Here is a 56,763-nt window from a genome sequence, read left to right as displayed (position 1 = left end):
GGACGTTCCGCAGGATGACGAACAACGGGATGATGATGAGGATCACCGGGAAGACCTGGCTGACCAGGATCCACCCGACGCCGACGGCACGCAGCCTGCCCCTGAAGCGGGCCAGGGCGTAGGACGCCGGCAGCGACAGCACGACGACGAGCACCATCGACAGCAGGGCCACGACGAGGCTGTTGAGCGCCGAGCGCAGGATCCCCTGCTTCTGCAGGGCCACCGCGAAGTTGTCCCAGTGGAACTGCTTCGGGATCAGGCTCATGTCGAGCGCGGCCAGCTCCTGGGACGACTTGACCGAGGCCGACACGAGCCAGAGCAGCGGGAAGCCGAGGAACAGGATGAAGCAGGCGAGGCCCGCGTACTGGAGCGCGCGGACGGTCCTGGACGTGCGGTTCATGACCGCTCCTTCCTGAACTGCGACCGCAGGAGCCCGGCGAGGATCAGGATCACGACGATGACGAGGACGACGCCCATCGCCGCGGCGTACCCGAGGTTGCGGTTCTTGAAGGCCTCGAGATACGTGAAGAGCATCGGCAGCATCGTCTGGCCACCCGGACCGCCCTCGGTCATGACGTACACGAGGCCGAACGAGTTGAAGTTCCAGATGAAGTTGAGGCAGGTGATGGACAGGATGATCGGGCGCAGGCTCGGCAGCACGACGTTGCGGAAGCGCTGCCACGCCGATGCCCCGTCGACGGCAGCGGCCTCGACCAGCTCGGTGGGGATCTGCTGCAGGCCGGCGAGCAGCGTCACCGTGGTCTGGGGCATCCCGACCCACACGCCGACGACGATGACGGCCGGAAGGGCGGTGTCGAAGTTGCCCAGCCAGTTCGTGTCGTCGGGGAGGCCGAACGCGCCCAGGACCGAGTTGATCGGGCCGTTCGGCGCGTAGAGCATCGTCCACATGATGGCCACGACCACCGGTGGCATGGCCCATGGGATGAGGGCCAACAGCCTTGTCAGAGAACGGAACCGCAGGTTCGAGTTGAGGAGCAGCGCGAGGCCGAGCGAGGCCACGAGCTGGATCACGGTCACCGAGACCGCCCAGATCATGCCGATGCGGAACGAGGACCAGAAGAACGAGTCCCCTGCCAGGCGGCCGAAGTTCTCCAACCCGACGAAGTCGGCGGTGTCGTTGCGGCGCAGGGTCGCGTCGGTGAAGGCGTACCAGACTCCCTGCAACAGGGGCAGGACGCTGAAGATGACGATCGGGATGAGCGAGGGAACGACGAGTGCGATCGCCTCTCGTCGCTGCTGGCTCGAGCGGTCCTGCCGCCGCCGGGGCGGCGCGCCCAACGGGTTCGCGGGCGTCGTGCCCACGGTTGAGGTGATGGTCATGCGCGACCTTTCGTGGCGTGTGGCAGCGTCGACTGGCGAACCACCAGCTGGGGGGCGACGGACCGCGTCTCGGCCGGGGCGTTGGGAGACTCGAGACGGCGCATCAGCAGCTCGGCGGCGAGCCGGCCACGCTGGTGCGCGCCGAGCGAGACGCTCGTGAGGGCCGGCCGGAAGATCGACGCCATCCCGATGTCGTCGACACCGACGATGCCGAGCGACTCGGGGATGCTCCGACCGTCGTCGAGCGCAGCGCGTGCGACACCGAGGGCGATGAGGTCGTTGGCCGCGATGATCGCGTCCACCGTGCGGAGCCGGGGGTCGGAGGCGATCGCCCTCCAGGCGCTCTCGCCCGCCTCGACGGTGAAGTCGTCGGCTTCGGCGAGCAGTGTGTCCCGGGCGTGAGCGGTCGCGGCGGCTTCGAAGCCGGACAGACGCGAGCGACCGGGCGTCGTGTCACGAGGGCCGTTGACGAAGAGGATCTGCCGGCGGCCGCTCGCCACCAGGTGGTCGAACGCCAGGGTGACACCGAGGGCCGAGTCGGTGCGCACGCGGTCCAGCCGGACGTCGTCGCCGACGTCACCGATGACGACGACCGGGACCGGGGCCGAGGCGAGGGCCTCGGTGAGCTCCGGAGTCGAACGCAGGGGGCTGATGATCAGTCCGTCGGCGATGCCTCGCGACAGGCCCTGGACGAGCTCCACGAGGTCCTCGGGGTGGCGACCGGTCGACGAGACGAGCAGCCGGGAGCCGGAGCCGACGAGTCCCGACTCGACGCCGTGCATCATCAGCGCGTACACGGGGTTGGCGATGTCGTCGACGGCGAACGCGATCTGGAGCGACCGCCCGAGCTTGAGCGCCTTGGCGGCTGCGTCGGGGATGTAGCCGAGCTCTTCGGCGGCGCGGCGAACGCGCTCCTCCGTCTCGGGGCGGGCCGGGATGCCGTTGAGCACTCGCGACACGGACGCGACCGAGACGCCTGCCCGCTGAGCGACCTCGGTCACGGTGGCCCGTCGAAGCATCATCGCCTCCAGATCTCAGACTGTAATCGTTTACAGCACCGCTACTGTAAACGTCTTCAGTGCACACCTGTCAAGCCCCGGGGTGACAGGGAGACGGAAGTTCACCGTCACGATCCGCGGCGCCGGCCGGGCACGACGCAGCAAGCGCCAGTCCTGCGGCTGGAGGAGCGGTGGTCCGGATGGGCTACCGGACCCGGTGCTCGACGAGGTCGTCGAGGACCTCGTCCAGACGGGCCACCAGCGACACGTGGCCCACCCCGGCGAGCAGGTGCGGCCGGGCCCCGGGCACGTGGTCGGCCAGCCACTCGCCGTGGCTCGCGGGCACCATGAGGTCCTCACCGCCCTGCCACACCGCCACCGGCACCGTGATGGGGTCGAGGTCGAATCCCCACGGCGCGCAGAAGGCGAGGTCATCCTCCACCCAGCCGTCGACGCCGAGCCTGACCGCCTCCCGGGCCATCCCCGCGACGTAGTCGGCGAGGGGTCCCTCGAGGGCCGTGACGTCGGGCTCGCTGAGCAGGCCGCCCATCTCCTCGACGATCTGCTCGCCGGTCACGCTCCGGAGGGGCTGCGCCATCTCCTCGATCGCCGGGACAAGCACCTCGCGCCCCCGGGACGCCAGGGTGAACTCCTCGACGTTGTCCGCACCCATCCCGGCGACGAAGTCGAGGTCCGGCTCGGTCGACGGGGCGGCGCCGGCGATGGTCGCCGCCCCGAGGCACCGTTCGGGGAGCAGCGCGGCGCAGGCGAGCGCGTGGGGTCCGCCACCGGACCAGCCGATCGTCACGAACTCGTCGATCCCGAGCGCGTCGAGGACCGTTGCGCTGTCCGCTGCCGCGTCGGCGACGGTTCGTCCGGGGTGCGGGGTGCTCGAGCCGTAGCCCGGTCGGCCGTAGGTCACCCAGCGCAGCCCGGACCGCCGCGCCGCCTCGATTCCGACGGGCCAGGGCACGGCGCCCCCGGGGGTGCCGGAGTGGTAGAGGAGCGCCAGCCCGTCGCCGCCCGAGTCGAGCACGTCGAGGGACCGCCCGTCGGGCGTGGTGACCGTGCGCGCCGTGGCGCCGTCAGGGGTGTGGACCATCCACCCACGCTAGAGCGTGATGCCCCGCGCCCACGGACTTCAGGGACGACGGCCGAGGCCGAGCGGTCGGGTGAAGACCTGCTCGCGTTCGGTCGCCTCCGTCAGGTCGTGCGGCCGCGCCACGAGCAGGGCCTTCACGTCGATCATTCCGAGACCTCACGGCCGTCACCCACCACGGCCGCACCGGCAGCCGTCCCAGGCCAAGTGCCGCAACTGGACGCGAGACACGAGCCGCGGGGGTGCGACAGCTGCTCACCGTCGACGAGCACCAGGAGATGGCGCAGGTACGCTCGACGATGATGCGCCGTCCGTATGGCGTGCTGCGCGAGCGGGACGACAAGGTCAACCACTGGATGACGTCGACGTCCGACGCCGGGGACGTCGTGTACGACCCGACCCTGAGTGGCCTCGACGAGGCGACCTACCAGGAGCAGGAGGCCACCTCGTGACATCCCCCGGCCGGGCGGCACAGCGGCCGAACATCGTCTTCGTCCTCACCGACGACCACGCCGCGCACGCCATCGGCGCCTACGGCTCGGTCGTCAACCAGACCCCGCGCATCGACGAGATCGGTGCGCGGGGTGCGCGTTTCGACAGCTGCTTCGTCACGAACTCGCTGTGCGCGCCCAGTCGGGCCTCGATCCTCACCGGCACCTACAGCCACGTCAACGGCGTCCGGACGCTCCTCACCCCGATCGACGCGTCGCAGCCGACGTTCGTCAGCCAGCTGCGCGGTGCCGGGTACCGCACGGCCATCGTCGGCAAGTGGCACATGGGCGACGGTGACGGGCACGATCCCCAAGGGTTCGACCACTGGGAGGTGCTCATCGACCAGGGCGAGTACTTCGACCCGCGGCTGCTGTCGGCGGACGGGCTGCGCACCGAGCAGGGCTACGCCACCGACCGGATCACCGACCTCGCCCTCGAGTGGCTCGAGTCACTCGAGGGCGACGACCCGTGGTGCGTCCTCATCTGGCACAAGGCTCCCCATCGGTCGTGGGAGCCCGACGAGCGGCACCGCGGCATGTACAGCGACCCGATCCCGGTGCCGGCGACGTTCACGGACGACCTGTCGACGCGTTCCGACTCGGCGCGCCGAGCGGCCATGCGCGTGGCCGAGCACCTCACCGCCGAGGACCTCAAGCAGCCGGTCCCCGAGGGCCTCAACCCGGAGGCGGAGGCACTGTGGAAGTACCAGCGCTACATGGAGGACTACCTCGCCTGCGTGGCATCGGTGGACGACAACGTGGGACGCGTCGTCGACTGGCTGGACGAGCGGGGCGAGTTCGAGCACACCCTGTTCGTCTACAGCTCGGACCAGGGATTCTTCCTCGGCGACCACGGCTGGTTCGACAAGCGGTTCATGTACGAGGAGTCCCTCCGGATGCCGCTGCTCGTCAGCTACCCCCGGCTGGTCCCACCCGGGCAGGTGCTCGAGGGCCTCGTGACCAACGTCGACTTCGCCCGGACGCTCCTCGACGCGGCGGGCGTGCCGGCGCACGAGCGGATGCAGGGGCGCAGCTTCTGGGGTGACCTCACCGGGAACGAGCCCAGTCCCCCTGCCGACGGCCTGTACTACCGGTACTGGGAGCACGACGACGTGAGCCACCACGCGCCGGCGCACTACGGCTTCCGCACGGACCACCACAAGCTCATCTACTTCTACAACGACGGTCTCGGCATCCCCGGCAGCTCGGACCGGACCTACCCTCCGGAGTGGGAGCTCTACGACCTGTCGGCCGACCCCGAGGAGCTGAACAACGTCGCGGACGACCCCATCTACCGCGACGTCCGTCGCGACCTAGAGGCGCGGATGTGGCTGGCGCAGAAGGCCGTCGGCGATGAGCCGCACCCGAGCCAGCCGGTCCCTGTTCTCGTCGCCGAGGTTGCGACGGAGCGGACTTGAGTGAAGGGCGCGCGTCCTGTGCGCCCTCTGGAGCCCCCGGTGGGGCCGCTGCCACAACCACGTTGTTTTCCGACAGTGAACAGGCGACAGATATGCAAGTCGACGGTGGGCGACGCCCGACTCAGGGGCCGGGGTCCACCGTCCCCGAATCGAGGTGGGTTTCGAGCACGCGCCGCAGCTGCCCCGGCACGGGCGTGGGCCGTCCGGCCGGGTCGACGTGCACGACGCTGTGTGCTCCGGTCACGGCCACCGACCCGTCGTGCAGCACGCGCCAGGTCCACGTGATCGACGACGTGCCCACCTTCGCCACCGCGAGCTCGACGACGTACGCGTCACCGTGCTCGAGCGGCCGCTCGAAGGTCGCACTGACGGCCCGCCTGGGGAACGCCTCGACGGCGAGGCCCGCGGCCCGGTAGAGCTCGTGCTCGGCGTTCTCGGCCCACGTCAGGGCGGCGGTGTGGTGGAACCGGCCCGACGCGTCGGTCTCGGAGAAGCGGACGACGCCACCGGCCCGGTGCGCGCTCACGCCGTCACCGACTCGAGCGGCCTCAGCCCCAGCATGTCGCGGGCCTCGCTCGGCGTCGCCAGCTCGTACCCGAGCTCTGTGATGATCCGGACCGCCCGCTCGACCAGCTGGAGGTTCGTCGCCAGACGACCCTTGGAGTAGTAGAGGTTGTCCTCGAGCCCCACTCGCATGTGTCCGCCGAGCAGCAGTCCGTGGGTGGTCGCCGGCAGCTGGGTGGGCCCGATGCCGGAGACGCCCCACACCGTCCCCGGGGGAAGGTGCTCGACGAGCAGCTGGAGGATCCTCGGGGTGTAGGGCAGCCCGCCCTGGAACGCCCGCTGCCCGCCGAGCACGATGTTGCAGTAGTACGGAGCGGTGTCGAGCCCCTCGGCCGTCAGGGTCGTGAAATCGGACAGGATGTGCCCGAGGTCGAAGACCTCCCACTCGGGCTTGATGCCGCGCTGCGCCATCTGTTCGGCCAGCCACCGCGACCGTGCAGGCGTCGTGGTCACGAGGTGCTCGCGCCCCTCGAAGGTGGCGGTGATGGTGTGCGAGTCGAGGGTGGCCATCTCGCAGCCGACGCCCTCGATGCCCTTGATCCGCTCGGCCCAGTCGAGCTCCCACAGGTCGTCGTTCAGCCGGATCGGCAGGTCGCCGTGGATGCCACCGCCCGTCGAGTTGTTGATGACGATGTCGGTGCGCTCGCGGATGAGCACGTTGATCTCCGAGTAGACGTCGGGGTCGCACGTCGCGAGCCCGTCGGCCCGACGCGCGTGCACCGCGACGACGCTGGCGCCGGCCTCCCAGCACCGGGCGACGTCGTCCGCGATCTCCTGCGGGGTGACCGGCAGGTGCGGCGACTGCGCCTTCGTCGCCATGCCGCCCGTGGGGGCGACGGTGAGGATCACCTTGCGGGTCATCGGGTGCTTTCCTTCCGTGTCTCGTGGTCGTCGATCGGCTCGAGGTCGAGGTCGTGGAACGGCTCCTCGTCACGTCGGTGGACGTCGACGCCGAGCAGTGCGCCCGTCCGGGGGCAGGCCCACCCGGTGACCGTGAGGTCGGCGTGCAACGAGCGGCCCGACGCCGCGGGGAGCGTCAGTTCGAAGCGGTGGGCTCCTTCGCGCCAGCGGGTGGACCCGGTGGACAGGACGACGCCGTCGAGGGTGCGCGCCTCCCAACCGCCTGCCGCGTCGTGCGTCGCGACGACGCGGTCCGCGAGGCGGATCGCTCCGGCCGCCAGGTCATCTCGTACCGGCGTGGGGTCATCCACCGCGTCGACGGCGACCCCGATCCGGGCAGCGCGGATGGCGCGTTGCGCCCGGGTCGTCGCCTCGGTGTCGACGGCCTCCCCCGACGTCTCGAGCACGACGCCGTACGTCTCGCGAGCGGTCCCGTCCGAGACGACGCCGTAGCGGACGTCGGCGAGCACGTCCGCGGGGTCGCGGTCGAGGGGGTCGCCGAGTCCGCCGCCGCCCTGCCACGTGACCTCGAAGAGGTCGTCCGGGCTGATCGGGAACGAGCCGGGCTTCGGCCCGAGCTCGGCGACCGGTTCGCCCGCCGCCGTGAAGCGCTGGTGGATGAGCCCACCGGGCAGGCCCCCACCGAGGCCGGCCGAGTTCGGTACCTCCGCGCCGTGCGTCATGACGAGTGCCTCGGCCTGGGGCACGGAGACTGTGAGCCCGACCTCGGCGCCGAGCCCGCCGCGGCGTCGGCCGGCGCCGCCGGTGTCGGGCGCGAGCCTCCGGTAGGAGTAGAAGAGCGGGTTCTTCTGCTCGTTGACCTCGACGTCGGCGATGGACGGGCAAGGGGCGTTGATCGGCCCGGCCGCGTTCTGGCCGTCGTGGTCGGCGAAGGCCCCGAAACCGCCCGCGAGCGGGTCCATGAGGTGCAGGCCGAAGACCTGACCGTGCCGGTCGCGCCCCGAGAGGTTGAAGGTGGCCATGGTGCCGCTGCTGACCGCCTGGGCCCGGTGGGCGTACGCCGGCGATGCGAGCAGGAGCCGGTTGAGGGCGGCAGAGACGACGTTGCTGACGGTCCACACGGCCTCGACGGTGGCGGAGCCGACCGGCGCGGGCGGCACTGCGGTGCAGACCAACCCGTCGGGTGCCGTGATCGACACCGGCCTCAGCATCCCCTCGTTCCAGGGGATCCCGAAGCCGAGCGTCGGGATGACGGCGCCCGCCACGCCGCCGACGAGCCCGGCGCGGGAGCAGTTGACGAAGCCGTGCGCCTGCGGCGACGAGCCGGAGAAGTCGAACGACAGCGAGTCTCCGCGCTTGGTGAGCACGCAGTCGACGACGTGGAGCACGTTCTCGTGACCATCGTGCTCGAGGAAGTCGCGCGTGTGCACGACGCCGTCCGGCAGCTCGCGCAGCCGCGCGCGGACGAGCTCCTCCGCGTCGTCGACCATGGCGTGCATGACCGACAGGACGGTCGCCCTGCCATGGCGGTGCGAAAGCTCGGTGAGGCGTTCGGCCGCGACGTTGAGGGTCGCGATGAAGGCTCGGATGTCGAGCCCCACCTGGGCGGGCAGCCTGGAGGCGGTGAGGATCATCTCGAGCACGTCCTCGCGCAGCTCGCCCGCGTCGACGAGCTTGACCGCGGGGATGCGCAGCCCCTCCTGCCACACCTCGGTGGCCTTGGGCGACCAGGAGGCGAAGTCCATGCCGCCGACGTCGGTCTCGTGGGCCATGACGCCGGCCCAGCCCAGCAGCTCGCCGTCGACGACGATAGGTGCGCACATCTGCACGTCGTTCTGGTGCAGGGCACCGACGAAGGGGTCGTTGCCGATGATCCGGTCGCCCGCGCGCAGCGCCGTGCCCTTGGCGAGCAGGTGCCGGATGAGAGCACCGACCGGAGGCGCCTCGAAGGTCACCTGGTGGCCCATCGTGACGAACGCACCGTCAGGCAGGTAGATGCCGGTGAAGAAGTCGCTCGCGTCGGTCACGGTGGGGCTGCCGCTCACCGACTGCAGGGCGAGGCGCATCTGGTCGGTGATCGCGACGAGGCGCGAGCGCACCACCTGCCGGACGACGGGGTCGGTGCTGGCTCCCTCGGTGGACACGCGGGAGACGTCGGTGGTCGTGGTCATCAGCTCACCTTCACGTGGATCAGGCCGAGGGCGTCGGTGCTCGCGGTGGCGTCGGGCGGCACGACGACGACGCACCCGGGGAGGCAGATGAGCGCGGGCCCGGTGACCTGCTGGCCGCCTGCGGGCCGGCGCGCCTCGAGCACGGGCGTCTGCGCCGGCTGGTCCGGGTCGTCGAAGACGACGGGACGCGTGTCGACCTCGCGGAAGAGATCGCCGGACGCGTGGGCGGTGACGGGCGTCGCCGCCAGCGCTGCCACGGAGCGCACGGAGAGGATCTCGAAGCCGGCCTCCTTGAAGCCGGAGCCTTGCCCCCACAGCTGCTCGTAGTACTTCTCGAAGGTGCGCAGCAGGTCGACGACCGTGTCGCGGTCGACCCCGCCGGCAAGGTCGACGTCGAGGTGGTGCGCCTGCCCGAAGTACCGGATCGACGCCGTGTGGGTGACGACGTGGACGCCTCCACCGGCCGCGTCGGTCAGGGTGTCGAGCGCCCGCTCGCTCGTCTCGGCGACCGCTGCCCCGACGACGCGGGCGTCGTCGTCCGTGACGCCCACCTGCGGCAGGATCCGGCGGTACGCCGTGCGCGACGCCGTGGTCTGCAGGTCGGACGTGCCGGCGCCGAAGGCCGAGGCGGCCGTCGCCGTGGGCGGCACGACAAACCCGGCCAGGCCCGTCTCGCGGCACAGCGCCCACGCGTGCGACGGTCCGCTGCCGCCGCCCGCGACGAGCGTGAACTCCCTCGGGTCGTGGCCGCGTTCGATGGTGACGGCGCGCAGCAGGTCGGCCATGGCGTTGTCGAAGACGACGCGGATCGCCCGCGCCGCCTCCACGGCACTGAGCCCGAGCGGGCGGCCGACCTTCTCCTCGATCGCCGCCGCCGCGGCGTCGCGGTCGAGCACGATGCCGCCGCTGCCGAACTGCTCGGGGTCGAGCACACCGAGCACGAGGTCGGCGTCGGTGGTCGTGGGCTCGGTGCCGCCTTTGCCGTAGCAGACGGGCCCCGGCTCGGCACCGGCGCTGCGCGGCCCGACCGACAGGACACCACCCGCGACCGAGGCGATCGAGCCGCCCCCGGCACCGATCGAGGCGATGTCGATGCTCGGCACCCGCATGTCGGCGCCGCCGAAGGTGATCTGGTCGGTCATGAGGGGGACGCCGTCGACGACCACGCCGACGTCGAAGCTCGTGCCACCGACGTCGGTGGTGAGCACGTGCGTCGCCCCGAGCGCGGCTCCGAGCTTCTGCCCGGCGACGACGCATGAGGCAGGGCCGGAGAGCAGGTTCGACACGGGCCGCTCGGTGACGGTGCGAGCGGGGACGACGCCACCGGCACTGGTCGTCATCATGATCGGCGCCGTCATGCCGAGCGCGGCGAGCTCGTCCTCGAGCCGGGTCAGGTAGTGCCCGGCGGTGCTGCCCAGGGCGGCGTTGGCGACGGTGGTCGAGGCCCGCGCGTACTCCCCGACCGACGGGGCGATCTCGTGCGACAGGGAGACGAACGCGCCTGGCAGCTCCTCCGCGAGCCGTGCGCCGACGGCGAGCTCGTGCGAGGGGTTCTCGGTCGACCACAGCAGGCAGACGGCGACGGCCTCGACGCCGAGGTCGCGCAGGCGCGCCGCCGCCGCCCGCACGGACGCCTCGTCGAGCGGCGTCCGCACGACGCCGTCGGCGTCGATACGCTCGTCCACCTCGACGACGTGCGTGCGGGGCACGAGCGGCGGCACCTGGCCGCGCAGGTGGTAGTCACCGAGGTCGAGGCCCGTGAGCCCGGCGGTCCCCCGGCGCAGGCGCCCGATCTCGAGGACGTCACCGAAGCCGGAGGTCGTGACGAGGCCGGTCCGCGCGGTGCGGCCGGTCAACAGGGCGTTGAGGCCGACGGTCGTGCCGTGGCCGAATCGCGTGACGCGCGAGCACAGCTCGCGCACGTCGGCGCCCACGGTGTCGGCGGCGAGGTGGACGGCCCGGACGACGCCGGTGACGACGTCGGAGGTCGTGGGCGACTTGCACACCCAGGACTCCCCGTCGGGCGAGCGCAGCCACAGGTCGGTGAAGGTGCCGCCGACGTCGGTGCCGATCGTCCAGCCCCGGTCGGGCGGTGCGGTGGTGGTCATGTCGTGTCTTTCGGTCGCATGGCGGGGCCGACCCTGCGGCACGGGACCTCAGGGCTGGAAGGTGGTGTGGGCGAACGGTGGCGGCTAGAGCCGGTCAGCCACCCAGTCGGCGATGAAGTTGGCCGGCACGGACTCGTTGTCGGCGCCGGCGTGCGAGGAGCCGCCCTCGGCGAGGGTGAAGACCTTGAGCTGGCGGTCGGGACTGTTGACCGCGTTCTCGTACTCCGGCAGCGCGAGCTCCATGGGGATCTGCCGGTCGTCCTCGCCGTGGGTCACGAGGAACGGCACGATGATCCGCTCGACGACCCCCTCGAGGCTCATCTGCGGCGCGAACGCCATGAACTCCTCGAGGCTGTCCTTGCCGAAGACCCACTGGACGTGGTCCCAGTAGTGCGGCACGGGGTTCTCCCCCTCGCGCTGGAGCCGCCGCTGCTGCAGCTGCCCCCAGTCATAGTTCGCCCCCCAGGTCGCGCAGAGCTTGAACCGCTTCTCGTATGCCGCAGCCCGCGGCGCGTAGTAGCCGCCGAGCGAGACGCCGCTCATGCCGATGCGGGCCGGGTCGACGTCCGGGCGCGACTCGAGGTGGTCGACCGCCGCAGCGGCCCAGCGCTCGCTGTCGTGGATCGCGGGCAGCCCGCGTTCGCGCAGGGAGGCGCCCGTGCCCGGCTGGTCGACGCAGAGGGTGGCGATGCCGCGTCGGGCGAGCTCGGCCGGCAGGCCGAGGCGGTAGAGCATCTCCTTCATCGAGTCGAGCCCGTTGCAGAAGACCATGACCGGCCAGCCGCCCTCGGGGCGCTCCCCCTCCGGCAGCCGGAGGACCGCCGGGTAGGACGTCCCCTCGTAAGGGATCTCGACGAGCTCGGCGTGCTCGCGGTTGTGCTCGATCGCGAGGGCGAAGGTCTCGACCGACTTGCGGTACGCCTCCTTCCGCGGCGCGTAGTGGCGGCTCTGCATCCGCTCGGCGACGAGGAAGTACACCGAGGCCCGCGCGTAGCGCGCACCCGCGGACAGCGGGTGGCCGTCGGCGAGGTCCTGCTCGGCCTGCGCGACGAGACCGTCGGCGAAGTCGCACCAGGATTCGAAGAACTTCTCCGTGCCGGCGTCGCCCTCGTCGGCGAGGTCGCGCAGTGGGGCGCAGATCTGCTCGATCTCGCCGATGAGGCCGCCGCAGTTCATCGCGATGCTGACCGACAGGCTCCACACGTAGTTCGTCGGGAAGTAGCGGAACATCGTCACTGCCCCAGCCGGTCGGCCTGGCCGTTGCTGATCACGGCCCGGTTGAAGAGGCCCTGGTCGGCGACGATCGTCTGCCCGGTCATCGTCGTGTTGTGGCGCGACGCGAGGTAGGCGTAGAGCGGCGCGTACTCCTCCGGCGTCGGCAGGGTGGGCATGAGAGTCAGCGACAGGAACTGGCGCGTGAAGTCCTCGACGGGGATGTCGGACTGCTTGTGGTCCTCGAGCCCGAGCGCGCGCGGACCCTGGAGCTGGCTGTTCGCGATCCCGGACGGGGCGACGCCGTTGACCCGGACCTTGGGGGCGAACTCGAAGGCGAGCTGGTTGATCACCGACCTGACGGCACCCTTCGCAGCGGTGTAGAACAGCCCTCCCCCGTCGGCGGCGTACGCGGCGGTCGAGGACGTGAACACCATTGCGCCGTTGGTCTTCTCGAGGTCTTCGAGGAAGACGCGGGCCGAGTAGATGTAGCCGAGCACGTCGACGTGCATCACCTCGTCGAAGGTGCCCTTCACCTTCTCGAGCGGGATGTCGCGCAGCGGGATGTTTCCGTCGAAGATGCCTTGGGCTCCGACGAGCGCGTCGACGCGGCCGTAGCGGTCGAGCACGGCGGCGCGAGCCGCTCGCAGATCCTCGACCCGCGTCACGTCGCCCTGCAGCAGGAGGACGTCGTCACCGAACTCGGCCTTGAGGTCGACGAGCTTGGCCTCGGAGATCTCGAGGATCGCGAGCCGGGCGCCCTGCTCGCGGAAGTGGCGGGCGATGCCGAGGCCGAGGCCGGAGCCGCCGCCGGTGATGAGTACGACGTGGTCGTCGAGGAGCGTCATGGGAGAGAGGCTTTCCGTGGGTCGGGGTGGGTCACCGGGGCGCGTCGGACGCGTCGGGACGGTCAGGTGCGGGCGACGTCGAGGGCGTCGGCGAGCGTGGCGCGGGAGCGGAGCAGCCGCTTGTAGGTGCGGGCCTCGGCCGGGAAGCCGCTGAGCGTCACCGCGTGCAGCTCGCCATCGCGTCCGTGCAGGACGACGAACTCGCCGGAGGCGAGGCTGCCGCGGACGAGGAGGTCCTCGTCGTCCGCGTGACGCTCGCCGAAGAGGTGCAGCGTCGTGCCGGGCTGCTCGGTCCAGACGTACGGCACGGCGTCCGGCGCGACGGCCTCCCCCCGGGCGATGTTGAGCCCGACGCGGCGTCCGTGCTCGATGGCCCGCGTCCAGTGCTCGACGCGTCGGTGCTCCGAGGTGTCGGGCCGGAGGCTTGCGGCGACGTCGCCGGCGGCCCAGACCCCGGGGACGTTGGTGCGCCCGGCCGCGTCCGTCAGGATGCCGTCGTCGAGGGCGACGCCGGAGCCGATCAGCCACTCGGTGTTCGGCTCCGTGCCGACGCCCGCGAGCACGTGGTGCGCCGTCGTGACGCGTCCGTCGGCGAGTGTCAACCGGTACCCGCCGGGCGTGTCCTCCACCGTCCGGACGCGTGCACCGAGCTCGAGCCGGACGCCGGCCTCGAGGTGGCGGTCCCGCAGCCAGCCGGCGACCAGCGGACCGAGGACGCCCACGAGCGGGAGGTCGCTGGGGCACAGCACCGTGACCTCGCTGCCGCAGGGCCGCAGCGCGGCCGCGGCCTCGAGGCCGATGTACCCGCCGCCGACGATCGTGAGCGGACCGCCGTCCGCGACCATCGCCCGGACGGTCTCGAGGTCGGCGAGGGTGCGCAGTGCCGGGAGCGCGTCGCCCGACGTCGTGACCATCCGACGCGCGTCGACTCCGCTGGCGATGACGACCTGCTCGTAGGGGATGGCCTCTCCATAGCTCGTCACGACGAGCCGCCGGTCGATGTCGAGGCCCATGGCCCGGTGGCCGGGCAGCACGGTGACCGCCTGGTCCTCGAGCCGCTGGGGCGTGCGCAGCGGCGCGGGTGCGGCGTCGGACGACGCGAGCAGGCCCTTGGAGAGCATGGGCCGGTCGAAGCCCGGCTCGAGGTTCTCGTCGACGATGGTGATCGAGCCGGTGTAGCCGCCCTCGCGCAGCCCGTCGGCGGCTGAGAGACCGGCGGCCGAGCCACCGACGATGACGACCCCGGTCGCGAAGCGTGCCATCACTCCTCCACGAGGCTGATCGCCTGGGCGGGGCAGGCCCGGACGGCTTCGCGCACGTCGGCGAGGTCGTCGTCGTCGACGATGTCGCGGACGACGACGGCTACGGGGCTGCCCGGCGGCAGCGCGAACACCTCGGGGTGGACGGTGACGCAGAGTCCGTAGGCGCGGCACAGGCCCTGGTCGAGCAGCACCTTGCTCACAGGAACACCCCCAGGTTCGGCGTCTTGAGGGTCGTCTCTGTGAGGACGACCTCGCGGCGCAGCAGACGCGGACCGTCCGGCAGGAGCCGGAGGAGGTCGTTGCGGCGGGCCGGGATGAGGTCGAAGTGCACGTCGATGCCGCGCTGGCGGTAGACGAGCAGGGCCGAGTGGACGGCGACGACGTCGTCGACGTCGGTGTGGGCGACCTCCACCGACCCGACGACGCGGAGGGCGCGGGACGGCGGCACCTCGGAGTAGGCGTGGCCCTGGTCGCCGCGGCGGACGCGGGTCACGACGTGGGCCTTGGTGTCGCGGATGCGCCACGCGTCACGGTTGACCTCGTCGGTCTGCGGCAGCATCGCCTGCCGGACCGGGACCGTGTAGAGCAGGTCGTCGTCGAGGAGGTCGAGCCACTCGTCGTCGCTGCCCTCGTCGAGCAGGCGCGCCTCGTGGGCGAGGAACTGGGCGACGAGCGCGTACGTCGCCGGGGACACCGGGCGTCCGGTCTCGGTCGCATGGACCGCGCTGCTGCCGGTGGTCGTGGGGGTGCTCATGACTCGATGCCCTTCTCGATGCCCTTCGGTGCGTTCTCGCGCATGGTCTTGAGCCACTGGCGCAGGAAGTTGAACTGGACGTACTCGCCGTACGTGGTGTTGCGGTGGATGCCAGGGCCCTTCCACTCGGGGTCGGGGCTCAGGTCGATCGGGGACTTCTGCCCCTGCTGGTAGTTGAACTCCAGGCCTTCCTTGCGCATCCACGGGCTGGCGGCGGCGCGCTGCACGCCCTCCCACGCGACGGTGTCGTCCTGCTCGAAGAGGCCGGCGGAGCCGAAGCAGTACTGCCCGCCGACGTAGTCGCGCTGGGCCGACTCCTCGTCCTGGAAGTTCCAGACGAACTGCCAGTTCCAGAGCTCGATCTTGCCGGGGGCCACGGGCTGCCACTGGCGGAAGCTCGTGAAGACCCCGGGCGGCCCGTCGGGCAGCGGCGAGAAGATCCGGATGAAGGAGAAGTTCGGGAAGATCGTGCCCACGGTGGGCGGGCAGTGCTCGGCGACCCACTTGGCGGTGTCGTCGTACTCGCTGAGGTCGAAGTTTTCGGCGTAGCCGGGCACGGCGCCGTAGCCCCAGTAGCTGAAGAAGTCGCCGATGACCTCGGTCCACTTGTGCCCGATGAAGGAGTGGCCGTTGTCGAACTCGTAGGTGGCGGAGATGTCGCAGGTGGCCTGGATGCCCTGGATCATCTCGACCTCCTGGACCGAGAAGTGCAGGGTCGGCAGGTGGTAGACGTCGCCGGCGAAGTTCTCGCCGGCGGTCTTCCAGTCGCCGTGCACGATGTAGCGCTCCGGCGGGCCGGCGACGCGCATGCCGGCCGGGCTGAGCTTCGTGATGATGTCGAGCATCCAGCCCGCGCCGCCCGCGAGCCACTCCTCGAGCGGCGGGACGTCGTCGGAGAGCGACGCGAAGACGAAACCGTTGTGCGACTGGACCTTCGGCGCCTTCTTGAGGCTCCACAGGTTCGGGTCGAGGGGCTCGCCGTATGCCTTGTGCATCATCGGGGTGCCGACGAGCGTGCCGTCGTTGGAGTAGGTCCACCCGTGGTACGGGCAGGTGAAGAACCGCGAGTTGCCGGCGTCCGTCTGACACACCTGCGAGCCCCGGTGGCGGCAGTAGTTCGACAGGACGTTGACCGCGCCGTCGCCGCCGCGGGTGACGATGACGGGGTCCATCCCGATGCGCCGCTGCACGAAGTCGCCGGCGTTCGGGATCTCGGACTCGTGCGCGACGAACACCCACACCCGGGTGAAGATGCGCTCCATCTCGGCGCGGAAGACCTCTTCGCTGTTGAAGATCTCGGCCGGCACGAGGTCGTTCTGCATGCTCTTCTCGACGCGGTCGAGGAGGGAGTCGACAGGCGTGGCGAACGCCTCGGACTTGTACTCGCCAGTGGTCATCTCGGTGGTCCTTCTCGAGGGGTCTGCGGTGCGGTCAGACGGCGGGTCAGAGTGGTGGGGCGACGTGGACGCCGCGGTCGGGGTCGTTGAACATCTGCTTGGCGACGAACTCGTTCATCTGGTTCGCGGTACCCCACTGGTCGATGAACTCGGGCTTGCTCACGTCGTAGACGGACGGGTGGTGCTCGTCCCAGTCGACGGTCTGCAGCTCGGTCGTGTACTCGACGGTGTTGCCGGCCCTGTCCATGAAGTAGGAGAAGGTGTTGTCGCCCGCGTAGTGGCGCCCGGGCCCCCAGACCTTCTGGATGCCCTCTCGCAGCAGGCGGCCCGTGCCGCGGAGGTACTCCTCGACGCCGCGCAGCTCGAACGAGATGTGGTTGACGGCGACGTGCGGCGCCCGCGAGACGGCGAAGGAGTGGTGCCAGTCGTTGCACCGCAGGAACCACATGAAGTCGCCGCGGGCGCCGAGGCAGAGGGTGTCGGACAGCTTGAAGCCGAGGTGCTCGACGTACCAGGCGACCGTGGCCTGGGGGTCGGCGGAGTTGACGACGACGTGAGAGAGGCGCACCGGGATGGACTCGCGCTCCTCGATCGTCCGGAAGGCGCGGGTCTCGACGTCGCTCGACACCTCGACGACACGGCCGTCCCCGTCGAAGAAGCGGAACCCGTAGCCGCCGCCCGGGGTGTCGAGCAGGCGCGGTTCGTGGACGATCTGCACGCCCTGCCGCGCGAGCTGGGAGGCGAGCGCGTCGACGTCGGCGGACGATGCCGCACCGAACGCCACGAGGTCGAGCCGCTTCTCGTCGGCCCTGCGCAGACGTAGGACGTAGTTCTCCGGTGAACCCTCGGCGGCGAGGAAGTGCACGCCGCTGTCCGACTGGGCTGGGGAGAGCCCCCACAGATCGCGGTAGAACGCGAGCTGCCGGTCGAGGTCGGGCGCCGCGATCGCCACGTGCCGCAGGTGGGTGATCAGGGGCTTCGTCACAGGGGTCTCCTTCCGGGAAGGACCCGACCGCCGTGTGGTGACCGCGGCGGTGCAGGTCACGGGAAGGACGTTAAGCGGGCCATGGCCTCGCGTTCAAACAATCATTTGTGATGCCCGACATTGATTGGATCGATAGCATCGGCTCATGGACCTGCGCCGCGTCGACCTCAACCTGCTCGTCGCCTTCGACATGCTCATGACCGAACGCAGCGTCACCCGCGCCGCCCAGCGGCTCTCGGTGGGCCAGTCCGCGATGTCGTCGACGCTCGCCCGGCTGCGCAGGCTCTTCGACGACCCGCTCCTCATCCGGGACGGCCGCGGGCTCGTGGCCACCCCCCTCGCCGAGTCCCTCTCCGTGTCGGTCGGCGAGCTCCTCACCGGCATCGAAGGCGTTCTGTCACAACGGGATCGCTTCGACCCTGCCACCGCCGAACGCACCTTCTCCGTCATCGCCAACGACTACCTGACGATGACGTTCCTGCAGCCGTTGATCGCCACCCTCTCGACCGAGGCGCCCGGCATCCGGCTCAAGATCTTCCCGACGGGCGATGACTTCGCCGACCAGCTGCGCGGCCACCGGGCCGACCTGCTCGTCATCCCCCAGGAGGCCTTCGAGGAGCACGCGGAGTTCCACTACCGGATGCTCTTCCGCGACCGGTACGTCGTGGCCGTCGACGCGGACCACCCGGAGGTCGGCGAGCAGATCACCCTCGAGCAGTTCGGCGCGCTGCCCTACCTGGCGACCTCCTCGGGCCATCGGCGGTCGCTCGCCGAGATGCAGCTCGACTTCCTGGGTGTCCCGCGGAACACGGAGATCACGGCCGGATTCGGCCTGGCGCCTTTCCTGCTCAGGGGAACCCGTCTCATCACCCTGGTCCACGAGCGTCTGGCCCTGCACATCGGCGAGGCCGCCGGGATCCGGCTGCTGGAGCCGCCGATCCCCCGCCTCCAACCGATCACCGAGATCATGGCCTGGACCTCTCGCACCGACCAGGATGCCGGGCACCGGTGGCTGCGTGACCGGCTCCTCGAGCTGGCAGGCCAGCAGCCACCTGCACCACGACTCCCGTGAATGGCTGCGTCGGGCAAGCCGACCGCACCGCGCCCTGACATGATCCTCCGGTGAGCACCCCCTGGACCTGTGAGGGCACCGTCGCCGGGCCCGTCGAGCGGACCGAGCTGGACGGCGAGCCCGCAATCGCGTTCTGGCTCAAGTCCGGTCAGGAACCTCACGTCGAGGCGGCCCGGGTCTTCCTGCCGATAGCGCACGCAGACCAGGTCGACGAGGTCAGCCTCGCCGTGGGCTCTGCGCTCGCGGTCGCAGGGCAGTTGCGGTCCGACGGCGTCACCGTGGCGACGACGCTGCGGCCCGCGATGCCTCGGCCGGAGCCGACCGGGCGCGTCATCGGCACGGTCGAGGTCCGAGTGCCGGACCTCGCACGCCTGGACCCGGGGCGCGAGCGCCGCTACCAGCTGACGTTGTGGGGAGGCTTCGCGGCGATCATCGGCCTCGGCGCCGTCGGCATGGCGTGGAGGAGCTGGGTCGGCAACGTCGGCTTCTTCGTGTTCCTGGCCTTCTGCGTCTGGCTGCTCGTGAACGACCTGCACACCAGACGAGTCGACGACCGGGAGTACGGCGCGCTGGCCCGCGACGCGGTCGGCGCCGTTCGCTCGGGGATGAACGTCGAGGTCCCCGAAGGGGCGATGTTCGACATGCTCGGCGGCGGTCTCGACCGCACCGGCAACCCGTGGCGACCCACCCGGCCTCGGAGCCCTCGACGCGTCTTCTGGGTGGACGAGGCCGCCCGCGCCCGCCTCGCGGCAGACGTCACGCCCCAGCCCCTCCAGCGGCGCTCGACCGCCACCATCACGGTCATGGCGGCGCCTGAGTAGGTCAGTCGCCGCCCAGCTCGTCGTCCAACCGGGCAGGCCAGTCAGCACTGCCCAGGCCGGCCCCGACGAGGACGTCACGCCAGTCCGTCCGGGCAGCGCGCATGAGGTCGAGGAACGCGCTCACCTCGATCACTCCTTCGCGGTCGCTACGCGCCCGTTGGCCAGACGGGGCCATGGTCGGTCCAGGTGACGCCCTTGTTGCGGCAGAGGCAGAACGGGTGGCCGACGGGGTCGGTGTAGACGCGCCAGCCGTACCCGTCGGGGCCGACGGAGTCCTGCCGCAGGGTCGCGCCGAGGGCCAGGACGCGGCCCTGTTCGGCCTCGATGTCATCGACCTCGAAGTCGAGGTGGAACTGCTTGGGGTGCTCACCGTCGGGCCACTGCGGGGCGCGGTAGTCCTCGACCAGGATGAACGCCAGCTCGATCTCGCCGCACTGGATGCCGGCCCAGCTGCCGGTGCTGCCCTCCTTGACCGGGCGACCCATCACCTCGGAGTAGAAGGCCGCCAGGCCCATCGTGTCCGGGCAGTCGATGATGACGTCGGTGAGTCGCAGCACCCGGCGATCCTGCCACGGCACGGACGCGTCGAGCACTGACGCGTGGCGAGGATTCGTGGCCACGGGTCAGCGAGTTCGCGATCGGACCTAGACGACGAGACTCAGCACCATCACGAGCGCGAAGCCGAACACGGAGATCACGGTCTCCATCACCGACCAGGACTTGATGGTCTCCCCGACGGTGAGGCCGAAGTACTCCTTGACGAGCCAGAAGCCGGCGTCGTTGACGTGGCTGAAGAAGAGCGAGCCGCAGCCGATCGCGAGGACGAGCAGGGCCAGGTGGCTGGTCGTCAGCGTGGCGGCGAGGGGCCCGACGATGCCCGCCGCAGTGATCGTCGCCACCGTGGCCGAGCCGGTGCCGAGCCGGATCAGCACGGCCACCAGCCACCCGAGCACCAACACCGAGATGTTGACGCCGGTGGCCCAGTCCTTGATGACGTTGCCGACGCCCGCGTCGATGAGCGTCTGCTTGAAGCCGCCCCCGGCGGCGACGATGAGGATGATGCCGGCGATGGGCGGCAGGGCCGCGCCCACCGACGCGCTGACCTCGCTCTTGTCCAGGCCGGAGCCGAGCCCGAGGACGACGTAGCAGAACAGGACGGCGATGAGCAGGGCGACGGTCGGGGTGCCGAAGAAGTCGATGACGGTGCGGGCGCCGTTCTTCTTGTCCGTGACGAGCAGCTTGACGATGGCGTCGATGAGCATGAGCGCCACCGGCAGCGTGATGCCGATGATCGCGGCGGCGAAGGAGACGCGTCGACGCCCGGGAGCGAGCGGCGCCTCGAGGTCCTCGTACGTCGCGACCGGCCCCGTCGCCTTGCGGCCTCGGGCCGCTTCCTCGTTGCCGGGGGCGCTGCGCGCGAGCCGCGCGTCCGACCCACCGCCGCCGCGAACGTCCGACGCGCGGTCGGTGGTGTCGGCGCTGCCCGCACCGCCGACGCGTCCGGCACCCACACCGGCGCCCACCGGTTCCAGGAACCGGGCGTCGGCGTCGACGAACTTGGGAACCCACCGGTCCACGTAGCGCGCGAGCACGGGGCCGGCGACGATGACGGTCGGGATGGCGATGATGACGCCGTAGAGCAGGGTGCGACCGAGGTCGGCGTTGAGCAGGCCGATGGCGGTCAGCGGCCCGGGGTGCGGGGGTACCAGGCCGTGCAGGACCGATAGTCCGGCCAGGGCCGGGATGCCGATCTTCATGAGGGACAGTCCGGTTCGCCGGGCCACGAGGATGATGACCGGCACGAGGAGCACGACCCCGACCTCGAAGAAGAGGGGCAGGCCGAGGATCGCCGCGATGAGCGCCATGGCCCACGGCAGCCGCCCGGGCCCGACGCGGCCGACGATCGTCGACACGATGCGGTTCGCCCCGCCCGAGTCCTCGAGCAGCTTGCCGATCATCGCGCCGAGGGCGATGAGGACGCCGACCGCTCCGGCCGTGCTGCCGAACCCGTCGAGGAAGCTCGAGACGACGTCGCCCGGCGGCATGGTCGCCACGGCGCCGAGGACCGCCGAGCCGAGCATGAGCGACAGGAACGGGTGCACCTTGCCGAGGGTGATGAGCAGGACGACCGCGAGGATGCCGAGGATGCAGGCGGCGACGAGCTGACCGTCGCCGGCGTAGGGAACCGCCGGCGGGTCTGCGGGCAACGCGAACGGGAGGTTCAGGGGCGCGATGGCGGGGTGCAGGATCATGCCTGGTTGTCCTTTCGCAGACCGAGCGCGGCGAGGGCGCGATCGAGAACCTGGGCGGCGGTGCCCTCGTTCGTCACCGAGATACCCGGTTCGTCGTCGTCCAACGGTTCGAGGGTGGCGATCTGGCTGGGGAGCAGGGACGCGGGCATGTAGTGGCCGGGTCGGTGCTCCATGCGGTCGCGGATGAGTCCGGCGGGCGCCGTGACGTGGAGGAAGCGCACATGGGGGCGGTCACGGCGCAGGACGTCGCGGTAGGCGCGACGCAGCGCCGAGCAGGTCACGACGGCCGACTCCCCCGCGGCCTCCTTTGCGCTGATCCAGCTGCCGATCGCCTCGAGCCACGGCCAGCGGTCGTCGTCGACGAGCGCCTGCCCGCTGCGCATCTTCTCGACGTTGGCCTCGGAGTGGAAGGCGTCGCCCTCGGCGAACTCCCAGCGCATGACCGTGGAGATGCCCTTGGCGAGGGTCGTCTTCCCGCTGCCGGACACCCCCATGACGATGACGATGTCCGGCCCTGTCGCCGGCCGCCGGGGTGCCGCATCGTCGCCCATGCTCTCGAACGTAGCCCCGGCTCCGCCCTCGGAGGGGCGTAGAGGCCCGGCGGGCTACGGTGTGCGGGTGTCTGAGAGCACGACGCCCCGGCCGCTCGAGAGCGCCACTGCCGCCCCTGTCGCCCCGGTCGGCGCAGCTGTCGCAGCTGTCGTCTCGCCGCGCGGGGCCACTCGGCGCCTCGTCCCGTGGCAGGCGAAGTTCGCCGCGCTGGCCCTGATCTGGGGGTCGAGCTTCCTGCTCATGAAGGTCGGCCTGCGCTGGTTCGCTCCGCCACAGATCGCGACGGCCCGGGTCCTCCTCGGCGCCGCCACCGTGACGCTGTTGCTCCACCTGCTCGGCGGGCGGCTGCCTCGCTCGCGCGAGGTGTGGCTCCACCTGCTCGTCGTCGGGTTCTTCCTGGCGTGCCTGCCCTTCGTCCTGTTCCCCCTGGGCGAGGAACGGATCGCCTCGGCGCTGGCCGGTATCGGCAACGCCACGACGCCGCTCGCCACGGTCGTCGCCACGGCGGCGATGCTTCCTGCCGAGAGACTGCCGGGCCGCAAGGTCGCCGCCGTCGTCGCCGGGTTCGCGGGCGTGCTCGTCATCGCCCAGCCGTGGCAGTCGGCGGGGCGCCCGGACCTGCTGGGTCTCGGGTTCACGCTCGTCGCCGGCGTCTCCTACGGCGTCGGCTGGACGTGGGTGCGCAAGTACCTGACCAAGGGGGACCTCGGCGGCCTACAGCTGCCCGCGGCGCTGCTGCTCGTCGCCTCGGGGCAGATGGTCGTCGTGCTGTCCGTCTGGTGGATGCTGCACCGGGAGACCGTCAGGGCGCCGTGGTCGCCGAGCCCGGGGGCGACCGGCGGCTGGGCACAGCCGGTGCTGGCCCTCCTCGCGCTCGGGATCCTCGGCACGGGCCTGGCCTACCTACTGCAGTTCGACGTGGTGCGTGCGGTCGGCCAGCACGTCGGCTCGCTGGTCACCTACCTGATCCCGGTCGTGTCGGTGGCGCTCGGCTACCTTCTGCTGGGAGAGCGGCTCGGCGTCTGGCAGCTGGTCGGTGCAGCCGTGATCCTCTCGGCCGCGGCCGTCGTCGCCCGCCCCGACCGGCGCCGCAGCACCACACCCGGCTGAGCCGAGCGCGTGGCGCGACGCACCGTTGCCGTCGGCCCGGGTCGGTACGCGTCGTGGATCGTCAGCGGAAGGCGCTCGGGAAGGCGCCGATGATGCCGCCGCTCAGCATGTCCGCCATCCGGAGGATGTGCGCGTGGACGGCGTCGTAGTCGGCCACGCCGGTGGCGTAGCCGCCTGCGAGCTCGTGGGCCGCCTCGGCCAGGGTCTGGTCGAGGTGCACCCGCATGTCGTCCCGCAGGACGGCATCAGGCCAGAACCGGGGGTTCGCCGCGGAGAGGAAGTCGGCGATGTCGTTCGCGTTCGCGTACCAGCGGGTCCTGGCGCTGGTGAAGGCGGCCGTGTCACCGGCCTTGGCCGCCTCGAGGATCTCGACGGCGATCGTGATGTGGTCGTGCAGCAGCGCGGTCAGCCGTGCACCGGCCGCGTCGCCGTAGAAGGGCGCGATGGCGGCCCCGATGTCGGACTGGTTCTGCAGCAGCCGGCCCGCGGCGGCCGGGAACCCGGCGGAGCCGTCGGCGAACGTCACGATCGCGAGCCTCGTCCAGGTCACGTGGTCCTCCCAGAGCTTGCGCATCTGGTCGTGGAACGCCTGCTGCCTCGCGGTCCGTGGCACCACCTCGTGCGTGCGGCTGAGCGTGACGGGCTGGGCGGCGTCCGCGCTGCTTCGCGGAAAGGCCCACAGGAGAAGGACGCCGACGAGGGCCAGTGCCACCACGGGGAGCACCAGGGCGGGCCATCTGAGGTCGGTCTGCTCGGCGGCCAGAGGGGACGGGGACGGGGACGGGGACTGTTTCGCGCTCATGGTGGTCCTTCCCTGGTGCTGCTGTGACTGCTGACGAGGTGGTCGCCGCCGCGGGAGGCGAGGACTCGGCGACGGGGACGGCAGGAGAGGTCGTGCTGTTGGTGTCGCTGCGGCACCTGGCTCTTACCGCACTGGCAGGCCGGTAAGACTCCTCGCGGCCGATGCCACCAACAGGTCGTCCACCTCGTCCGCGCCCTGGTCATCTCGCCGGAGCCGCGACACCCCGTCGACCCCTGGAGCCCCCATGGCCACCATCGACAGCCACCCCGGGAGGAATGCGTCGTGGCCACGGCGTTCGTGCTGACCGGCGGCGGAAGCCTGGGAGCCGTCCAGGTCGGCATGCTGGCAGCCCTGCACGAGAGCGGGATCCGTCCGGACCTGCTCGTGGGCACGTCCGTGGGAGCCGTCAACGCCGCGTATGTCGCCGGCGCGGCGAGCCCGGACGCGTCTTCGCTCGGAGCACGCGTGAGCTCGCTGGCCCGCCTCTGGCAGGACCTGCACCGTCGCGACGTCTTCCGGCTCGAGCCGCACCGCTGGTGGGATGCGGCCCGGGGCAGCCAGCCATCTATGTTCTCCGGCGACGGACTCGCGCAGCTGCTCCACCGCCACCTCGGCTACGACACCCTCGAAGAGGCCCACATCCCCGTGGCCGTGACCGTGACCGACCTCGTCACCGGCATCGGCAGCCTTCTGTACCAGGGCCCCTCGGCCGACGCCGTTCGCGCGAGCGCTGCCATCCCGGGCGTCCTGCCCCCGGTCCACCTGCAGGGCAGCACGTTCGTGGACGGCGCGATCGGTGAGCTGGACGTGCTCACCCGCACGGCTGCTCACGACGTCACCGACCTGTATTTGCTTCCCGGCGGCTACCCCTGCGCCGGCAGCCCCCCGACGTCCGCGCTCGGCATCGCGCTGACCTCGTTGAGCCTCCTGCTGCACCGTGGGCTCATCGGGCAGGTGCGCGCCTACACGGGCGCAGCGCGGCTGCACATCATTCCGCCGCTCTGTCCCCTCGCCACCTCTCCCGCCGACTTCACCCAGACGTCGGCACTGGTGCACCGCGCTCACCGGAGCACCCGCGCCTGGCTGCACGGGCGCGGCGACGACCGCGCCTTCACCGGCGATCCGAGCGTCCTCGCCCTGCACACCCATGACCGGCGACCGGTCACCGAACCCTGAACCCGTCCACCAGCCCGCCACGAGGAAGGAACCGTCCGGTGCACGCACCCCACCCACAGAGCCAGGGGCACCTGGCGCCAGCTCGACGTCGTCCATGGACAGGTACGGGCGCGGTCACCGTGCCCGACGTCGAGCAGGCAGCCTCAGGAGCCCGCACGATGTTGCAGGCGCTGGGCATCGACCTCAGCGACGAGTCCTTGAGCCGCACGCCCGAACGGATGGCCGCCGCCCTTGCCGAGCTGATGAGCCCGCGCCCCTTCCAGCTGACGACCTTCCCCAACGACGGCGGCTACGACGAGCTCATCGTCGCCCGGGGCATCCCGCTGCGCTCGCTCTGCGAGCACCACATGCTCCCGTTCGTGGGAGTGGCCCACATCGGTTACCTCCCGGGCGACCGCATCCTGGGCCTGTCCAAGCTGGCCCGGGCGCTCGAGCACTTCGCGCGCCGCCCACAGGTCCAGGAGAGGCTCACCACCCAGGTCGCCAACTGGCTGAGCGCCCAGCTCTCCCCCGTCGGCGTCGGAGTCGTCATCGAGGCCGAGCACCTGTGCATGACCCTCCGAGGGGTCCAGGCCGCAGGCACGACCACCATCACCTCGAGCCTGCTCGGCGTCCTGCGCGAGGACTCGCGCTCGCGTTCGGAGTTCCTCGCGCTGACCCGACCCGCGGGATGAGGTCCCGGGGACGCCACTGCCGACCGCGCGTAGGGGGCCGCGCGGCCGGCAGGGCTTCGGTCGCCGGGACGCGTGCCGGGAGGGGGACGCGTCGACCGGCGGTCAGCCGCGGTTGAACAACCGCGACAGCAGGCCGCCACCGGAGGCGGACGGGTCCTTCTGGTGCCCGGCGCAGCGCTGGGCGGCCGGGACGTTGCGCATGACCTGGTCGACATGCTGGCCGCAGCCGGCCCAGGTCGTCTTGCCGCAGGTCCGGCAGGTGGCGGGACGGCACATGGTGGTTCTCCTTCGGTGATGCCGGCGAGGCGGCGGGACGGGTGCGCGGGGTCGCGCGGTTCGGTCGAGGGGATCAGGACATGGGCGGCAGGGTCAGGCGGCGTCGCCGCGTGCACCCGCCACGAGCGGTCGCCCGGACGCCTGCCAGGCCGAGGTGCCGCCGTCGACGGAACGAGCGTCGTAGCCGAGGCGGACCAGCAGGTCGGCCATGGCGCGGCTGCGGTTGCCACTGGCGCAGATGACGTACACCGGACGCGAGGCGTCGAGCTCTCCGACGCGAGAGGCCAGCTGGCCCATCGGCACGAGGCGCGCGCCGGGAACGTGGCCACCGACATACTCGCCGGGCTCACGCACGTCGACGACGGACGCGCCGTCGGCGCGGGCCGCGGCCAGCTCCTCGATGGTGACGGTGACGCTCATGGGCACTCCTTCAGCTCCGACTCGATACCCCATGGGGTATATGATGGACCCGACCATAACCCGGGAAGGGTCGCCGCGCCAAACAGGCTCGCGACCCGGAATGAACCAGCGAGGGCCTTGGTTGGATACCCCGGCGGGTATCACACACCTCGCCAGAAGGAGAACACCATGACCACCCGCAACCTCACCGGGTCGGACTTCGAGTCGACCGTCACCGACGAAGGCATCGTCCTCGTCGACTTCTGGGCCTCCTGGTGCGGCCCGTGCCGGATGTTCGCGCCGGTGTACGAGGCCGCCTCCGAGCAGCACCCAGACATCGTCTTCGGCAAGGTGGACACCGAGGCCGAGCAGGCCCTGGCCTCCGCCGCGCGGATCACCTCGATCCCCACGCTCATGGCCTTCCGTGACGGCGTCCTCGTCTTCAGCCAGCCGGGCGCCCTGCCGGCGGCCGCCCTCGAGCAGGTCATCACCGCCGTCCGCGAGCTCGACATGGACGACGTGCGCCGCCAGGTCGCCGCCCAGCAGCCCTCGAGCACCACGTCCGCGTGAGGCGCCCGATGACGAGCGGTGCCGTCGACCCGGCGCAAACGCGTCCCTGACCCGAAAACCGCTGCGCCGCAAGGCGCTTCCGAAGGAACCGAACATGGTCACGCTCAACACCGACGACCTCACCCCCGTCGTCAACCGCCTCAAGCGCGCCCAGGGCCAGCTGGGCGGCGTCATCCGCCTCATCGAGGAGGGTCGGGACTGCCAGGACATCGTCCAACAGCTCGCCGCCGTGAACCGCGCCCTCGACCGGGCCGGCTTCGCCATCGTCTCCTCGGGCCTGCGCGAGTGCCTGACCAGCCCCGACGGCGGCACCCCCGAGGACCGGGCCCTCATGGAGAAGCTCTTCCTCAGCCTCGCATGAGCAGCGGACGCACCGGCCTGCTCCCGCCGATCCGCCTCGGGCTTCGTGCGAACCTCGCCCAGTTCGCGCTCCTCGTCGCGGTCAACGGGCTCGTGGGCGGCATGCTCGGGCAGGAACGCACCGTGCTGCCACTGCTGGCGAGCAGCGAGTTCCACGTCGAGAAGTACTCCGCCGCTCTCACCTACATCGTCGCCTTCGGGCTGTCGAAGGCTGTGACGAACTACGTCGCCGGCACGTGGTCGGACCGGTTCGGCCGCAGACCGGTCCTGCTGGCGGGCTGGCTCGTCGCCGTCCCCGTGCCCCTGCTGCTCATCGTCGCCCCGAGCTGGGGCGTGGTCATCGCCGCCAACGTCCTGCTCGGCATCAGCCAGGGGCTGACCTGGTCCACGACGGTGATCATGAAGATCGACCTCGTCGGCCCGGGCAGCCGAGGCCTGGCCATGGGGTTCAACGAGGCCGCCGGCTACGTCGCCGTCGCCGCCACCGCCCTGGCCACCGGCTACCTGGCCGACGCCTACGGCCTGCGCCCGGCTCCCTTCCTGCTCGGCCTCGCGTTCGCCGCGCTCGGGCTGGGTCTGTCGACCTTCGCGGTCCGTGAGAGCCGGGACCATGCCCGCCTGGAGGCGGCGCAGCACGACGCGGCCCGGGGCGGGAGCACTGCGACACCGCACCACCTCACCGACCGGGACGTGGCTGTCCGCACGAGCTTTGGCGACCCGGCGCTGTCGGCGGCGAGCCAGGCCGGGCTCGTCAACAACCTCAACGACGGACTGGCCTGGGGCCTGTTCCCCCTGCTGTTCGCGACCGCAGGTCTGCCGCTGCAGCAGATCGGCATCCTCGTCGCCACCTACCCCGCCGTGTGGGGCCTCGGGCAGCTGGCCACCGGTGCGCTGTCAGACCGATGGGGCCGCAAGTGGCTCATCGTCGCCGGCATGATGACCCAGGCACTGGCACTCGGGCTCGTCGCCGTGGCAGGCACGTTCACCGTCTGGCTGGTCGCCGCCGCGGCGCTCGGCGCGGGCACGGCCATGGTCTACCCGACGCTCCTCGCCACGATCGGCGACGTCGCCCACCCTTCGTGGCGGGCGCGGGCGGTCGGGGTGTACCGGCTCTGGCGCGACGGCGGTTTCGCGGTCGGGGCGGTCCTCGGCGGCATCATCGCCGATGCGTACGGTCTGCGGCCGGCCGTGTGGGTCGTCGCCGCCCTCACGGCCGCCTCCGGCGTCGTCGTGGCCGTGCGCATGTACGAGACGCACCGGCAGGGCCGGCCGCGGGTCACCCCAGCGCGTCGAGGCGTGCCACCTCATCGGGGGTGAGCCGCAGCGACGCGGCAGCGACGTTGTCCTGGAGGTGCACCGGGTCGCCGGTGCCGGGGATGGCCAGCACGTGCGCGCCCAGGGCGAGCGACCAGGCCAGTCGGACCTGTGCGGGGCTGACCTCGTGCCTCTCGGCGACCTCGCGCACCGCGTCCTCGGTGGCCTGCTCCGCTGCCGGACCGCCTTCGCGACCCTGGCCCGCGATCGCGAAGAAGGGGACGAAGGCGATGCGATGCTCAGCGCAGTGGTCGACGATGGCTCGGCTGTCCTCGGCCCGGTAGCCGACGGCGCAGCGGTTCTGGACGCAGACGATCTCGGTGACGGCCTGCGCCTCCCGGACCTGCTCGAGCGTCACGTTGGACACGCCGACGTGTCGCACCAGTCCGTCCCGGACCAGGTCGGACAAGGCCCCGACGTGGCCCGCGACGGGCCGTCCGGGCCCGTTGTGGCGGTAGTTGACGACGTCGAGGTGGTCGCGGCCGAGCTCTCGGAGGTTCTGCTCCACCTGCCCGCGCAGCTGCTCCGGCCCGGCCCAGGGCATCCACTCGCCTGACGGGTCACGGCGGGGGCCGACCTTCGTGACGATGGTCAGGTCGTCGTCGTACGGCGCGAGCGCGGCGTGGATCAGGTGGTTGGCCGACAGCCACGGCGAGAAGTAGAACGCGGCAGTGTCGATGTGGTTGACCCCCAGCTCGACCGCGCGCCGGAGTACCGCGATCGAGGTGTCACGGTCTCGGCGTTCGCCGAGGTCGAAGGCGGCGGTGCCGGTGAGCCGCATGGCGCCGAGGCCCAGGCGGTTCACGGTGCGGTCACCGAGCGTCCAGGTGCCACTCGCGGAAGCGTCGAGGTGCGCGATCGAGGTCATAGAAGGCCTTTCGTGCAGCGAGGAGTCCGCGGTCCGGACCCGTCGGCACAGGGTGTCGGACGCTCGTTGGGGAGCGCCACCACTTCGGTCCAGGCCGAAACCGCGGGTTTTCACAGCCGGCGGGGCGTTCGGTGCAGCGTCGGGTCTCGCTCAGGGGGCACGCTGCAGCAGCAGGTTCACGGTCGCGGGCGCATCGGGCGTGCTGGCGTCGATGAGGACGTACCGGGACCAGCGCGGATCGGTGGGAGCGGGGCCGGCGCACCAGCGTGAGCCAACCGTCACGGGTGGGTGGGCCAGCCCCTCGGCGACCGCCTCCGGGATGGCCGGTGCTGGCCGTTCCCCGCCGAGACCGCCTTGGTCGCAGAAGTCTGCGGCGTCGGCCGCGGAGACCCGGAAGACGAACAGGTAGCTCTCGGCGAACCCGGCGAACGCCCGGGTCGCGACCTGGCGGACGTCGGCGCGGTCGGGCAGACGCAGGTCGGCGCGCTCGAGCGCGTCGAACGGCCCCGGAACCCCGTGCCCGCCGGCGACGCCGACGGTCTCCCCCGTGGCGGTCCCGGCGTACGCGAACCAGCCGTACGCCACACCGGTGGAAGGGTCCGTCGGCGCTCCTGCCGGCGTCCCTCCGGGAGCGGCGGTGCCGGCGGTGCCGCATCCGGCCAGGGCGAGCGTGAGCGCGCCCGCGACGGCAGCGGCGGCAGCGGCGGCAGCGGCGGCCGCTGCGGACCGTCTCAGGACGCGGTTGCCGTGGTCCCCCATGAAGTCATTGTGCGCTGATCGCGGTGATCCGCCTGGGGGTTCTCAGGGCAACCCGGGTGCGTCACGCTGCGAGTGTGCCCGTGGGAGGCACCAAGGAGATCGGAAGGAAGTCGTGGCATGCGCACACCTGCACTGGTATCCCGTCTCGTCGCCGAGGCACTCGGCACCTTCGTGCTCGTCTTCGGCGGTTGTGGCACCGCCGTCTATGCGGCCCTCTACCTCCAGCCGAACGAGGCTGCCGGTCAGAGCGTCCAGCTCGGCGTCGGGCACGCCGGCGTCGCCCTCGCGTTCGGCCTCACCGTCATGACCATGGCGTACGCCGTGGGGCACGTGTCCGGCGCCCACTTCAACCCGGCGGTCACGATCGGGGCTGCGGTCGCCCAGCGCTTCCCGTGGAAGGACGTCCCCGCCTACGTCATCACCCAGGTGGCCGCGGGACTGCTCGCCGGCCTGGCCCTGTGGGGGATCGCGAGCGGCAAGCCCGGCTTCGACGTGACCGGCAATCTGGCCGCGAACGGATTCGGCGAGCACTCACCCGGCGGCTACGGCCTCTTCTCGGTGCTGTGCGCCGAGGCCCTGCTGACCGCGATCTTCCTCTACATCATCCTGGGGGCCACCGACGACCGGGCGCCCGTCGGGTTCGCACCGTTGGCCATCGGTCTCGGGCTCACGTTCATCCACCTCGTGTCGATCCCGATCAGCAACACGTCGGTGAACCCGGCCCGCTCCACTGCCGTCGCGTTCTTCAACGGCAACGGAGCGCCCGGGCAGCTCTGGGCCTTCTGGGTGGCACCCATCGTCGGCGCAGCGATCGCCGGGGCCACCTACTACCTGCTGACGGGCGTCGACCGTCGCTCCGAGGAGATCACCGGCATGGTCGACCCCAAGGACGTCAGCGGCAGCTAGGGCAGGGCCGAGTCCACCCCTCCTTCACGGCGCGGAGAACCAGTCCCCGGCAGTCGCCCCCTGCCTACGACTCCTTGGTGTCGGTGGGTTCGGCGGCGTTGTCCTCGGCCTCCTCGGCCTCCTTGGCCGCGGCTTCGACGTCCTTGGCGACGACGTCGTCGATGGCGGTCAGGACGATCGCGTTGGCCCTCTGGAGGGCTCGTTGCAGCTCCACGGCGGCAGGGTCGGAGACGAGGGCGACGATGCCGGAGTGCCCGGGCTCGATCGCCGACTCCAGATCGTCCGCCAGCTCACGCCGGTGATGCAGCTGTCCCACCTTGCCGGCCGCAGCCCCGGCCGCCCCCAACAGCGCCGCGCCCCCGATGATCGACGGGGGGAAGATGAGCCCGAGGGCCGCCCCACCGACGATTCCCCAGGTCAGGCCGCGACGGGTCGTGTGGTCGGTCGCCCGCTGGACCTCGAGCTTTCCGTCCGTCTCGCGCTTCACCACGATGACGCCCTCGATCTCGACGTGCCGGCCGTCCTCCACCTCCTTGAGGGCGGCGTACGCCTCCTGCGCACTCGTCGTGTCCGCGAAGTCCGCGATCAGCAGCGTGTAGGCGCCGTCGGACACGGCACCGACGACCGTGACCGGGGGCTCCGCGGCCTTGCTTGCATCTTCTGACATGGCGTCTCCTCGTTCAGAGAAGGGTTCAGCGGCGGCGGCCGAACTCGGAATGCCTGGCACATCGCACGCTACTCCGCGGCTCCGGCACCCGACGCCGTCTTCGCGACACACGTCGGGCCCGCCCCGGCACGGCACCCGACGAAGCGCGTCAGGCCCCGCCGTCGAAGAAGCCGAGGAGCGCCGGTGCCGGGTGCAGGAAGGTGCTGAGGTTGGCCGCGCTGATGACGGCGAACGCAGCGGCGAGGCCGAGGACCGAGACCGCCGTGACCACGCGCGGCCCGCGCAGGTGCCACGGCTCGGCGGCGACCCCGCGGCGTGGCCACACCCGCACGGCCAGGACGGCGAGGCCGAGCGTCACGACGGCACCGACCCCCACCATGACCGCGTGGTAGGCGGCGAAGTCGCCGACCAGGCGTGTCAACGCGGGGGGCACGGCCGCGTCCGGAGACTGCAGCGCCCGCCTGATCTCGCGCACCGTGAGCGCCATCCCACCCTCGGCGACTCCGTCCGGCGCGGTGCCGCCCCGGCCGACCGGCAGCAGGCCGAGGGCGGAGGACATCGGCGCGAGGGCGCCCTGCACGTTCGCGGCCACCAGCAGGACCGCGAGGAGGAGCAACGGCGCCTCGAGCACCCCGGCCACCGCCAGCCGGGCCCGGCGTCCGCGAGCCCGCGAACCCACGTACTCGTGCCACGTGCGCCGGGCGAGCCGCACCACGAGCACGAGCAGGACCCCACCGAGGACAGCCTTGACCACGTGGAACCGCGCCCAGAACGCCACGGCGCGCTCGAGATCGGGGCCGGCGTCGACCGCACCGGATCGCCACCAGTGATCGAGTCCGCGCGCGACGGCCGCGCCGAGGGCGGCGACGTCCGGGTACCCGCCGCCGGGCCACAGCGAGGCGGCGGAGAACGGCAGGAGGGCGACGGCGAGCAGAGCGAGGGCGACGCCCGCAGCCGGGCGGAACAGGGCGCGCGCGCCCGACTGGGCGGTGGGCGGTGTCGTGCGGGCGGCATCGGGGGGCTCCTCGGGTAGGTCGGGACGGGCGCGGCTCCGCCCCGCTCGGCTCGGACGCTACGGGGCCGGAGCCAGCCCCCACATCCACCCGTGGGGCGAGAGCTCTTCTCTTGCAGCACGACCGGGGTCGGACGCCTGCTGGGACCCCGGGCGCACGAGGCGTCGCGGAGGAGGGGTCGTCCGCCATGCGCCTGTCAGACCGCGTCCACCACGACGACGTGCAGCACCCGGGGCCCGTGAACACCTTCGACGCGGTTCAGCTCGATGTCGCTCGTGGCGCTGGGGCCGCTGATCCACGTCTGGGGACGCGAGGGGTCGAGCAGCGCCACGGCGTCCGGGACGTCCGTTACGAGCTGGTCGGCGCGGACGACGCACACATGGTGGTCGGGTACGAGCGAGAGGGCGCGACGCCCTTGGCCCGGTCCGTGGTCGAGCACGATGGTGCCCGTCTCGGCGATGGCAACCGCAGCCGTGGTCACCACGGCCTCCAGCCGGTCGAGCTGCGCGGCGGTCAGACCGGCGCCGGGGGCTCCGCCAGGCACGTCGAAGGGGAACCCCTCCGGCACGGCGACCGACGCCGCACCGTCGAGCGCCGAAGCCATCGCGGCCGGGACCTCCTCCTCCGAGCACCTGGTCACGAGGGCCCGGTAGTCCTCTACGCGCTCGATGAAGAGGGCGACGAGGTCGGCCACCCCACCCCGTCCGGGGACGGTGCGGGGGGCCGCGGGGGCCGGGGCCGCATCGCGGAGGGCGGTGCGCACGGCCGCGAGCACGGCGTCACGGGCGGGCACCGTGGATGCCGGAGGTGTCGGCACGGCCTCGACCGTCGCACCCGCTACGGCCGCCGCACCCGAGCGTGCCTGTGCTGCACTGTCCCTCATCGACTACCTCGCTCCTCGTGCCGACCGCCGGCCGTCCTCGACCACCAGGTGCGGAACGACTCCTTGGGCGGTGTGGGCAGGTCGCGGGCGTCAGTCCACCGACTGGCTGGCCCCGGCAGACGCGGCAGCACCGCCGACGGGAAGGCGTTCGTGTGTTTGCGACCGGGCACGACGGCGGAGCCGAGGGCGGCGACGCGCTCGAGGGCCCGCAGCCGGCTGGGCTGTCCGAGCGCCCACGCGGCGCCCTTCATGGCGATGGCCTCCGGCTTGGGCAGCAGGTGCCCGCGTCCGGGGCGGTGGGCGTCGACCACCTGGGAACGCAGCTCGACGAGCACCGAGGGGATGTCGATGCGCACCGGGCAGGCCTCGAAGCAGGCGCCGCAGAGCGTCGACGCGTAGGGCAGCGAGTCGACCTGCTCGTCCGCGCCGACCCCGTGCAGCAACGGGTTGAGGATCGCGCCGATCGGCCCGGGGTAGACCGAGCCGTAGGCATGCCCGCCGGTGCGTTCGTAGACGGGGCAGACGTTGAGGCAGGCCGAGCACCGGATGCAGCGCAGGGCCTGCCGGCCGACCTCGTCGGCGAGGGCGCGCGTGCGGCCGTTGTCCAGGAGCACGACGTGCACCTCCTGCGGGCCGTCGCCCGGAGTCACGCCCGACCACGTGCTCGTGTACGGGTTCATCCGCTCCCCCGTGGACGAGCGCGGCAGGAGGCGCAGGAACACGTCGAGGTCGCTCCACATGGGCACGACCTTCTCGATGCCGACGACCGAGACGAGGATCTCGGGCAGCGTCAGGCACATCCGGCCGTTGCCTTCGGATTCGACGACGACCAGCGTCCCCGAGTCGGCGACTGCGAAGTTCGCGCCGGAGACGGCCATGCGGGCCGTGAGGAACTTGTCACGCAGGTGCAGGCGCGCGGCTTCGGCCAGGCGGGCCGGGTCGTCGGTCAGGTCGTCGGGGGCCGGACGTCCGACGGCACCCATTTCCCTCCGGAAGATGTCGCGGATCTCCGTGCGGTTGCGGTGGATCGCCGGCACGAGGATGTGGGAGGGCAGGTCGTGACCGAGCTGGACGATCAGTTCGGCGAGGTCGGTCTCCCAGGCAGCGATGCCGTCGGCCTCGAGGGCTTCGTTGAGGCCGATCTCCTGGGTGGCCATCGACTTGACCTTGACGACCTCGTCGACCGCGTGACGTTTCGCGATCGAGGCGACGATGGCGCAGGCCTCGGCGGCGTCCCGCGCCCAGTGGACCACGGCGCCGTTCCTGGTCAGGGACTCCTCGAGCCGCAGGAGGTGCTCGTCCAGGTGGCGAAGCGTGCGGTCCTTGATGGCGGCGCCGGCAAGACGCAGGTCCTCCCAGTTGTCCACCTCGGCGACGACAGCAGCACGCTTGCGGCGGATCGTTCCAGTGGCGTGCGCAAGGTTGTGACGGAGCTGGCTGTCCCCCAGTGCTTTTCGGGCGGCGTCCGGAAACGGCGGCATGCCGACGAAGGTGGCGCTCACGCGGTCCGCCCCTGCCCCGGCGCCCCCGCGGTCGACGACGCGTCGGAGGCCAGGACCTCGGCGAGGTGCATGACCCGGATCGGCGAGCCGTCCCGCGACAGCAGCCCGCCCACGTGCAGGAGACACGACGAGTCGCTCGCGACGAGAACGTCCGCACCGGCGTCCCGCACGTGGCGGATCTTGTCCCGCCCCATGGCGGTCGAGACGTCGGCGTTCTTGACGGCGAACGTGCCGCCGAAGCCGCAGCAGGACTCGGCGTCGGGCAGCTCGACGAGCTCGAGACCGCGCACGGCCCGCAGCAGCCGCGTGGGGCGGTCTCCGACGCCGAGCATCCGCAGGCTGTGGCACGTCGGGTGGTAGGTGACCCGGCCCGCGAAGGAGGCTCCGACATCGGTGACGCCGAGCACGTCGACGAGGAACTCGGTCAGCTCGAGCACGCGCGGCGCCGTCCGCGTGACTGCGTCCTGCAGTGTCGCGTCGCCGGACCGGCGCGCCACGATCGCGTGCTGGTGACGGGCGGACCCGGCACAGGAGCCCGACGGCGTGACGACGTAGTCGTAGGCCTCGAACGCCGTGACGAAGTTCCGCACGACGGGCACGGCCTCGTCGAGGTAGCCGGTGTTGACCATCGGCTGCCCGCAGCACGTCTGGGCTGCAGGGAAGTCCGCATCAACCCCGAGGCGGCGCAACAGCCGGAAGACGGCCTTGCCGACGTCGGGGAAGAGCGCGTCGTTGATGCAGGTGACGAGCACCGCGACCTTCACGGGAGGCTCCTTGGCGTCGAGGTGGTCACGAGCGAGGCTCGTACCGCGGAAGGTCGTGCGTTCGGGCCACGAGCGCCCGCAGCTCGGCCAGGTCGGGACCCACGACCCCCACCGCGCGTGCCTGCACGAGGACGTTCCCGAGCGCCGTGGCCTCGACCGGTCCGGCCACGACGCGCCGACCCGACCGGTTGGCGATCGCCTGGCACAGCAGCCGGTTCTGGGATCCACCGCCGACGACGTGGACGGTGCCGACACGCCTGCCGGTCAGTCGGGCAGCGGTGTCCAGGGCCGCTGCGTACGCGTCGGCCAGGCTCTCCAGGATGGTCCGGATGATCGCCGGCCGCGTCGTCGGCGCCGGCAGGTCGTGGTCCACACACCATTTCGCGACGCGCTCGCCCATGTCCCCCGGGGGCAGGAAGCGCGGGTCCTGCACGTCGACGACTGGCACGGACGCCGGGTCGACCTCCGCTGCGGCGGAGAGCAACCCGGCCAGGTCGTTGCCTCCGGCGGCCAGGCCGTCCTCGCGGTCCCAGGCGCGCAGCGCCTCGCTGAGGATCCAGGTGCCCATCACGTTGGTGAGGAAGCGCGTCCGTCCGTCGACGCCCCCCTCGTTGGTGAAGTTCGCGGCGCGCGCCGCGTCGGTCACCACGGGGTCGGCCAGCTCGACGCCGACGAGCCCCCACGTGCCCAGCGACAGGTAGGCCGCGTCGTCACCCTGCAACGGGGCGCCGACGACGGCGGAGGCCGTGTCGTGCGACCCGACCGCGACGACGGGCACGCCGGGCAGGCCGGTGTCGCCGGCCACCTGGTCGGTCATCGAGCCGATCGTCGTCCCCGGGTCGACGAGGTCGGCCAGCAGGTGCGAAGGCACCCCGAGACGGTCGAGCAGCTCGCTGTCCCAGGCACCGCTGCGTGGGTCGAGCAGACCGGTGGTGGAGGCGTTGGTGCGCTCGGCGACCATCCGTCCGGTGAGCCACCAGGCGAGGAGGTCGGGGATGAGCAGCAGGCGGTCCGCCAGCTCGGTCCACGGGTCGGCCGCGAGCTGGTAGGCGGTGTTGAACGGCAGGAACTGCAGCCCGTTGCGGGCGTACAGCTCGTCCTGGCCGACGAGGGCGTGCGCGTTGGCCGGCCCGACGGCGAGGCGGTGCTCGTCCCGGTAGTGGAACGGCAGCCCGAGGAGCCGGTCGCCGCGCACCAGCCCGTAGTCCACGGCCCAGGCGTCGATGCCGACGCTGGCCAGGCCGCCGGCGCCGGAGGCCTCGCGCCCGGCGGCCCGCAGGCCGCCGAGCGCTCCGGCGTACAGCGACGGCAGGTTCCAGTGCAACCCGGACGGCAGGCGCAGCGGACCGTTGGCGAACCGTGCGGTCTCTCGCAGCTCGAGCCGGTCCGGGCCGACCTCGGCGAGGACGACCCGGCCGCTCGTGGCACCGAGGTCGACCGCGGCGACAAGGGCCGTCCCTGACGAGTTCGAGCTCATGCCGTCACCGGAGGAACGCTGCGGCCACGCCGGAGTCGACGGGAACGTGCAGGCCCGTGGTCTGGGTCATGTCGGGCCCGACGAGCGCGAAGACCGCCGCCGCGCAGTGCTCCGGCAGGACCTCCTTCTTCAGCAGGGTGCGCTGGGCGTAGAAGGCACCGAGGTCCTTCTCCTCGACCCCGTAGACGGCGGCACGGTTGGCACCCCATCCGCTGGAGAAGATTCCCGAGCCCTGCACGACGCCGTCCGGGTTGATGCCGTTGACCTTGACGCCGTACTGGCCGAGCTCGGCGGCGAGGAGCCGCACCTGGTGAGCCTGGTCGGCCTTGACGGCGCTGTAGGCGATGTTGTTCGGGCCGGCGAAGATCGAGTTCTTGCTCGAGATGTAGACGATGTCGCCGCCGAGGCCCTGGTCGATGAGCACCCTGGCCGCGGCGCGGGAGACGAGGAAGGACCCCTTGGCCATGACGGCGTGCTGCAGGTCCCAGTCGGCCACCGACGTGTCGAGCAGCGATCGCGACAGGGACAGGCCGGCATTGTTGACGACGAGGTCGAGGCCACCGAAGGCGAGCACGGCCGCGTCGACGGCCGCCTGCACGGCCGCCTCGTCGGACACGTCTGCCCGGACTCCGATGGCGACGTCCGCGCCACCGATCTCGGCAGCGGCGTCCTGGGCCTTCCCGAGGTCGAGGTCGGCCACGACGACGCAGGCGCCCTCCGCGGCAAGGCGGTTCGCGATGGCCTTGCCGATGCCCGACGCGGCACCGGTGACGAGGGCGATGCGGGTCGCGAGCGGCTTCGGCTTGGGCATCCGCTGCAGCTTGGCCTCCTCGAGCGCCCAGTACTCGATGCGGAACTTCTCCGCCTCGTCGATGGGGGCGTAGCTCGACAGGCCCTCGGCGCCGCGCATCACGTTGATGGCGTTGACGTAGAACTCGCCAGCGACCCGGGCGGTCTGCTTGTCCTTGCCGTAGGAGAACATCCCGACGCCGGGCACGAGCACGATGAGCGGGTCCGCGCCGCGGATCGCCGGGCTGTCGGGCGTCGCGTTGCGCTCGTAGTAGCCGCGGTAGTCCTCGCGGTAGGGCTCGTGTAGCTCCTTGAGCCGGGCCGTCATCTCCTCGGCCGTGGCGGTGGCCGGCAGGTCGAGCACCAGCGGCTTGACCTTGGTGCGCAGGAAGTGGTCCGGGCAGCTGGTGCCGAGGTCGGCCAGGCGCGGGTGCTCCGCGTGGGCGAGGAAGTCGAGGACGACGTCGGAGTCGGTGTAGTGGCCGACCATCGGGCGGTCGGTGCTGGCGATCCCGCGGATCGTCGCTGCGATGGCAGCCGCCCGCGCGTGACGCTCGATGGCGGGCAGCGCACCGTAGCCGGGCAGCTCGGCCCCGAACGGCTCGGGCTTGCTGTTCTGCTCGATGTAGGCGGCGGCGGTCTGGATGATCCAGAGCGAGTTCTGCTCGCACTCCTCGCTGCTCGCGCCCCACGCGGTCACCCCGTGGCCGCCGAGGATGCAACCGATGGCCTGCGGGTTCGCCTCCTTGATGGCGGCGATGTCGAGGCCGAGCTGGAAGCCCGGGCGGCGCCACGGGACCCAGACCACCTTGTCGCCGAAGATCTTGGCGGTCAGCTCCTCACCGTCGGTGGACGTCGCGATCGCGATGCCGGAGTCCGGGTGCAGGTGGTCGACGTGCGGGGCGTCGACGAGGCCGTGCATCGCGGTGTCGATCGAGGGGGCGGCGCCGCCCTTGCCGTGCAGGCAGTAGTCGAACGCGGCGACCATCTCGTCCTCGCGCTCGAGGCCGGGGTACACGTCGACGAGGGCGCGCATCCGGTCCAGGCGCAGGACGGCCAGCCCCTCGGGCTTGAGCGTGCCGAGGTCACCGCCGGATCCCTTGACCCAGACCAGCTCGACGTCCTGGCCGGTCACCGGGTCGGTCTCGATGCCCTTGGCGGAGGTGTTGCCGCCGGCGTAGTTCGTGTTCTTCGGGTCGCTGCCCAGCCGGTTGGAGCGCGAGATCAGCTCTGCGACAGCGCTGCTCGTAGGGGTGGTGCTGGTGTTCGGGGACATGCTTCAGTTCCATCCTGCCTGCGCACCGCCGACGCGGTCGCGCTCGATCTGCTCTTGGTATCCGCTCGCCAGGTAGGCGCGCATCGGGTCGGCCGGGAGGCCGCGGCTCTCGCGCCACTGCGCGAGGGGCCGGCGGACGTCGGTGTAGAAGGCGTCCATGAAGATCTCGTTCGCGAGCAGCACGTCGCCGGTCTGCCGTGCCACCTCGAGGGCCGCCGTGTCGAGCAGCAGCGCGCGGGCGACCATCTCCTGGACGTTGAGCACCGAGCGGATCTGGCCCGGCACCTTCTTCTCGATGTTGTGGCACTGGTCGAGCATGAGCGCGACGTCCGAACCGGCCCCGTAGCCGCCACCGCGGATCACCTCGACGATGATCCGGAACAGCTGGAACGGGTCGGCCGCCCCGACCATGAGGTCGTCGTCGGCGTAGAAACGGCTGTTGAAGTCGAACGAACCGAGCCGACCCAGGCGCAGCAGCTGGGCGACGATGAACTCGATGTTCGTGCCGGGCGCGTGGTGACCGGTGTCCAGGCACACCATCGCCCGCTCGCCCAGGGCGACGACGTGGGCGTAGGACGTGCCCCAGTCCGGGACGTCCGTGTGGTAGAACGCCGGCTCGAAGAACTTGTACTCGAGGACGAGCCGCTGCTCCTCCCCCAGGTGCGCGTAGATCTCCGCGAGCCCCTCGGCCAGCCAGTCCTGCCGCTGGCGCATGTCGCCCTGGCCCGGGTAGTTCGTGCCGTCGGCGAGCCAGATCTTGAGGTCTCGCGAGCCGGTCTCGTTCATGATCTTGAGGCACTCGAGGTTGTGCTCCACGGCACGCCGCCGCACCCCGGGATCGGCGTTGGTCAGGCTGCCGAGCTTGTACTCGTCGTCCTGGAACGTGTTGCTGTTGACGGTGCCGAGCCGCACACCGTGGTCCTGGGCGAAGCGTCCGAGGGCGGCGTAGTCATCGACCGTGTCCCACGGGATGTGGATGGCGACCGACGGCGCCAGCCCGGTGAAGCGGTGCACGGCGGCGGCGTCGGCGATCTTCTCCTCGACGCTTCTGGGCGTGCCCGCGGAGCCGAAGACCTTGAAACGCGTGCCGGAGTTGCCGTAGGCCCAGGAGGGCACCTCGATGGCGAGCTCTCCGAGCCGGTCGGAGATCGATTCGAACGTTGTCATGGCGTCACTTCACATCTGGGTCGTGGGGCGGCTGCCGGAGCGGATGGAGCTGGTCGAGCTGGAGATGGTCGAGCTGGTCCTCGAGGTGGAAGATCTCCTCGAGCCGGAGGAAGCCCTGGTCGGGGGTGGTGTCGTCGAGGTCCACGAAGTACTCGGCCATCTCGGCCTGCCACCGGGCGTTGACCTCGGTCTGTGCCATGCCGGCCTGTGCCGCCTCGAGCGAGGGCGTCTCGACGTAGCCGATGAGCAGGCCGTCACCGCGCAGGAAGAGTGAGTAGTTGTGCCAGCCGGTCCGGTGCAGCGCCGCGAGCATGTCGGGCCAGACCGCGCGGTGGCGGGCCGTGTACTCCTCGAGGCGCTCGGGGCGCACCTGGAGCTGGAAGCAGACGCGGGGCATCACGACCTCCTTCGGATGTCACGACGTGGGGTCGGGGCGGGGGCTCCGGCCGGGGCCGCCGGCGTGTGGCGGCCCCGGTCGGTGCGGGTCGAGCGTGGGAGCGACCGGTCAGAACTTGAACTGGTCGATGTTGTCGGCGTTGAACCCCGTCGGGTCGCCGAGGAGGACCTCACCGTTGGCGCCGACCTTGAAGTCACCGAGCCGGCCGGCCTTGAAGGAGTCGCCCTCCTTGCCGGTGATGGAACCGTTGACGAGGGCCGCGGCCGCCTGCCCGGCGAGGTAGCCGAGGTCGGTCGGGTTCCAGAGGTAGAACTCCTTGACCGTGCCGTTCTTGACGTACTCGCGCATCTGGTTGGGCGTGCCGAGGCCGGTCAGGGCCACCTTGCCCTTCTTGTCCGAGGTGGACAGGTACCGGGCCGCGGCGGCGATGCCGACCGTGGTCGGGCTGATGATGCCCTTGAGGTTGGGGTGGGTCTGCAGGAGCGCGGCGGTCTTGTCGAAGGAGGTCTGGTCGTCGTCGTTGCCGTACACGGTGTCGACGAGCTTGATGTTCGGGTGGCTGGAGGCCAGGTCCTTCTTCATCAGGTCGATCCACGTGTTCTGGTTGGTCGCGTTGGCGGCGGCCGACAGGATCGCGATCTCACCGGAGTCGCCGATCTGCTTGGCGATGCCGTCGACCTGCGCCTTGGCGATGCCCTCGGGCGAGGCCTGGTTGACGTAGAGGTCGCGGTACTGGGGGTCGGTGTCGGAGTCGAAGGTGACGACCTTGGTGCCGGCCTGCTTGGCCTGGGTCAGGGCGTCGCCGATGGCCTTGGGGTCGTTGGCCGAGATGACGATGGCGCTGACGTGCTGCTGGGCGGCCGTGTTGATGTACTGCACCTGCGCGTCGGGGCTCGCGGTCTGCGGGCCGACCTGGGAGTAGGTGCCGCCGAGGGACTCGACGGCCTCCTTGCCGCCGGCGTCGCTGGCGTCGAAGTAGGGGTTGCCGAGGTTCTTCGGGATGAAGACGACGTTGAGGGCCTTGCCACCGCCCGTGCCGCCCGCCGTGCCGGCGGCCGCGGTCGGCGTCTCGGCCTTGCCGCAGGCCGTGAGGGCCAGGGCCATGGACAGGGCTGCAGCGCCGAGGACCGCGCTGCGTCGCGTCATGGTGTGCATCTTCGTTGATGTCCTTTCACTTGGTTCCGACGCTGAGTGGCGTCTGTCGAGGGCCTCTGGCCCGGGTACGCCTGGCTGCGACGTCGGAGACCCACGCCAGGACGGTTGTGGAGATCACGGACAGCACGAGGAGCAGTCCGATGATGATGTTGATGACGTTGACCGTGACGCCCTGCAGGCGAAGGGCGCTGGAGATGACGCCGATGAGCAGGACGCCGGCGACGACGCCGGGGAGCTTGCCGCGTCCGCCGAAGATCGAGACGCCGCCGAGCAGGACCGCCGCGATGACCTGCAGCTCGAGGCCGGTGGCGTTGTCGCCACGGGCGCTGCCGAACCGGAGGGTGAAGTAGACGCCGGCCAGCGCCGACACGACGCCGGTGAGGCAGAAGAGGATGAACTTGGTGCGCTTGACCTTGACGCCGGCGAACACCGCGGCCTCGCTGCTCAGCCCGATGTCGTAGACGCCACGGCCGAACGGGGCGAAGTGCAGCACGAGGGAGAAGACGAGGAGCAGCACGAGGAAGACGAGCATGACGCTCGGGACGCCGCTGCCGCCGAGGACCTGCGACGCGCGCTTGGTCCAGTCGTTCGCGAAGCCGGTGACGGCGGTGGTGCCGAGCAGGCCGACGGCGACGCCGCGGTAGAGGGCCAGGGTGCCGATGGTGACCGCCAGCGACGGCAGCCCGACGTAGGCGACGAGGAAGCCGTTGAAGGCCCCGCAGACCAGCCCGACGAGCAGGGCGATGACGAACGAGGCGACGATGCCGACGCCGTGCTCGTGCAGCAGCCCGAGGGTGGCGCTGGAGAGGCCGACGACGCTGGCGACCGACAGGTCGATCTCGCCGGTGATGATGACGAGGGTCATCGGCAGGGCGATGAGCAGGATCGTCGTCACGTCGAGCAGCAGGTAGGTCAGCGTCAGCGTGTCACCGAAGTACGGGATGTTGCTGTAGCCCCAGAGGTACACGACGACGACCAGGCCGATCATCGCGGCTTCGCGACTGAGCAGGAGCCGCCGCCACAGCGGACGGGCGTAGGCCGCGTACGTCTTGGTGCTCATGACTCGTCCCTTGCTTCGATGAGTTTGCGGGCCTGTCGGGCGGACAGGACGCGGTCGAGGATGATCGCCGCGATGATGAGGGCGCCGACGAGCGCCTGCTGCCAGAAGTCGGAGATGCCGACCATCGGCAGCGCCCGGTTGATCGTCACGAGCAGGACCGCGCCGATGGCGGCGCCCCACACGGTGCCGGAGCCACCGAAGATCGCCACGCCGCCGATCACCGCGGCGGCCACGGCCTGCAGCTCGATGCCGGTGCCGGCGTCGGAGGAGACGGTCCCGTAGCGGGCGGCGTAGATGACGCCGGCGAGGCCGGCGAGCGCGCCGCTCAGGACGAACGCGCCGATGACGCGGCTGCGGACCGGCAGCCCGTAGAGCACCGCCGCGTCGGGGTCGGAGCCGACCGCGTACAGCTCGCGCCCGGACCGGGCGGTCTGCAGGTAGTAGCCGACGGCGACGGTGATGACGACCGCGAGCGCGAACAGCACCGGGATCGTGAGGATCTGCGCCGTGCCGAGGTCGAGGAAGCCGGACGGCATCTCGGAGGCGGAGACCAGGCTCGAGCCGGCCCACGTCAGCAGGACGCCGCGGAAGATGTAGAGCGTGCCCAGCGTGATGACGAGGGCAGGCACGCGGCCGTACCCGACGAGCACGCCGTTGACGAGGCCGAGCACTCCCCCGGCCACGACGGCTGCGACGAAGACGGCGACGACCGGCAGGTCCGGGTGGTCGATGAACAGCCGGCCCGTCATGTACGCCGTGAGGCCGAGCACGCTGCCGACCGACAGGTCGACGTTGCGCGTGATGATCACGACGGTCTGCCCGACGGCCAGGACGACGAGCATCGCCGGTGTCAGCAGCAGGTCGCGCCAGCCGCTGGGGCTGAACAGGAACGTCGGGCTCTTGATCGTGGCAGCGGCGATGACGAGCACGAGGACGATGAAGATCGACAGCTCGCGCGAGCGCAGCAGCGTCTTGAGGATCCGCTCACGGTCGGAGAGGGCGCTGGGCTCGACGAGGAGGGCGACCTCCTCGCTGGCGTGCTCGGCGTGGCTCGGCGCGTCGGGGGCGTCGGGGGCCGAGGCGGTCTGGGTCTGGGGGGTCATGACGCGGCCTCCTGGCTCGACGTGGCGGTGGCGGCGCGCATGACCCGTTCCGGCGTGGCGTCCTCGCGCGAGAGCTCGGCGGTGAGCCGTCCCTCGCAGACGACGAGGACGCGGTCGGCCATGCCCAGGACCTCGGGCAGCTCGGAGGAGATCATGAGGATCGCCATGCCCTGGCCGGCGAGCTCGGACAGCAGCCGGTGCACCTCGGCCTTGGTGCCCACGTCGATGCCGCGGGTCGGCTCGTCGATGATCAGCAGGTCGGGCTCGGAGGCGAGCCACTTGGCGATGACGACCTTCTGCTGGTTGCCGCCGCTCATCGTGTTGGCCGCCATGTCGAGGGCGTTCGTCTTGACCTCGAGCCGCGCCGCCCAGGGGCCGCTCGCGCGGTTCTCCCGGGAGCGGGTGATGAGGCCGGCCGTCGTCAGCTTGTGCCGGATGACGGAGGAGATGTTGTCGGCGACCGACGCGTCGGTGACGAGTCCCTGCTTGCGGCGGTCCTCGGGGATGAACGCCATGCCGCACCGGATGGCGGCGGTCGGGTTCGCGGCCGGCACCGCGTCGCCCTTCATCGTGACGGTGCCGGAGTCGTAGCGGTCGACGCCGAAGACGGCGCGGGCGATCTCGCTGCGTCCGGCGCCGACGAGGCCGGCGAGCCCGACGATCTCGCCGCGTCGGACCGAGAACGACACGTCGTGGAAGGTGCCGGTGGAGCTGAGTGCCTCGACGTCGAGGATGACCTCGCCGACGTTCGCGACCACCTTGGGGAAGAGGTCCTCGACCTCGCGGCCGACCATGAGGTTGACGATCTCGCCGACGGAGGTCCCGGCGATGGTGCGGGTGTCGATGTAGGCGCCGTCGCGCATGACGGTGACGGTGTCGCAGAGGGAGAAGACCTCGTCGAACCGGTGGGAGATGAAGACGATGGCGCGGCCTTCGTCGCGCAGCTGGCGGGCGACGGTGAAGAGTCGCTCGACCTCGACGCCGGACAGGGCGGCGGTCGGCTCGTCCATGATGAGGACCTTGGCGTCGAGGGAGATCGCCTTGGCGATCTCGATGATCTGCTGGTCGGCGATCGACAGGCCCAGCGCCGGCCGGCGCGGGTCGATGTGCACCCCGAGTCCCGCGAAGAGCCGCGCGGCCTCGGCGTACATCGCCGGCTTGTCGATACGTCGCGCGCGGCCGAGCGTCTGCCGGCCCATGAAGATGTTCTCGGTGACCGAGAGGTCCGGGAAGAGCGTCGGCTCCTGGTAGATGACGGCCACACCCGCGGCCTTGGACTCGGCCGTGGAGCCGAAGTCGACCGGTTGGCCGTCGAGGAGGAACTCGCCACTGTCGCGGCGGTGTACGCCGGCGACCATCTTGACCAGCGTCGACTTGCCGGCACCGTTCTCACCGACGAGCGCGTGGATCGAGCCGGCGCGGGCCAGGAGGCTCCCCGACCTCAGTGCGACGACGGGGCCGAAGGACTTCGACACCTCGCGCAGCTCCAGAATCGCGGTGGTCCGCGGTTCGTTCATAGTGCACCTTGCCTCATTGAAAGGTTTCAATACGCCGAAGGTACCGAGGCTCTGCAGGAGCGTCAAGGGATTCGCGGCAATCCACAGAAACCGTTGCGCCAAAGGCACGTTCGCCCGCCAGCCGGGATAGGGTGAGGCGACCCGAGCCCTCGTTGAATAGTTTTAGGAAGAGCCATGTCGGTCAGCGTCAAGGACGTCGCCCTCGCTGCGGGAGTGTCGCTCGGGACCGTCTCCAACGTGCTCAACCGTCCCGAGCGCGTCAGCGCCAAGACGCGTCAGCGCGTCGAGCGCGCCATGGCCGAGCTCAACTTCGTCCGGAACGAGAGCGCCCGGCTGCTCCGGGCCGGACGCAGCAGCACGCTGGCCTACGTCGTGCTCGACGTGGCGAACCCGTTCTTCACCGACGTCGCGCGGGGCATCGAGGACGCCGCCAGCGACGCCGACCTCGTGCTCTACACGTGCAACAGCGACAACAGTCTCGAGCGGGAGCACGTGTACCTGAGCCGGCTGGAGGAGCAGCGCGTCGCCGGGGTGCTGATCACGCCGGTCCAGCCCGACGACCCCACGCTGGTCCAGGTATCCGAACGGGGCACCCCTGTGGTCATCGTCGACCGCACCCGGGACGACCAGCTGCTCTGCAGCGTGTCGGTGGACGACGTGTTCGGTGGCCGCCTCGCCGTGGAGCACCTCATCGACCGCGGCCATGAACGCATCGCCTTCGTCGGCGGGCCGGCCTCCATCGGCCAGGTCCGCGACCGCCATGCCGGCGCCGCCGATGCCATGCGCGAGGCGGGGCTCCCGGCGGACCATCTCGTCCCGATCGGGACCGACGCCCTCACCGTCGCAGCCGGTCGACTCGCGGGGGCGCGCATCGCGGGACTACCTCGCTCGCGCCGCCCGAGCGCGGCTTTCTGCGCCAACGACCTGCTCGCCCTGGGCCTGCTCCAGCAGTGCGTCGCACTCGGCGTCGACGTGCCCGGCGACCTCGCCATCGTCGGTTACGACGACATCGAGTTCGCCGGTGCCGCAGCCGTGCCCCTCACCTCCGTGCGCCAGCCACGGCACCTGCTCGGTCAGCGCGCGGCAGAGCTCCTGCTCGAGGAGACGACCGACCCGGACCACTGCCACCGGCACGTCGAGTTCACCCCGGAGATCGTCGCCCGCGCGTCGACGTTGGGCTGAGCCCTCGACCGCCACCAGGATGAGACGCGGACGGGCGGCCCGGATGTGGCGAATCGAGGACGCCGGAGCGGTACGCGCATAGCCTGTTCTCGTCAGCGCCTCGAGCCATGGGGTGAGCTGGCGGTTGAACGGTGCAGTGGGGTCCGGTGACATGTGCACCCTCGATGACAGCGACCTGGAGCGGCCACCCTCGGCGCGCTCGCGGCTGGTGGAGCCCCCTGCACACGGCGAGGCAGCATCTCTCGGCCGGCCCGGGGCGGAGCTGGTGGACACGACGCTCCTGCAGGAGATCGCGCTGCTGGCCGACGTGATGGCCTCCCTGTCAGGGATCGGGAGCCACCTCACCCTCGAGCAGGTCGACGCCGTGCTGGGAGTTCCGCAGAACCTGTTCCCGGCTGCTTCGCGCCCGGTGTTGTCTGACCCGGCCGCTGCGGCTCCGCCGCAGAGAGCCACCGCTTGAGTCGGGGACCCGGCCACCAGGCATACCGGCTGCGGGGTCACAGAGTGAGGACGATCTTGCCCCGGGTCCGGCCGAACACCTGACCCGTGGCTCAGATGCCCACTGGTGGGTATGGGCAGGTCATTGGTCGCGCTTCCGTCAGGGGCGGAGCGCTCTGAAAGCCCAAGTACCGACGGAGAACGTCCGTGATCCCCTCGATCCTCACTCCCCCTGGTTGCCGTCACTGCGCTGCTCCTCATGCGCCGACGCGACAACTGCACGCCGACCGCAGCAGCGTCGGGGTCGGCGGCCCACAGTGAGGTGGCGACGCCATCGGGCCGGGCGGCGCAGTCGGGGGTTTTCGTGGCTACCCGCAGCGCCCCCCGCACCCGCGCTTCACGGAAGCGACGAGTGGGGTGCCCGCGCCGGTGACCGGCCCGCAGGCTCATCCGTCTGGCTGACCACGCAGGCCAGCGTGCACGAGGCGGCGATCGGTTGGCTCGCCTCGCTCGGTCACTCAGGCGCTTCGCGGTGCTACCTGTCCGGGAGGGCCCCGCGGACGGCATGCACGCTCTCCTCGACCTCAGCGCTGGCTCGCCTGAGGTTGGGGGTTGCGGTCACGCACGTCGAGGCCCTTCGGGACCTCGTGACCGATGCGCGTCGCCGCGAGCTGCGGCTGTTCTACTTCACGTCCGGCGCCTACTCGCAGACGGCGCTGGCCTACGCCGACACCTTCGACATCGCTCTCTTCACCTACGACCGCACCGGCACCGTCAACCACGCGAACGCCGCCGCCCTGACCGCGGTCCTCGATGCCCCCGGCGGAGCTGCAACGCCCGAGGAACCCCCCACGATGCTTCTGGGCGACCCCACCGGCGCTGGTTCCCTCCCGTCGACTCCCCACGACCCGGACCTGCACGTCTGGGCCGCATCTGCGTGGCAGGCACGTGAGGCTCCACGGGCCCGGCGGGCCTTTCTGGCGTACCTTCCGCTGGGTGTGAGCCTGCTCGTCGGCCTGCTGACACCGGCCATCGTGCAGGCGTGGCCGGCAGGCACTGGGTCGCTGAACGTCAAGACCGTGGTCGCAGCCGCGGTGGTGTTCCACGCATGCTGCGCCTGGGGCGTCTGGCGGGTCGCACGCTGGCGTGGGCAGCTGCGCGAGCACGGTCTGCGCGTGATGCAGGCATGCACCCTCCCGAGCCGTGGTCGGGCCGTCGTCGAGGCGGCGATGCAGCGGTCCGGACGTGGCGTCCCGGACGACCACGAGGCGTTCGTGCTGCTGCGCAACGAGGTCATTGCGCTGTCCGGGGTGGACGCCTTCACCGCCGGCGTCCTGGTCTGGGAGTCCACAATCGGGGCCGCGCGGCCAACCGACCGGAACGACTGGTTGCGAGTCCCTCGCGGCGGGATCACGAGCTGGCCAGGCGCTGCATGAAGAGCGCCTCTGCCAGAGCGAGGTCGACGATCTCCCGCGGATCAACACTCTCGTTGGGCGCATGGATCGCGGCTTGCGGTTCTTCGACGCCCATCAGGATGAGCTCGGCGTCCGGGTAGGTCTCGGCGAACACGTTGCAGAGGGGGATGGAGCCGCCTTGCCCCAGATGGACCATGGGTCGTCCGAAGGCCTCGTCCATGGCTTCGCCCATGGCCCGGTAGGCGGGGCCGTCGGTACGCGCCAGGAACGGCGATCCGGTTGCCTCCGTCTCGACGTCTACGTGCACACCCCATGGCGCCACCGCGAGCAGGTGTTCACGGAGGGCTTTCTCGGCGGCGGCCGGCTCGGTCCCGGGAGGGATCCGGAGGTTGAGCCGCGCACGCGCGTGCGGTGGGATGGCCGCCGCGGAGCCGAGCACAGGTGGGCAGTCGATGCCCAAGGTGGTGAGCGCCGGACGCGCCCAGAGCATGTCGGAGACGGTTCCGCTGCCCAGCAGGTCCGCACCCTCGACCAGCCCTGCGTCGGTGCGGAACTGCTCGGGCGGGTAGGGCTCGCCCGGCCAGGTCTGGCTGTGATCCAGCCCTGTCACGGTGGTGTCGCCTTTGGCGTCGCGCAGGGTCCCCAGCATGGCGACCAGGGGCGCGAGGGCGTCCGGGGCGGCTCCGCCGAACATCCCGGAGTGCACCTCCGAGGACAACGCGTCGACGCTGACCACGACGTTGACCATGCCACGGAGGCTCACGGTCGCGGCTGGGACGCCGACGGCCGCGTTCCCCGTGTCGCACACGAGGATGGTGTCGGCTCGGAGCAGTTCCGCGTGCTTGGGCACGAAGTCCTCGAGGCCGCCGGTTCCCTGCTCCTCCGAGCCCTCGACCACGAGCTTGAGGTTGACCGGCACGTCGTCACCCAGGGCTCGCAGGGCGGTGAGGTGCATGACGATGTTGCCCTTGCAGTCTGCCGCTCCGCGCCCGTACCAGCGTCCGTCGACCTCGGTCAGCTCGAACGGCGGGGTGCGCCAGGCGTCCTCGTCGAGGGGTGGCTGGACGTCGTAGTGGGCGTAGAGCAGGACGGTCGGGGCGGCCGGGTCCGCGCACGGTCGTGAGCCGATGACGGCTTGGCTGCCATCCGCCGTCTCCTCCAGGTGGGCGTCGCGGAAGCCTTCCTCGATGAAGGCGTCCACGACCCACTGGGCGGCCCGCGCGCACCCTTCCGGCGGGTACTGCCGGGGATCCGCGACCGACGGGATCGCCACCAGCTCGGCGAGGTCCGTCCGAGCGCGTCCCATCAGCCCGGTCACCCGGTCACGCAGGTCCACGGCTCGTCAGCTCTTCACGGTGTCGCCGAGGTTCAGGCTGTTGACGAACTCCTGGAACGTCGGCACCTCGCCGGGGCAGTAGACCTTCATGACGAGCAGCTGGGCGCCCACGACGCGTCGGTCCGCGATGACCGGTCGCATGCCGGGTCCGGCCGCGCCGTTCATGAGCTGTTGCGTCAGGACTCCGCGGCGCAGGGCCCCGTTGGGGTCGTCGCACACGGAGCCGCCGTCGTTGCCGAAGAGTCGCACCAGCGTCTCCTGGCTGGGAGCACGGGCGCCGGCGGCGGTGAGGGCGGCGGACAGCTGGACGGCCTTCTGCTGTGCCTCCTGCGAGGTCTTGCCGGAATGGAAGGTGAACAACGCGATCACCGCGAGCACCAGCACCACGGCCCCCATGACGATGTACGTGGTTCGAGTCTCCTTGTCCGAGGAGGTTTCCGTGACGGTCATGACTCGCTCACCTCCGCAGCCTCTGGTTGCTTCCAGGAGGGCTTGCGCAGCCGGTAGAAGAGGAACGGCACCAGCAGACCGAGGCCGAGCGCGCCACCGGCGACGATGAGCAGGTACAGGGCCGGGCTGCCGGACTCGAACTGCGAGGGCGGGATGAACCCGATGAGCAGGGCGGCCAGGGAGGCAGCGAAGCCCACCCCGCAGAGAGCCCCGAGGATCGGGGCGCGGTACCCCCGCGGATGGTCAGGATCGTTGCGGCGCAGTCGAACTGCGGCGACGAACATCAGCAGGTACATGATGAGGTAGACCTGCGTGGTGATGACGGAGAAGATCCAGTAGGCGCTCGAGACGTTGGGGATCAAGGCGTAGCCGAGACCGATGACGGTCGTCACGATGCCCTGGGCGACCAGGATGTTCTGCTGGACGCCGTTCTTGTTGAGCTTCTGCAGCACCGGCGGGAGGTAGCCCTCCTGGCGGGAGATGAGCAGGAGCCCCTTGGACGGACCCGCGAGCCAGGTGAGCATGCCTCCGAGGGACGCGGACACGAGCATGATCCCGAAGATCGGGGTGAGCCACTGCGCGCCGAAGTTCGCCAGGACGGCGTCGAAGGCCTGCATCACCCCGGCGGTGAGGGACAGCTCCTGGGCGGGCACGATCCAGGCGATGGCCAGGGCCGGCAGGATGAAGATGAGCAGGACCAGCCCCATCGCCAGGAACATCGACTTCGGGAACTCCTTGCCCGGGTTCCTCAGGCTGCCCACGTGCACCGCGTTCATCTCCATGCCGGAGTAGGACAGGAAGTTGTTGACGATGAGGACCAGGCTCGACAGACCTGCCCACACGGGGAGGAGGTGCGAGGCGTCCATCGGGGCGGCCGACGGGTTTCCCTGCCCGAGGAAGACGGCGCCAAGGGTGACGAGAATGGCCCCGGGGATCAGGGTGCCGATGACGAGGCCGGCGCTGGCCAGGCCGGCGACTCCCTTGGTGCCACGGGAGGAGACCCAGACACCGGTCCAGTAGACGACGACGATGACCAGTGCCGTCCAGACGCCGTTGGAGGCGAGCGCGGGATTGATGACGTACGCCAAGGTGCTGGCCACGAAACCGAGCAGGCTCGGGTAGTAGAAGATCGTCATCGCGAACTGGCACCAGACCGCCAGGAACCCCATCGGTTTGGAGATCCCGCGCGCCACCCAGTTGTAGACACCGCCTTCCCAGCCGGAGGCGAGCTCGGCCGAGACCAACGACGTGGGGATCAGGAACACGATGGCCGGCACGATGTAGAGGAAGACGCACGCCAGCCCGTACACGGCCATGGTCGGTGCCGCGCGCAGGCTGGCCACCGAGCTGGTCGTCATCATCGCCAGCGCGATCCACGAGATGTAGGGCGCGGCGGCGGCTCGGGTCTTCGCTCTACCGACAGGCACCGCCTGTCCGCTGGCGCCCTCCACCGTGCTCATCGCGACCACCCCATGCCCGACGGGTCAGGTCCCACAGCGACCATGCTGACCACCACCTCATGCAGAGCTGTCCTTCGACGGCATCAGGTTGGTACCGCACGCCGCAGACGGCATCACTCGCCGGGGTTGATCGGCCCCGACACGCGGCTCACGTGACGATTCCGAGCCCGTGGTCGGTGTCGTTGAGACGAGCGACCCCGGAGTCCGTCACGGTCACGATGTCCTCGATCCGCACACCGAAACGTCCGGAGAGGTAGATGCCGGGCTCGACGGAGAAGCACATGCCCGGCACGAGGGGCTGCTCCTCGCCCTCGACGATGTAGGGCGGCTCGTGCGTCGTGACGCCGATCCCGTGACCGGTCCGGTGGATGAAGGCCTCGCCGTACCCGGCCTCCGTGATGACAGCCCTCGCGGCACGGTCGACGTCCTGGCAGGTCGCGCCCGGCCGCACCGCATCGACGCCGGCCTGCTGCGCCTGCCGCACGATCTCGTGGACGTCCCGGATCTCCGGGGTGGGTTCACCGACGCAGACGGTGCGGGTGGTGTCCGAGCCGTACCCGTACCGGAGACCCCCGAAGTCCAGCACGACCGCGTCGCCGTCACGGATGGTGCGGTCCCCGGCCTCGTGGTGCGGGTCGGCGCCGTTGGGGCCTGACCCGACCACGGTGAAATCGACCTGCTCGTGCCCGAAGCTGCGCAGCAGGTCGGCGAGGTCGGCGGCCACGTCGGTCTCCTTGCGCCCGGCGAAGCGCGCCCCGAGGATCTCCCGGTAGGTCGCGTCGGCCGCGGCGGCCGCGGCGGCGAGGCGGGCCAGCTCGTCCGGTCCCTTGACCGCACGCATCAGTGGCAGCGCGTTCGTGAGGGCGCGGTAGGTCGTCCCTCGGAGGCGCTGCTGGAGGCCGATGAGGTGGAGTGCCCACGCCGAGTCGGAGATCCCGTAGACGCCGTCCGGCGGGAGCAGGGGCGCGACGGCCTGGTACGGATCGGTGGCGTCCGACCACGCGATGACCTCCATCCCCGTGACGCCCTCTGCCTGTTCGGCATCGTGCCGTTCGAGGGCCGGGACGACGAGGGTCGGCTCCAGGTCGGGGCGCAGCACCAGGACCGTCAGACGCTCGGTGATCGCTGTGGGGCGGTAGCCCGTGAGCCAGACCAGGTCGGGACCCGGTGTCACCAGCACGCCGGAGAGGCCGTGCTCCGACGCCGCCGTCGCGACCTTTCGTGCTCGGGCCCGGTAGTCCTCGGCGGTGAAGGGGGCCGGTGCCCCGTTCTCTCCTGCAGCCATGAGCAGTCTCCGTTCCGCGCCACGATGCTACGGCCGGCGTCTCTGGCGGCGTTCATCCGATGGGGGTGAGATCGGGTCACTGGTCACGGGTCTGCGTCACTGGTCTGCGTCAGCGGCGTCGTTCGGCCCGGCGGACTTCTGGGAGTCCGACAGCCAGCGTCGCCCTGCGACGAGGAACCCGAAGCCGATGCCCAGGGCCACCGTCGGCATCTGCAGGGCGAAGTCGACGAGGTTGCGCACTCCCGTGATGGCATGGCCACCGACGAGGGCGGTGGCCCCGCGCAGTCCGAGGCCGCCCACGGTGAGGACGAAGAAACCTCCGAGCACGACGACGAGACGAGGCGGCCGCCAGCGGCTGCGCGAGGCCCAGGTCGCGTACGCACCGAGCGCCGCACCTGCCACGAGCGTGCCCGAGACGTCGCCGACCGCCCGCGTGACCGCCTGCTGCAGCAGGAACGTGCCGAGGACACCGGCCAGGACCCAGCCGAGGTCGGCGGTCCGCGCCCGGAACACGAGGGCCAGGCCCGCCGTGAACGGGATCCATGCAAGCAGGACGACGAGGAACGGCAGCTCGGCCGGGACCTCCTGCTCGGTGAGGGCGGCCGCCCCCGCCCCGGCGACCTCGGCGGCCGCGACGATCCCGACCACCATCTGGGCGAGGATGAAGAAGGACCACATGACCCGTCCGGTGCCCGAGGTGATCCGCCCGGCCAGCAGCTCGCCCGCGCCGGCGGAGAGCGTGTCGCCGGGTAGCACGACGAAGAGGGCGGGCAGCACGACGAGTACCGGCCCGGCGAGGTCGACGATGCCCGGTCGGATCGCGAAGGCGACGCCGGTCAGGACAGCCGCCGAGATGGCCGGCAGAAGAGGGTCCAGGATGCGTCCCTCGGCCGCCACGAGCATCAGGCCCATGAGCAGCCCGAGGGCGATGGCGGCTACGACCTCCGACGCCGTCGCCACGACACTGGGGGCGAAGCCGCCGGCGAACAGCGCCACCCCGAGGACGCGAGCCCACCAGCCCAACGGTGGTGGCGCGGCGGCGATGGCCTCGAGCCGAGCCAATGCGGTCGCAGCGGGCAGCCCACGCCCGAGGGAGTCGACGACCTCGTGGGCGGCACTGACCCGGTCCAACCGAGCGATGCCCGGCGTCGCGTGCACGACGACCATCGCCTGGCGCCCGACCGAGCCAGGGCGCGACACACCTGAGAGCACCAGCTGCTCGGGCAGGGCCAGCGGCTCGAGGTCGGACCCGAGCGCTGCTGCGGCCCGACGCAGCTCGCCCTCGACGAGCACGACCCCTTCGCCGCTGTTGGCCAGCAGCACCTCCGCCAGCCGGTGGAGCACGTCGAAGGCGACGTCCCCTCCGTCCTTCACGCCCCCGCTGTGCACGGTCACGCGCGATCACCGCTGGGCGTCATGGTGCTAGATCCCTCTCCAGGTGGAGGTCGTCCGTCCGATCCGCTCGCAGATCCCCGACCCGACGAGGACGCCGACAGCGATGGCGACGATCGACAGGAGGGCGTTGAGGAAGTCGCCGAGGCCAGCGGCCTGGTCGGCGCCGACGATCTGCGCGACGCCGGCGAGCCCGAGCGCCCCGGGCACCAGTAGCCAGAACGTGGGCAGGAAGGTGACCGGGACCGGTGGACCGCTGCGACGGCTCTGGATCGCGTAGCACACCGGCAGGATCACCGCGGCCGCCAGGAAGCTGGCACCGAGAGAGCCCAACAGGTGCCCGGACAGCGCCTGCACCCCGTACGCGATGTAGAGGACGACCAGCAACCACCCGAGGGTGCGTCGGGGCGCTGAGGAGGCGATGTACTGGCCCAACCCGAAGATGAGCACCCCGAGCCAGGGAGCCCAGGCGCCCAGGGCCGAGCCGCCCTGGGTGGATGACTGTGGCCGCCCGGCGAGCTGGGCCCCTACGGCAATCCCGAAGCTCAGCAGCAGCAGCCGTTCCAGTCCGTAGACCAGTCGTGCCGATCCCGCGAGCATGTCGCCGGTCGACAGCTCGACCGTCGCCATCGTCAGCGCCGCCCCCGGCAGGAAGGTGACGAGGGCGGGGATGACGATGTGCAGGGCATCGACGTCGAGCGCGGGCGCCAGCCAGGCGAACACGACCCAGGTGACGGCTACGGCGGCGACGACCGGCAGCACCAGCGTCAGGATGGGCTCGCGATCGGCCCACCAGCGAAGCAGTCCCACGAGGAAGCCCAGGGCCAGGAACGCCGGCAGCGTACTGGCCGTGGGGTCGAGCATGAGCCCGAGACCGACCGTGAGGACTCCACCGCCCAGCACCGCGATGACGGCGCCGAACCGCGGCTCGGCCGTCAGCAGGTCCTGCAGGCGTGCCATCGCTGCCTCGGCGCTCACCTGTCCGTAACGGATGTCGTCGATGAGCCGGTACAGCGCATCCACCTGGTCCAGACGCAGGGGGCTGCTGCCCCCGGTCTCGAAGTCCACACTGCTCGACGTGCCCAGGTCGATGCGCACGAGGACGCCGGTCGGGACCACGAAGAAGGTCACACCCGTGGCGCCGTACACCTCAGCGACCCGTCCCAGGATCAGGGCGACACGGTCCGCAGGGTCTCCCGCGCGCGACATCGCGACTCCCAGATGCCGCAGAAGGTCGAGGACGGCCTCTGGTGGTGGGGCGGGAACCGCCTCGGGCTCAGGCACGGGAGCGGCGGCCAGGGGCGCCATCCGACGCGCGGCCACCGACGCGATGCGTGCCCAGACGCGCTGCCTGACCGTGACCCTGCCGCGCGGCGCAGCAGGAGACTGCCCTACGGGCTGCACCGGCCTTCCGTCAGAAGCCACGGTTCCACCCTGCCACCCGTGGACGCCGCTCTGATCGCCCGCAGCGGATGAGCAGCGGCCTTGCAGTCGGCAGGATTCGCGGGGCGCAGGTCAGCGGGCCTGCGATCCTGCCTTCGGAAGCCGCGGCTTCGCATACCCCGCTTGGTAAGGCGAGAGGCCCTGACCGGCGTCTCCGCTGGTCAGGGCCTCT

General features: G+C 71.1%; 57 protein-coding genes (1 of these 57 only partly in view). 14 read left to right on the top strand and 43 right to left on the bottom strand.

The window, feature by feature from the left end; all coding sequences use genetic code 11:
- The 4 genes from RY076_RS20665 to RY076_RS20650 all read right to left on the bottom strand — a co-directional run.
- On the bottom strand, positions 1-400 hold the 5' end (the start) of the coding sequence (locus tag RY076_RS20665) for a carbohydrate ABC transporter permease (protein WP_323101316.1). It extends 437 nt beyond the left edge of the window; the window shows 400 of its 837 coding nt (coding positions 1-400); it begins with the start codon at positions 398-400; its stop codon lies beyond the left edge, outside the window.
- Positions 397-1,341, bottom strand: coding sequence for a carbohydrate ABC transporter permease (locus RY076_RS20660; protein ID WP_323101315.1), 945 nt, complete (start codon positions 1,339-1,341; stop codon positions 397-399). The genes RY076_RS20665 and RY076_RS20660 overlap by 4 nt, the downstream gene beginning before the upstream one ends.
- Positions 1,338-2,342, bottom strand: a complete 1,005-nt coding sequence (locus tag RY076_RS20655) for a LacI family DNA-binding transcriptional regulator (RefSeq protein ID WP_323101313.1) — start codon at positions 2,340-2,342, stop codon at positions 1,338-1,340. The genes RY076_RS20660 and RY076_RS20655 overlap by 4 nt, the downstream gene beginning before the upstream one ends.
- Positions 2,343-2,544: 202 nt before the next feature.
- Positions 2,545-3,441 (bottom strand): alpha/beta fold hydrolase, encoded by an 897-nt coding sequence (locus RY076_RS20650; protein ID WP_323101311.1) that lies wholly within the window; start codon positions 3,439-3,441, stop codon positions 2,545-2,547.
- Positions 3,442-3,680: 239 nt separating this feature from the next.
- Between RY076_RS20650 and RY076_RS20645 the strand changes: the two genes are divergently transcribed.
- A complete protein-coding gene (locus RY076_RS20645; RefSeq protein ID WP_323101310.1) occupies positions 3,681-3,890 on the top strand; it encodes a hypothetical protein in 210 nt (69 codons plus the stop codon).
- Positions 3,887-5,347, top strand: coding sequence for a sulfatase family protein (locus RY076_RS20640; RefSeq protein ID WP_323101308.1), 1,461 nt, complete (start codon positions 3,887-3,889; stop codon positions 5,345-5,347). Before RY076_RS20645 ends, RY076_RS20640 begins: the two co-directional genes overlap by 4 nt.
- A gap of 121 nt (positions 5,348-5,468) precedes the next feature.
- Here the strand turns inward: RY076_RS20640 and RY076_RS20635 are convergent, their stop codons facing one another.
- The 11 genes from RY076_RS20635 to RY076_RS20585 form a co-directional block, all read right to left on the bottom strand.
- Entirely contained in the window at positions 5,469-5,873 is a 405-nt protein-coding gene (locus tag RY076_RS20635) for an acyl-CoA thioesterase (protein ID WP_323101306.1), read from the bottom strand.
- Complete coding sequence (locus RY076_RS20630; protein ID WP_323101305.1) at positions 5,870-6,772, bottom strand: beta-keto acid cleavage family enzyme; 903 nt, start codon at positions 6,770-6,772, stop codon at positions 5,870-5,872. The genes RY076_RS20635 and RY076_RS20630 overlap by 4 nt, the downstream gene beginning before the upstream one ends.
- Entirely contained in the window at positions 6,769-8,943 is a 2,175-nt protein-coding gene (locus RY076_RS20625) for a hydantoinase B/oxoprolinase family protein (protein WP_323101303.1), read from the bottom strand. Before RY076_RS20625 ends, RY076_RS20630 begins: the two co-directional genes overlap by 4 nt.
- Positions 8,943-11,051 (bottom strand): hydantoinase/oxoprolinase family protein, encoded by a 2,109-nt coding sequence (locus RY076_RS20620; RefSeq protein ID WP_323101302.1) that lies wholly within the window; start codon positions 11,049-11,051, stop codon positions 8,943-8,945. Before RY076_RS20620 ends, RY076_RS20625 begins: the two co-directional genes overlap by 1 nt.
- A gap of 84 nt (positions 11,052-11,135) precedes the next feature.
- Positions 11,136-12,281 (bottom strand): alpha/beta hydrolase family protein, encoded by a 1,146-nt coding sequence (locus RY076_RS20615; protein ID WP_323101443.1) that lies wholly within the window; start codon positions 12,279-12,281, stop codon positions 11,136-11,138.
- A gap of 2 nt (positions 12,282-12,283) precedes the next feature.
- Positions 12,284-13,111, bottom strand: a complete 828-nt coding sequence (locus RY076_RS20610) for an SDR family oxidoreductase (protein ID WP_323101301.1) — start codon at positions 13,109-13,111, stop codon at positions 12,284-12,286.
- Positions 13,112-13,173: 62 nt separating this feature from the next.
- On the bottom strand, positions 13,174-14,373 hold the full coding sequence (locus tag RY076_RS20605) for an NAD(P)/FAD-dependent oxidoreductase (protein WP_323101299.1): 1,200 nt from the start codon (positions 14,371-14,373) through the stop codon (positions 13,174-13,176).
- On the bottom strand, positions 14,373-14,573 hold the full coding sequence (locus RY076_RS20600) for a ferredoxin (RefSeq protein WP_323101297.1): 201 nt from the start codon (positions 14,571-14,573) through the stop codon (positions 14,373-14,375). The genes RY076_RS20605 and RY076_RS20600 overlap by 1 nt, the downstream gene beginning before the upstream one ends.
- On the bottom strand, positions 14,570-15,127 hold the full coding sequence (locus tag RY076_RS20595; protein WP_323101295.1) for an aromatic-ring-hydroxylating dioxygenase subunit beta: 558 nt from the start codon (positions 15,125-15,127) through the stop codon (positions 14,570-14,572). Before RY076_RS20595 ends, RY076_RS20600 begins: the two co-directional genes overlap by 4 nt.
- Complete coding sequence (locus RY076_RS20590) at positions 15,124-16,524, bottom strand: aromatic ring-hydroxylating oxygenase subunit alpha (RefSeq protein ID WP_323101294.1); 1,401 nt, start codon at positions 16,522-16,524, stop codon at positions 15,124-15,126. The genes RY076_RS20595 and RY076_RS20590 overlap by 4 nt, the downstream gene beginning before the upstream one ends.
- A gap of 46 nt (positions 16,525-16,570) precedes the next feature.
- Positions 16,571-17,509, bottom strand: a complete 939-nt coding sequence (locus RY076_RS20585) for a VOC family protein (protein WP_323101293.1) — start codon at positions 17,507-17,509, stop codon at positions 16,571-16,573.
- A gap of 145 nt (positions 17,510-17,654) precedes the next feature.
- Between RY076_RS20585 and RY076_RS20580 the strand changes: the two genes are divergently transcribed.
- Both RY076_RS20580 and RY076_RS20575 read left to right on the top strand, forming a co-directional pair.
- The gene (locus tag RY076_RS20580) at positions 17,655-18,581 is read left to right on the top strand and encodes a LysR family transcriptional regulator (RefSeq protein ID WP_323101292.1); all 927 of its coding nucleotides are present in this window, start codon (positions 17,655-17,657) and stop codon (positions 18,579-18,581) included.
- A gap of 50 nt (positions 18,582-18,631) precedes the next feature.
- The gene (locus RY076_RS20575; RefSeq protein WP_323101290.1) at positions 18,632-19,402 is read left to right on the top strand and encodes a hypothetical protein; all 771 of its coding nucleotides are present in this window, start codon (positions 18,632-18,634) and stop codon (positions 19,400-19,402) included.
- Between the two features lies 1 nt (position 19,403).
- Here RY076_RS20575 and RY076_RS20570 read toward each other — a convergent pair whose 3' ends face one another.
- From RY076_RS20570 to RY076_RS20555, 4 genes are all read right to left on the bottom strand, one after another.
- Complete coding sequence (locus RY076_RS20570; protein ID WP_323101288.1) at positions 19,404-19,526, bottom strand: hypothetical protein; 123 nt, start codon at positions 19,524-19,526, stop codon at positions 19,404-19,406.
- Between the two features lie 22 nt (positions 19,527-19,548).
- Positions 19,549-19,959 carry a VOC family protein gene (locus RY076_RS20565; protein ID WP_323101286.1) on the bottom strand — a complete coding sequence of 137 codons (411 nt, stop codon included), beginning with the start codon at positions 19,957-19,959 and terminating at the stop codon, positions 19,549-19,551.
- A gap of 87 nt (positions 19,960-20,046) precedes the next feature.
- Positions 20,047-21,654, bottom strand: a complete 1,608-nt coding sequence (locus RY076_RS20560) for a GntP family permease (protein WP_323101284.1) — start codon at positions 21,652-21,654, stop codon at positions 20,047-20,049.
- Positions 21,651-22,205, bottom strand: coding sequence for a gluconokinase (locus RY076_RS20555; RefSeq protein WP_323101283.1), 555 nt, complete (start codon positions 22,203-22,205; stop codon positions 21,651-21,653). The genes RY076_RS20560 and RY076_RS20555 overlap by 4 nt, the downstream gene beginning before the upstream one ends.
- A gap of 67 nt (positions 22,206-22,272) precedes the next feature.
- On the opposite strand from RY076_RS20555, the gene RY076_RS20550 reads away from it, so the two are divergent.
- Positions 22,273-23,316, top strand: a complete 1,044-nt coding sequence (locus RY076_RS20550; RefSeq protein WP_323101281.1) for a DMT family transporter — start codon at positions 22,273-22,275, stop codon at positions 23,314-23,316.
- Positions 23,317-23,377: 61 nt separating this feature from the next.
- Here the strand turns inward: RY076_RS20550 and RY076_RS20545 are convergent, their stop codons facing one another.
- Complete coding sequence (locus tag RY076_RS20545) at positions 23,378-24,118, bottom strand: hypothetical protein (protein WP_323101279.1); 741 nt, start codon at positions 24,116-24,118, stop codon at positions 23,378-23,380.
- Positions 24,119-24,400: 282 nt separating this feature from the next.
- On the opposite strand from RY076_RS20545, the gene RY076_RS20540 reads away from it, so the two are divergent.
- Positions 24,401-25,294, top strand: a complete 894-nt coding sequence (locus RY076_RS20540; protein ID WP_323101278.1) for a patatin-like phospholipase family protein — start codon at positions 24,401-24,403, stop codon at positions 25,292-25,294.
- 38 nt (positions 25,295-25,332) lie between these two features.
- On the top strand, positions 25,333-25,968 hold the full coding sequence (gene folE / locus RY076_RS20535; RefSeq protein ID WP_413785810.1) for a GTP cyclohydrolase I FolE: 636 nt from the start codon (positions 25,333-25,335) through the stop codon (positions 25,966-25,968).
- 102 nt (positions 25,969-26,070) lie between these two features.
- Here the strand turns inward: folE and RY076_RS20530 are convergent, their stop codons facing one another.
- Entirely contained in the window at positions 26,071-26,244 is a 174-nt protein-coding gene (locus RY076_RS20530; protein ID WP_323101275.1) for a hypothetical protein, read from the bottom strand.
- A gap of 93 nt (positions 26,245-26,337) precedes the next feature.
- Positions 26,338-26,664, bottom strand: a complete 327-nt coding sequence (locus RY076_RS20525) for a rhodanese-like domain-containing protein (protein ID WP_323101273.1) — start codon at positions 26,662-26,664, stop codon at positions 26,338-26,340.
- Positions 26,665-26,832: 168 nt separating this feature from the next.
- On the opposite strand from RY076_RS20525, the gene trxA reads away from it, so the two are divergent.
- From trxA to RY076_RS20510, 3 genes are all read left to right on the top strand, one after another.
- On the top strand, positions 26,833-27,213 hold the full coding sequence (gene trxA, locus RY076_RS20520) for a thioredoxin (RefSeq protein ID WP_323101272.1): 381 nt from the start codon (positions 26,833-26,835) through the stop codon (positions 27,211-27,213).
- 94 nt (positions 27,214-27,307) lie between these two features.
- On the top strand, positions 27,308-27,574 hold the full coding sequence (locus RY076_RS20515; protein WP_323101270.1) for a metal-sensitive transcriptional regulator: 267 nt from the start codon (positions 27,308-27,310) through the stop codon (positions 27,572-27,574).
- On the top strand, positions 27,571-28,890 hold the full coding sequence (locus RY076_RS20510; protein WP_323101268.1) for an MFS transporter: 1,320 nt from the start codon (positions 27,571-27,573) through the stop codon (positions 28,888-28,890). Before RY076_RS20515 ends, RY076_RS20510 begins: the two co-directional genes overlap by 4 nt.
- Here RY076_RS20510 and RY076_RS20505 read toward each other — a convergent pair.
- Positions 28,850-29,755, bottom strand: a complete 906-nt coding sequence (locus RY076_RS20505; protein ID WP_323101266.1) for an aldo/keto reductase — start codon at positions 29,753-29,755, stop codon at positions 28,850-28,852. The genes RY076_RS20510 and RY076_RS20505 overlap by 41 nt on opposite strands.
- Positions 29,756-29,905: 150 nt before the next feature.
- Positions 29,906-30,514: a hypothetical protein gene (locus tag RY076_RS20500; protein WP_323101264.1), complete on the bottom strand. Its 609-nt coding sequence runs from the start codon at positions 30,512-30,514 to the stop codon at positions 29,906-29,908.
- 117 nt (positions 30,515-30,631) lie between these two features.
- Between RY076_RS20500 and aqpZ the strand changes: the two genes are divergently transcribed.
- On the top strand, positions 30,632-31,420 hold the full coding sequence (gene aqpZ, locus RY076_RS20495; protein WP_323101263.1) for an aquaporin Z: 789 nt from the start codon (positions 30,632-30,634) through the stop codon (positions 31,418-31,420).
- Between the two features lie 64 nt (positions 31,421-31,484).
- Here the strand turns inward: aqpZ and RY076_RS20490 are convergent, their stop codons facing one another.
- From RY076_RS20490 to RY076_RS20430, 13 genes are all read right to left on the bottom strand, one after another.
- The gene (locus RY076_RS20490; RefSeq protein WP_323101262.1) at positions 31,485-32,087 is read right to left on the bottom strand and encodes a DUF1269 domain-containing protein; all 603 of its coding nucleotides are present in this window, start codon (positions 32,085-32,087) and stop codon (positions 31,485-31,487) included.
- Positions 32,088-32,235: 148 nt separating this feature from the next.
- The gene (locus RY076_RS20485) at positions 32,236-32,865 is read right to left on the bottom strand and encodes a hypothetical protein (protein WP_323101261.1); all 630 of its coding nucleotides are present in this window, start codon (positions 32,863-32,865) and stop codon (positions 32,236-32,238) included.
- A gap of 431 nt (positions 32,866-33,296) precedes the next feature.
- On the bottom strand, positions 33,297-33,917 hold the full coding sequence (locus RY076_RS20480; protein WP_323101260.1) for a LutC/YkgG family protein: 621 nt from the start codon (positions 33,915-33,917) through the stop codon (positions 33,297-33,299).
- A 62-nt stretch (positions 33,918-33,979) separates the two neighbouring features.
- Positions 33,980-35,464, bottom strand: coding sequence for a lactate utilization protein B (locus tag RY076_RS20475; RefSeq protein WP_323101442.1), 1,485 nt, complete (start codon positions 35,462-35,464; stop codon positions 33,980-33,982).
- Between the two features lie 17 nt (positions 35,465-35,481).
- The gene (locus RY076_RS20470) at positions 35,482-36,249 is read right to left on the bottom strand and encodes a (Fe-S)-binding protein (RefSeq protein ID WP_323101259.1); all 768 of its coding nucleotides are present in this window, start codon (positions 36,247-36,249) and stop codon (positions 35,482-35,484) included.
- A 25-nt stretch (positions 36,250-36,274) separates the two neighbouring features.
- Positions 36,275-37,726 (bottom strand): rhamnulokinase, encoded by a 1,452-nt coding sequence (locus RY076_RS20465; RefSeq protein ID WP_323101258.1) that lies wholly within the window; start codon positions 37,724-37,726, stop codon positions 36,275-36,277.
- Positions 37,727-37,730: 4 nt separating this feature from the next.
- Positions 37,731-39,791 carry a bifunctional aldolase/short-chain dehydrogenase gene (locus tag RY076_RS20460; RefSeq protein ID WP_323101257.1) on the bottom strand — a complete coding sequence of 687 codons (2,061 nt, stop codon included), beginning with the start codon at positions 39,789-39,791 and terminating at the stop codon, positions 37,731-37,733.
- Positions 39,792-39,794: 3 nt separating this feature from the next.
- Positions 39,795-40,958 carry an L-rhamnose isomerase gene (gene rhaI / locus RY076_RS20455; RefSeq protein ID WP_323101256.1) on the bottom strand — a complete coding sequence of 388 codons (1,164 nt, stop codon included), beginning with the start codon at positions 40,956-40,958 and terminating at the stop codon, positions 39,795-39,797.
- A 4-nt stretch (positions 40,959-40,962) separates the two neighbouring features.
- Positions 40,963-41,355, bottom strand: coding sequence for an L-rhamnose mutarotase (locus RY076_RS20450; RefSeq protein WP_323101255.1), 393 nt, complete (start codon positions 41,353-41,355; stop codon positions 40,963-40,965).
- A gap of 108 nt (positions 41,356-41,463) precedes the next feature.
- Positions 41,464-42,510: a rhamnose ABC transporter substrate-binding protein gene (gene rhaS, locus RY076_RS20445; protein WP_323101254.1), complete on the bottom strand. Its 1,047-nt coding sequence runs from the start codon at positions 42,508-42,510 to the stop codon at positions 41,464-41,466.
- 16 nt (positions 42,511-42,526) lie between these two features.
- Positions 42,527-43,570, bottom strand: coding sequence for an ABC transporter permease (locus RY076_RS20440; protein ID WP_323101253.1), 1,044 nt, complete (start codon positions 43,568-43,570; stop codon positions 42,527-42,529).
- A complete protein-coding gene (locus RY076_RS20435; protein WP_323101251.1) occupies positions 43,567-44,673 on the bottom strand; it encodes an ABC transporter permease in 1,107 nt (368 codons plus the stop codon). Before RY076_RS20435 ends, RY076_RS20440 begins: the two co-directional genes overlap by 4 nt.
- Positions 44,670-46,190, bottom strand: coding sequence for a sugar ABC transporter ATP-binding protein (locus tag RY076_RS20430; RefSeq protein ID WP_323101250.1), 1,521 nt, complete (start codon positions 46,188-46,190; stop codon positions 44,670-44,672). Before RY076_RS20430 ends, RY076_RS20435 begins: the two co-directional genes overlap by 4 nt.
- Positions 46,191-46,364: 174 nt before the next feature.
- Here RY076_RS20430 and RY076_RS20425 point away from each other — a divergent pair, with 174 nt between their 5' ends.
- The 3 genes from RY076_RS20425 (at position 46,365) to RY076_RS20415 (ending at position 49,246) form a co-directional block, all read left to right on the top strand.
- Positions 46,365-47,372 carry a LacI family DNA-binding transcriptional regulator gene (locus RY076_RS20425; protein WP_323101249.1) on the top strand — a complete coding sequence of 336 codons (1,008 nt, stop codon included), beginning with the start codon at positions 46,365-46,367 and terminating at the stop codon, positions 47,370-47,372.
- 265 nt (positions 47,373-47,637) lie between these two features.
- Positions 47,638-47,832, top strand: a complete 195-nt coding sequence (locus RY076_RS20420) for a hypothetical protein (protein WP_323101247.1) — start codon at positions 47,638-47,640, stop codon at positions 47,830-47,832.
- Positions 47,833-48,457: 625 nt separating this feature from the next.
- Entirely contained in the window at positions 48,458-49,246 is a 789-nt protein-coding gene (locus RY076_RS20415) for a hypothetical protein (protein WP_323101245.1), read from the top strand.
- Here RY076_RS20415 and RY076_RS20410 read toward each other — a convergent pair.
- The 6 genes from RY076_RS20410 to RY076_RS20385 form a co-directional block, all read right to left on the bottom strand.
- Complete coding sequence (locus tag RY076_RS20410) at positions 49,221-50,561, bottom strand: dipeptidase (RefSeq protein ID WP_323101244.1); 1,341 nt, start codon at positions 50,559-50,561, stop codon at positions 49,221-49,223. The two genes, RY076_RS20415 and RY076_RS20410, sit on opposite strands and share 26 nt — an antisense overlap.
- Positions 50,562-50,567: 6 nt before the next feature.
- Positions 50,568-51,011, bottom strand: a complete 444-nt coding sequence (locus RY076_RS20405) for a hypothetical protein (RefSeq protein WP_323101242.1) — start codon at positions 51,009-51,011, stop codon at positions 50,568-50,570.
- Entirely contained in the window at positions 51,008-52,471 is a 1,464-nt protein-coding gene (locus RY076_RS20400) for an APC family permease (RefSeq protein WP_323101240.1), read from the bottom strand. Before RY076_RS20400 ends, RY076_RS20405 begins: the two co-directional genes overlap by 4 nt.
- 148 nt (positions 52,472-52,619) lie before the next feature.
- On the bottom strand, positions 52,620-53,756 hold the full coding sequence (locus RY076_RS20395; protein WP_323101239.1) for an aminopeptidase P family protein: 1,137 nt from the start codon (positions 53,754-53,756) through the stop codon (positions 52,620-52,622).
- Between the two features lie 96 nt (positions 53,757-53,852).
- On the bottom strand, positions 53,853-55,130 hold the full coding sequence (locus RY076_RS20390; protein WP_323101238.1) for a threonine/serine exporter family protein: 1,278 nt from the start codon (positions 55,128-55,130) through the stop codon (positions 53,853-53,855).
- A gap of 48 nt (positions 55,131-55,178) precedes the next feature.
- Positions 55,179-56,456 carry a threonine/serine exporter family protein gene (locus RY076_RS20385; protein WP_323101441.1) on the bottom strand — a complete coding sequence of 426 codons (1,278 nt, stop codon included), beginning with the start codon at positions 56,454-56,456 and terminating at the stop codon, positions 55,179-55,181.
- Positions 56,457-56,763: the final 307 nt, after the last annotated feature.

Source organism: Intrasporangium zincisolvens, assembly GCF_034724055.1.
Classification (GTDB): domain Bacteria; phylum Actinomycetota; class Actinomycetes; order Actinomycetales; family Dermatophilaceae; genus Monashia; species Monashia zincisolvens.
Note: the sequence above shows the minus strand (reverse complement) of the source record. Positions and strands in the feature narration are given on the sequence as shown.

Coding starts and splice junctions, on each gene's coding strand:
- RY076_RS20660 (WP_323101315.1), bottom strand. CDS start 1,341: ATGACCATCACCTCAACCGTGGGCACGACGCCCGCGAACCCGTTGGGC.
- RY076_RS20650 (WP_323101311.1), bottom strand. CDS start 3,441: ATGGTCCACACCCCTGACGGCGCCACGGCGCGCACGGTCACCACGCCC.
- RY076_RS20630 (WP_323101305.1), bottom strand. CDS start 6,772: ATGACCCGCAAGGTGATCCTCACCGTCGCCCCCACGGGCGGCATGGCG.
- RY076_RS20625 (WP_323101303.1), bottom strand. CDS start 8,943: ATGACCACGACCACCGACGTCTCCCGCGTGTCCACCGAGGGAGCCAGC.
- RY076_RS20620 (WP_323101302.1), bottom strand. CDS start 11,051: ATGACCACCACCGCACCGCCCGACCGGGGCTGGACGATCGGCACCGAC.
- RY076_RS20615 (WP_323101443.1), bottom strand. CDS start 12,281: ATGTTCCGCTACTTCCCGACGAACTACGTGTGGAGCCTGTCGGTCAGC.
- RY076_RS20610 (WP_323101301.1), bottom strand. CDS start 13,111: ATGACGCTCCTCGACGACCACGTCGTACTCATCACCGGCGGCGGCTCC.
- RY076_RS20605 (WP_323101299.1), bottom strand. CDS start 14,373: ATGGCACGCTTCGCGACCGGGGTCGTCATCGTCGGTGGCTCGGCCGCC.
- RY076_RS20595 (WP_323101295.1), bottom strand. CDS start 15,127: ATGAGCACCCCCACGACCACCGGCAGCAGCGCGGTCCATGCGACCGAG.
- RY076_RS20590 (WP_323101294.1), bottom strand. CDS start 16,524: ATGACCACTGGCGAGTACAAGTCCGAGGCGTTCGCCACGCCTGTCGAC.
- RY076_RS20580 (WP_323101292.1), top strand. CDS start 17,655: ATGGACCTGCGCCGCGTCGACCTCAACCTGCTCGTCGCCTTCGACATG.
- RY076_RS20560 (WP_323101284.1), bottom strand. CDS start 21,654: ATGATCCTGCACCCCGCCATCGCGCCCCTGAACCTCCCGTTCGCGTTG.
- RY076_RS20555 (WP_323101283.1), bottom strand. CDS start 22,205: ATGGGCGACGATGCGGCACCCCGGCGGCCGGCGACAGGGCCGGACATC.
- RY076_RS20545 (WP_323101279.1), bottom strand. CDS start 24,118: ATGAGCGCGAAACAGTCCCCGTCCCCGTCCCCGTCCCCTCTGGCCGCC.
- RY076_RS20530 (WP_323101275.1), bottom strand. CDS start 26,244: ATGTGCCGTCCCGCCACCTGCCGGACCTGCGGCAAGACGACCTGGGCC.
- RY076_RS20525 (WP_323101273.1), bottom strand. CDS start 26,664: ATGAGCGTCACCGTCACCATCGAGGAGCTGGCCGCGGCCCGCGCCGAC.
- trxA (WP_323101272.1), top strand. CDS start 26,833: ATGACCACCCGCAACCTCACCGGGTCGGACTTCGAGTCGACCGTCACC.
- RY076_RS20515 (WP_323101270.1), top strand. CDS start 27,308: ATGGTCACGCTCAACACCGACGACCTCACCCCCGTCGTCAACCGCCTC.
- RY076_RS20510 (WP_323101268.1), top strand. CDS start 27,571: ATGAGCAGCGGACGCACCGGCCTGCTCCCGCCGATCCGCCTCGGGCTT.
- RY076_RS20505 (WP_323101266.1), bottom strand. CDS start 29,755: ATGACCTCGATCGCGCACCTCGACGCTTCCGCGAGTGGCACCTGGACG.
- RY076_RS20500 (WP_323101264.1), bottom strand. CDS start 30,514: ATGGGGGACCACGGCAACCGCGTCCTGAGACGGTCCGCAGCGGCCGCC.
- aqpZ (WP_323101263.1), top strand. CDS start 30,632: ATGCGCACACCTGCACTGGTATCCCGTCTCGTCGCCGAGGCACTCGGC.
- RY076_RS20490 (WP_323101262.1), bottom strand. CDS start 32,087: ATGTCAGAAGATGCAAGCAAGGCCGCGGAGCCCCCGGTCACGGTCGTC.
- RY076_RS20475 (WP_323101442.1), bottom strand. CDS start 35,464: ATGCCGCCGTTTCCGGACGCCGCCCGAAAAGCACTGGGGGACAGCCAG.
- RY076_RS20465 (WP_323101258.1), bottom strand. CDS start 37,726: ATGAGCTCGAACTCGTCAGGGACGGCCCTTGTCGCCGCGGTCGACCTC.
- RY076_RS20460 (WP_323101257.1), bottom strand. CDS start 39,791: ATGTCCCCGAACACCAGCACCACCCCTACGAGCAGCGCTGTCGCAGAG.
- rhaI (WP_323101256.1), bottom strand. CDS start 40,958: ATGACAACGTTCGAATCGATCTCCGACCGGCTCGGAGAGCTCGCCATC.
- RY076_RS20450 (WP_323101255.1), bottom strand. CDS start 41,355: ATGCCCCGCGTCTGCTTCCAGCTCCAGGTGCGCCCCGAGCGCCTCGAG.
- rhaS (WP_323101254.1), bottom strand. CDS start 42,510: ATGCACACCATGACGCGACGCAGCGCGGTCCTCGGCGCTGCAGCCCTG.
- RY076_RS20440 (WP_323101253.1), bottom strand. CDS start 43,570: ATGAGCACCAAGACGTACGCGGCCTACGCCCGTCCGCTGTGGCGGCGG.
- RY076_RS20435 (WP_323101251.1), bottom strand. CDS start 44,673: ATGACCCCCCAGACCCAGACCGCCTCGGCCCCCGACGCCCCCGACGCG.
- RY076_RS20430 (WP_323101250.1), bottom strand. CDS start 46,190: ATGAACGAACCGCGGACCACCGCGATTCTGGAGCTGCGCGAGGTGTCG.
- RY076_RS20425 (WP_323101249.1), top strand. CDS start 46,365: ATGTCGGTCAGCGTCAAGGACGTCGCCCTCGCTGCGGGAGTGTCGCTC.
- RY076_RS20405 (WP_323101242.1), bottom strand. CDS start 51,011: ATGACCGTCACGGAAACCTCCTCGGACAAGGAGACTCGAACCACGTAC.
- RY076_RS20400 (WP_323101240.1), bottom strand. CDS start 52,471: ATGAGCACGGTGGAGGGCGCCAGCGGACAGGCGGTGCCTGTCGGTAGA.
- RY076_RS20395 (WP_323101239.1), bottom strand. CDS start 53,756: ATGGCTGCAGGAGAGAACGGGGCACCGGCCCCCTTCACCGCCGAGGAC.
- RY076_RS20385 (WP_323101441.1), bottom strand. CDS start 56,456: ATGGCGCCCCTGGCCGCCGCTCCCGTGCCTGAGCCCGAGGCGGTTCCC.